51 protein-coding genes are annotated in these 57,671 nt (G+C 46.1%); 24 read left to right on the top strand and 27 right to left on the bottom strand.

What is annotated here, in order from left to right; all coding sequences use genetic code 11:
- From QUB14_RS16265 to QUB14_RS16280, 4 genes are all read right to left on the bottom strand, one after another.
- On the bottom strand, positions 1-1,383 hold a 1,383-nt coding region (locus QUB14_RS16265), incomplete at its 3' end, for a tetratricopeptide repeat protein (protein WP_333297249.1).
- Positions 1,376-5,470 carry a tetratricopeptide repeat protein gene (locus QUB14_RS16270; protein ID WP_333218097.1) on the bottom strand — a complete coding sequence of 1,365 codons (4,095 nt, stop codon included), beginning with the start codon at positions 5,468-5,470 and terminating at the stop codon, positions 1,376-1,378. The genes QUB14_RS16265 and QUB14_RS16270, both read right to left, overlap by 8 nt.
- A 24-nt stretch (positions 5,471-5,494) precedes the next feature.
- Complete coding sequence (locus QUB14_RS16275; protein ID WP_333218095.1) at positions 5,495-8,299, bottom strand: tetratricopeptide repeat protein; 2,805 nt, start codon at positions 8,297-8,299, stop codon at positions 5,495-5,497.
- Between the two features lie 277 nt (positions 8,300-8,576).
- Positions 8,577-9,434 carry a calcium-binding protein gene (locus QUB14_RS16280; RefSeq protein WP_333218093.1) on the bottom strand — a complete coding sequence of 286 codons (858 nt, stop codon included), beginning with the start codon at positions 9,432-9,434 and terminating at the stop codon, positions 8,577-8,579.
- 541 nt (positions 9,435-9,975) lie between these two features.
- Here QUB14_RS16280 and QUB14_RS16285 point away from each other — a divergent pair.
- Together QUB14_RS16285 and QUB14_RS16290 are read left to right on the top strand one after the other, a co-directional pair.
- Positions 9,976-10,224, top strand: a complete 249-nt coding sequence (locus QUB14_RS16285) for a hypothetical protein (protein WP_333218091.1) — start codon at positions 9,976-9,978, stop codon at positions 10,222-10,224.
- A 76-nt stretch (positions 10,225-10,300) separates the two neighbouring features.
- Complete coding sequence (locus QUB14_RS16290; RefSeq protein WP_190660910.1) at positions 10,301-10,606, top strand: transposase; 306 nt, start codon at positions 10,301-10,303, stop codon at positions 10,604-10,606.
- Positions 10,607-10,784: 178 nt separating this feature from the next.
- Here QUB14_RS16290 and QUB14_RS16295 read toward each other — a convergent pair whose 3' ends face one another.
- A complete protein-coding gene (locus QUB14_RS16295) occupies positions 10,785-10,964 on the bottom strand; it encodes a hypothetical protein (RefSeq protein ID WP_190660908.1) in 180 nt (59 codons plus the stop codon).
- A 1,633-nt stretch (positions 10,965-12,597) separates the two neighbouring features.
- Here QUB14_RS16295 and QUB14_RS16300 point away from each other — a divergent pair.
- Together QUB14_RS16300 and QUB14_RS16305 are read left to right on the top strand one after the other, a co-directional pair.
- Positions 12,598-12,795: a hypothetical protein gene (locus tag QUB14_RS16300; protein WP_242724634.1), complete on the top strand. Its 198-nt coding sequence runs from the start codon at positions 12,598-12,600 to the stop codon at positions 12,793-12,795.
- A gap of 751 nt (positions 12,796-13,546) precedes the next feature.
- Positions 13,547-13,747: a hypothetical protein gene (locus QUB14_RS16305; protein WP_039886773.1), complete on the top strand. Its 201-nt coding sequence runs from the start codon at positions 13,547-13,549 to the stop codon at positions 13,745-13,747.
- A gap of 327 nt (positions 13,748-14,074) precedes the next feature.
- On the opposite strand, the gene QUB14_RS16310 is transcribed toward QUB14_RS16305, so the two are convergent.
- The gene (locus QUB14_RS16310) at positions 14,075-14,824 is read right to left on the bottom strand and encodes a pentapeptide repeat-containing protein (RefSeq protein WP_333218089.1); all 750 of its coding nucleotides are present in this window, start codon (positions 14,822-14,824) and stop codon (positions 14,075-14,077) included.
- A 54-nt stretch (positions 14,825-14,878) separates the two neighbouring features.
- Here QUB14_RS16310 and QUB14_RS16315 point away from each other — a divergent pair, with 54 nt between their 5' ends.
- On the top strand, positions 14,879-15,391 hold the full coding sequence (locus QUB14_RS16315) for a phosphoribosyltransferase family protein (protein ID WP_333218088.1): 513 nt from the start codon (positions 14,879-14,881) through the stop codon (positions 15,389-15,391).
- A gap of 230 nt (positions 15,392-15,621) precedes the next feature.
- On the opposite strand, the gene dxr is transcribed toward QUB14_RS16315, so the two are convergent.
- Entirely contained in the window at positions 15,622-16,812 is a 1,191-nt protein-coding gene (gene dxr / locus QUB14_RS16320; protein ID WP_333218086.1) for a 1-deoxy-D-xylulose-5-phosphate reductoisomerase, read from the bottom strand.
- 127 nt (positions 16,813-16,939) lie between these two features.
- On the opposite strand from dxr, the gene QUB14_RS16325 reads away from it, so the two are divergent.
- Both QUB14_RS16325 and QUB14_RS16330 read left to right on the top strand, forming a co-directional pair.
- Positions 16,940-18,523, top strand: a complete 1,584-nt coding sequence (locus QUB14_RS16325) for a DUF2079 domain-containing protein (RefSeq protein ID WP_333218084.1) — start codon at positions 16,940-16,942, stop codon at positions 18,521-18,523.
- A 9-nt stretch (positions 18,524-18,532) separates the two neighbouring features.
- Complete coding sequence (locus tag QUB14_RS16330; protein ID WP_333218082.1) at positions 18,533-19,969, top strand: DUF2079 domain-containing protein; 1,437 nt, start codon at positions 18,533-18,535, stop codon at positions 19,967-19,969.
- Between the two features lie 187 nt (positions 19,970-20,156).
- On the opposite strand, the gene QUB14_RS16335 is transcribed toward QUB14_RS16330, so the two are convergent.
- Positions 20,157-20,507, bottom strand: coding sequence for a hypothetical protein (locus tag QUB14_RS16335; protein WP_333218080.1), 351 nt, complete (start codon positions 20,505-20,507; stop codon positions 20,157-20,159).
- Positions 20,508-20,647: 140 nt separating this feature from the next.
- Positions 20,648-21,136 (bottom strand): hypothetical protein, encoded by a 489-nt coding sequence (locus QUB14_RS16340; protein ID WP_333218079.1) that lies wholly within the window; start codon positions 21,134-21,136, stop codon positions 20,648-20,650.
- A gap of 390 nt (positions 21,137-21,526) precedes the next feature.
- Here QUB14_RS16340 and QUB14_RS16345 point away from each other — a divergent pair, with 390 nt between their 5' ends.
- The 3 genes from QUB14_RS16345 (at position 21,527) to QUB14_RS16355 (ending at position 23,175) form a co-directional block, all read left to right on the top strand.
- On the top strand, positions 21,527-21,889 hold the full coding sequence (locus QUB14_RS16345; protein WP_194012549.1) for a ferredoxin-thioredoxin reductase catalytic domain-containing protein: 363 nt from the start codon (positions 21,527-21,529) through the stop codon (positions 21,887-21,889).
- Positions 21,890-22,033: 144 nt separating this feature from the next.
- Positions 22,034-22,459, top strand: a complete 426-nt coding sequence (locus QUB14_RS16350; protein ID WP_333218077.1) for a DUF309 domain-containing protein — start codon at positions 22,034-22,036, stop codon at positions 22,457-22,459.
- 59 nt (positions 22,460-22,518) lie between these two features.
- Positions 22,519-23,175: an SMI1/KNR4 family protein gene (locus tag QUB14_RS16355; RefSeq protein WP_333218076.1), complete on the top strand. Its 657-nt coding sequence runs from the start codon at positions 22,519-22,521 to the stop codon at positions 23,173-23,175.
- Between the two features lie 319 nt (positions 23,176-23,494).
- On the opposite strand, the gene QUB14_RS16360 is transcribed toward QUB14_RS16355, so the two are convergent.
- A complete protein-coding gene (locus QUB14_RS16360) occupies positions 23,495-23,626 on the bottom strand; it encodes a hypothetical protein (protein ID WP_333297252.1) in 132 nt (43 codons plus the stop codon).
- Positions 23,627-23,782: 156 nt separating this feature from the next.
- On the opposite strand from QUB14_RS16360, the gene QUB14_RS16365 reads away from it, so the two are divergent.
- The 3 genes from QUB14_RS16365 (at position 23,783) to QUB14_RS16375 (ending at position 26,445) form a co-directional block, all read left to right on the top strand.
- Positions 23,783-24,295, top strand: a complete 513-nt coding sequence (locus QUB14_RS16365) for an LptA/OstA family protein (RefSeq protein WP_333218075.1) — start codon at positions 23,783-23,785, stop codon at positions 24,293-24,295.
- Between the two features lie 173 nt (positions 24,296-24,468).
- Entirely contained in the window at positions 24,469-25,197 is a 729-nt protein-coding gene (gene lptB, locus QUB14_RS16370; protein WP_333218074.1) for an LPS export ABC transporter ATP-binding protein, read from the top strand.
- Positions 25,198-25,278: 81 nt separating this feature from the next.
- On the top strand, positions 25,279-26,445 hold the full coding sequence (locus QUB14_RS16375; RefSeq protein WP_333218073.1) for an LptF/LptG family permease: 1,167 nt from the start codon (positions 25,279-25,281) through the stop codon (positions 26,443-26,445).
- Positions 26,446-26,528: 83 nt separating this feature from the next.
- Here QUB14_RS16375 and QUB14_RS16380 read toward each other — a convergent pair whose 3' ends face one another.
- The 4 genes from QUB14_RS16380 to QUB14_RS16395 form a co-directional block, all read right to left on the bottom strand.
- Positions 26,529-29,342 carry a pPIWI_RE module domain-containing protein gene (locus QUB14_RS16380; RefSeq protein WP_333218072.1) on the bottom strand — a complete coding sequence of 938 codons (2,814 nt, stop codon included), beginning with the start codon at positions 29,340-29,342 and terminating at the stop codon, positions 26,529-26,531.
- Entirely contained in the window at positions 29,332-32,856 is a 3,525-nt protein-coding gene (locus tag QUB14_RS16385; RefSeq protein ID WP_333218070.1) for a pPIWI_RE_Z domain-containing protein, read from the bottom strand. Before QUB14_RS16385 ends, QUB14_RS16380 begins: the two co-directional genes overlap by 11 nt.
- A complete protein-coding gene (locus QUB14_RS16390; RefSeq protein WP_333218068.1) occupies positions 32,840-34,162 on the bottom strand; it encodes a restriction endonuclease-related protein in 1,323 nt (440 codons plus the stop codon). The genes QUB14_RS16385 and QUB14_RS16390 overlap by 17 nt, the downstream gene beginning before the upstream one ends.
- Positions 34,163-34,379: 217 nt before the next feature.
- A complete protein-coding gene (locus QUB14_RS16395) occupies positions 34,380-35,750 on the bottom strand; it encodes a hypothetical protein (RefSeq protein ID WP_333218066.1) in 1,371 nt (456 codons plus the stop codon).
- A 463-nt stretch (positions 35,751-36,213) separates the two neighbouring features.
- On the opposite strand from QUB14_RS16395, the gene pgl reads away from it, so the two are divergent.
- The 6 genes from pgl to QUB14_RS16425 all read left to right on the top strand — a co-directional run bounded on the left by pgl (position 36,214) and on the right by QUB14_RS16425 (position 40,477).
- Positions 36,214-36,933 (top strand): 6-phosphogluconolactonase, encoded by a 720-nt coding sequence (gene pgl / locus QUB14_RS16400; RefSeq protein ID WP_190738082.1) that lies wholly within the window; start codon positions 36,214-36,216, stop codon positions 36,931-36,933.
- Between the two features lie 206 nt (positions 36,934-37,139).
- Entirely contained in the window at positions 37,140-37,931 is a 792-nt protein-coding gene (locus tag QUB14_RS16405; RefSeq protein WP_333218065.1) for an FHA domain-containing protein, read from the top strand.
- 82 nt (positions 37,932-38,013) lie between these two features.
- Entirely contained in the window at positions 38,014-38,505 is a 492-nt protein-coding gene (locus QUB14_RS16410; protein ID WP_190660882.1) for an FHA domain-containing protein, read from the top strand.
- Positions 38,506-38,560: 55 nt separating this feature from the next.
- Complete coding sequence (locus QUB14_RS16415) at positions 38,561-39,298, top strand: PRC-barrel domain-containing protein (protein ID WP_190660880.1); 738 nt, start codon at positions 38,561-38,563, stop codon at positions 39,296-39,298.
- 169 nt (positions 39,299-39,467) lie between these two features.
- Complete coding sequence (locus QUB14_RS16420) at positions 39,468-40,028, top strand: hypothetical protein (RefSeq protein WP_333218063.1); 561 nt, start codon at positions 39,468-39,470, stop codon at positions 40,026-40,028.
- Positions 40,025-40,477 (top strand): FHA domain-containing protein, encoded by a 453-nt coding sequence (locus tag QUB14_RS16425; RefSeq protein ID WP_333218061.1) that lies wholly within the window; start codon positions 40,025-40,027, stop codon positions 40,475-40,477. The genes QUB14_RS16420 and QUB14_RS16425 overlap by 4 nt, the downstream gene beginning before the upstream one ends.
- A gap of 123 nt (positions 40,478-40,600) precedes the next feature.
- Here QUB14_RS16425 and QUB14_RS16430 read toward each other — a convergent pair whose 3' ends face one another.
- Positions 40,601-41,179, bottom strand: a complete 579-nt coding sequence (locus tag QUB14_RS16430) for a DUF1997 domain-containing protein (RefSeq protein ID WP_333218059.1) — start codon at positions 41,177-41,179, stop codon at positions 40,601-40,603.
- A gap of 222 nt (positions 41,180-41,401) precedes the next feature.
- Between QUB14_RS16430 and pheA the strand changes: the two genes are divergently transcribed.
- On the top strand, positions 41,402-42,349 hold the full coding sequence (gene pheA / locus QUB14_RS16435) for a prephenate dehydratase (RefSeq protein WP_333218058.1): 948 nt from the start codon (positions 41,402-41,404) through the stop codon (positions 42,347-42,349).
- Positions 42,350-42,399: 50 nt separating this feature from the next.
- Positions 42,400-43,044 (top strand): pentapeptide repeat-containing protein, encoded by a 645-nt coding sequence (locus tag QUB14_RS16440; protein ID WP_333218057.1) that lies wholly within the window; start codon positions 42,400-42,402, stop codon positions 43,042-43,044.
- A 33-nt stretch (positions 43,045-43,077) separates the two neighbouring features.
- Here QUB14_RS16440 and QUB14_RS16445 read toward each other — a convergent pair whose 3' ends face one another.
- The 7 genes from QUB14_RS16445 to rpsL form a co-directional block, all read right to left on the bottom strand.
- The gene (locus QUB14_RS16445) at positions 43,078-44,010 is read right to left on the bottom strand and encodes a PspA/IM30 family protein (RefSeq protein WP_333218055.1); all 933 of its coding nucleotides are present in this window, start codon (positions 44,008-44,010) and stop codon (positions 43,078-43,080) included.
- A 215-nt stretch (positions 44,011-44,225) separates the two neighbouring features.
- Complete coding sequence (locus QUB14_RS16450; RefSeq protein ID WP_006632192.1) at positions 44,226-44,867, bottom strand: LON peptidase substrate-binding domain-containing protein; 642 nt, start codon at positions 44,865-44,867, stop codon at positions 44,226-44,228.
- 408 nt (positions 44,868-45,275) lie between these two features.
- Positions 45,276-45,593, bottom strand: a complete 318-nt coding sequence (rpsJ, locus tag QUB14_RS16455; RefSeq protein WP_006632193.1) for a 30S ribosomal protein S10 — start codon at positions 45,591-45,593, stop codon at positions 45,276-45,278.
- Positions 45,594-45,775: 182 nt separating this feature from the next.
- The gene (gene tuf / locus QUB14_RS16460) at positions 45,776-47,005 is read right to left on the bottom strand and encodes an elongation factor Tu (protein WP_190660866.1); all 1,230 of its coding nucleotides are present in this window, start codon (positions 47,003-47,005) and stop codon (positions 45,776-45,778) included.
- Positions 47,006-47,107: 102 nt separating this feature from the next.
- Positions 47,108-49,180 carry an elongation factor G gene (gene fusA, locus QUB14_RS16465; protein WP_190660864.1) on the bottom strand — a complete coding sequence of 691 codons (2,073 nt, stop codon included), beginning with the start codon at positions 49,178-49,180 and terminating at the stop codon, positions 47,108-47,110.
- A gap of 330 nt (positions 49,181-49,510) precedes the next feature.
- On the bottom strand, positions 49,511-49,981 hold the full coding sequence (rpsG, locus tag QUB14_RS16470) for a 30S ribosomal protein S7 (protein ID WP_006632196.1): 471 nt from the start codon (positions 49,979-49,981) through the stop codon (positions 49,511-49,513).
- A 145-nt stretch (positions 49,982-50,126) separates the two neighbouring features.
- Positions 50,127-50,507 carry a 30S ribosomal protein S12 gene (gene rpsL, locus QUB14_RS16475; RefSeq protein WP_006632197.1) on the bottom strand — a complete coding sequence of 127 codons (381 nt, stop codon included), beginning with the start codon at positions 50,505-50,507 and terminating at the stop codon, positions 50,127-50,129.
- 85 nt (positions 50,508-50,592) lie between these two features.
- Between rpsL and QUB14_RS16480 the strand changes: the two genes are divergently transcribed.
- From QUB14_RS16480 to QUB14_RS16490, 3 genes are all read left to right on the top strand, one after another.
- Positions 50,593-50,745 (top strand): hypothetical protein, encoded by a 153-nt coding sequence (locus QUB14_RS16480; protein WP_333218053.1) that lies wholly within the window; start codon positions 50,593-50,595, stop codon positions 50,743-50,745.
- A gap of 213 nt (positions 50,746-50,958) precedes the next feature.
- Positions 50,959-51,162 carry a hypothetical protein gene (locus QUB14_RS16485; protein ID WP_015174049.1) on the top strand — a complete coding sequence of 68 codons (204 nt, stop codon included), beginning with the start codon at positions 50,959-50,961 and terminating at the stop codon, positions 51,160-51,162.
- A gap of 207 nt (positions 51,163-51,369) precedes the next feature.
- On the top strand, positions 51,370-52,221 hold the full coding sequence (locus QUB14_RS16490) for an Npun_R2479 family HD domain-containing metalloprotein (RefSeq protein WP_333218050.1): 852 nt from the start codon (positions 51,370-51,372) through the stop codon (positions 52,219-52,221).
- A 244-nt stretch (positions 52,222-52,465) separates the two neighbouring features.
- Here the strand turns inward: QUB14_RS16490 and QUB14_RS16495 are convergent, their stop codons facing one another.
- From QUB14_RS16495 to ltrA, 5 genes are all read right to left on the bottom strand, one after another.
- Positions 52,466-52,981 (bottom strand): transcriptional repressor, encoded by a 516-nt coding sequence (locus tag QUB14_RS16495; RefSeq protein WP_333218048.1) that lies wholly within the window; start codon positions 52,979-52,981, stop codon positions 52,466-52,468.
- A gap of 671 nt (positions 52,982-53,652) precedes the next feature.
- Entirely contained in the window at positions 53,653-53,967 is a 315-nt protein-coding gene (locus tag QUB14_RS16500; protein WP_333218046.1) for a photosystem I reaction center subunit XI, read from the bottom strand.
- Positions 53,964-54,221, bottom strand: coding sequence for a hypothetical protein (locus QUB14_RS16505; protein WP_333218044.1), 258 nt, complete (start codon positions 54,219-54,221; stop codon positions 53,964-53,966). Before QUB14_RS16505 ends, QUB14_RS16500 begins: the two co-directional genes overlap by 4 nt.
- 533 nt (positions 54,222-54,754) lie before the next feature.
- On the bottom strand, positions 54,755-55,492 hold the full coding sequence (locus tag QUB14_RS16510) for a response regulator transcription factor (RefSeq protein ID WP_039886887.1): 738 nt from the start codon (positions 55,490-55,492) through the stop codon (positions 54,755-54,757).
- Positions 55,493-55,742: 250 nt separating this feature from the next.
- Positions 55,743-57,443, bottom strand: a complete 1,701-nt coding sequence (gene ltrA, locus QUB14_RS16515) for a group II intron reverse transcriptase/maturase (protein ID WP_333218043.1) — start codon at positions 57,441-57,443, stop codon at positions 55,743-55,745.
- Positions 57,444-57,671 lie beyond the last annotated feature (228 nt).

The raw sequence follows: 57,671 nt of genomic DNA on the forward strand, positions 1-57,671 counted from the left end.
CATCTTGCCTGTATCTGATTGTGGAACAGGCATCTTGCCTGTATCTGATTGTGGAACAGGCATCTTGCCTGTATCTGCTTGTGGAACAGGCATCTTGCCTGTATCTGATTGTGGAACAGGCATCTTGCCTGTATCTGATTGTGGAACAGGCATCTTGCCTGTATCTGCTTGTGGAACAGGCATCTTGCCTGTATCTGATTGTGGAACAGGCATCTTGCCTGTATCTGATTGTGGAACAGGCATCTTGCCTGTATCTGATTGTGGAACAGGCATCTTGCCTGTATCTGATTGTGGAACAGGCATCTTGCCTGTATCTGATTGTGGAACAGGCATCTTGCCTGTTCTCTTACTGATAAGAGAGGCAAAACTTTGTTTATAACTGACTGTTCGATAAAAATCAATCGCCTCGGCAATTTTACCTTGCCTCGTCAAAACTTCCCCCAAATTCAGATAAGGCCAAAAAGCCTCCGGTTTAGCTGCAACAACTTCGCGGAATAAGTTCTCAACTTCATATAACTTGTTTTGCCTAACCAAAACTTCCCACAAATTGTAATAAAACCACCAAGGAAGATCGGGATTTATTTCTATTGCTTGGAAAAATGCCGCCGCCGCTTCATCCCAATATTTTTGGTGGCTCAAAACAGCACCTAAATTGTAATAAGACCAGCAATCATCGGGTTTTTGCGCGACTGTTGCGCGAGATGAGGCTAATGCGCTATTGCACTTTTCTTGCTGCTGCAACAACTCCTCTAATTTCGCTGAAACATTACCAGGATTCGGCATATTTGTCAATATAAAATTGTAAATAATAATTGCGCTTTTTGGGCGATCGTACTTGGCTAAATTCTTTCCTAACTGCAAATAAAAATCCCAATTTTCCGGTGTAATTTGCAATTGAGATTGTTCTAATACTAAGTTTAAATCCGAGTCTGTTTGTCCCAGAGCATATCCCAACTTCTCGTAAATTCCCGGCAAATCTCTGTCAATTTCAACAGCTTTTAAATACGTGGTGATAGCTTCATCCCACTGTTTTAGTTTAGTTAAAGCGTCGCCAAAATTGCAAAAAGACCAAGAAAAATCCGAGTTGAGAGCAATCTCGCAGCGGTAAGCAGCAGCAGCCTCTTCCCATCGCTGAAGTTTCAGCAAAGCATCGCCCAAATTGTGATAAGACCAAGAAAAATCGGGATTTAACTCAACCGCTTTTTTGTAAGCAGCGACAGCTTCCTCCCATTTTTCAAGTTTCAGCAAAACATCGCCCAAACTGTGATAAGACCACGAAAAATTGGGATTGCATTCAATAGCTTTTTTGTAAGCAGCAACAGCCTCATCAAACCGACCGCTTTCTTGCAGGGAATTCCCCACATTGTGGTAGTCATTATCCATGCAAAACTCCTGCAATAGTCAGTAATTTTTCCAGCGAGTTCAAATCCACCCGCATATCTTTATGTCCCAGATATTTCTGAGTTGGGTCATCCACCAAATCGCCCAGTAAATAGTAATGTTCCAAACCGCACAAATTGCTAATCATCCAATAACAATGCGGAACGTAAAGGGGAGAAAAAATCTCAATTACCTTGGTTCCCGGACTGCAAAAAACTAGATTTGTCAACCCCCCTCCGTGGGGTGCGACAACTACTTTAGCAGCAGCCAAACACGATGCTTGTTCCGCTACCGACATCGTTTCCAATTTGACACTGCGAAACCCAAATTTTTCTACTAAGTATTTAATTACCTCTTCATCGTTGACGAGTCGCCGATAGGATGCTTGTTGACGGGTGATATAAATTCGCTCTGAATAGTCTGTGTTTAGTGGCTGTTGTTCATTTAAAAATGTCTGTTTGAGATATTCACACTTCCATTTAGAAACCGCGCCCGCTCCGTCATAAGATATTGACGGGACTATTAATTTATCGGCGGTAATGTGTAAATTACAGCGACTTTCTAAAAGTTTATCTTGAGGAATTCCTAAAGTCTCTAAAGTTTCTGCTTGATAGGAAGAATCCGAGGCATTGACAACAAACTTATCTATAGTTTCTATGAATCCGCTCCGCTGCAAAAGGTCAAATCGCGTCATCACATCAAACATCCAATGAAAATAAGCTGCTCCACCCCAGCGAGCCGATAAAAAAGCTACATTTCCATCGACGTGTTCAGCGGGAGGCAATTTGTCGGAAGTAATTACCAATTCCGCACAACCCATTGAAATATCAGCAACAAGTTTATTGTCTGAAGTAATCACGGCGGTAGTCACAACATCTGCCCAAGCTCGTCCGTTTGGCAATACGGCAACAAAAGCTTTTCTGGAATGACTTTGATGTTCCCAAAATCTGCGGCTGCTGTCGATTGTTTTGGACTCAGATAAATTGATTTGACTCGCAGGATGGATGTCAATGCAGGTGAGGTTAGGATTTGATTCTGGTGCAACGGTCAAATCTTCTGTAAACCCACAGTATTTTTTGAGAACACTTAAGGGTAATATTTGATTGCTGCATTTTTCCCGATCGCTCTCATCGGCTTCTCCTTGTTGTTCCAGAGCATAACCTATCTTATCGTAAACTTCAAACAAATCGGGTTTAATTTGCAGGGCTTGAACTAAATTAGTGATTGCAGGTTCCCACTGCTGTTTGGCCATTAAACTCAAACCCAATCCTTCGTAACACCAACAGGATTTTGGATCGAAATTGATGCCTTTTTCATAAATGGCGATCGCCTTTTCTAATTCCCCTTGCTTCCGCAGTGCATCACCCAACTTTTTGTACAGCCAACTATGATCAGATTCTAGCTCAATAGCACGATCAAAAGCCCCTGCTGCTTCGGGCCAATTTTCTTGTAATTCCAGAAGTTCCCCCAAACTATTGTACAGCCAACAATCATTGGGGTTTAATTCAATAGCTTTGCGGTAAGCCACCGTCGCTTCTTCCCAATTTTCTAGTGCAACTAAAGCCCTACCTAATCTCTCGTAAGACCAACAAAAATCGGGATTGAGTTCAACTAACTTGCGGTAAGCAACAGCAGCTTCCTCCAACTCAGAAAGCTCCATCAGCACCTCGCCTAAATTGTTGTAAGTCCAACAAAAATCGGGATTTAACTCAATAGCTTTGCGGTAAGCAGCAGCGGCTTCGCCGTGTTCATCCATCGCCTGCAAAGTTTCTCCCAAAAATTGGTAAGACCAACTAAAATTAGGGTTGAGTGCGATCGCTCGTTGGTAAGCTGCCCTAGCTTCGTCAAATAGTTCTTTTTTTTGCAAACTTTTACCCAGCTTGTGGTAAGTTAAGTAGTTCCCCGACTTAATTTTAATAGCTGTTTGATACCGGGCGGTCGCCTCATCCAAATAACCGGCATTTGCTGCAATATCCCCCAACTTTTCCCAACCTAGAGACACCAGAGTTTGCTCTTCGCCCAAACTTTGATTGCCGATTTTTTTGACAATCAGTTGATAGCCTTTGTGTACAACTTCTAACTGACTTCCAAACATCTCCAAAAAAACATCTATCCCAATTTTAGTATCTTGCTCCGGGCTGTCGGGAAACGTAAATTCGTAATCGTCAAAAATCATCAATCCCCCAACTTTCACCAACCTCCAAGATAAAATCGCATCTTGCAGAGCACTGGTAGGTTTGTGACAGCCGTCTATGTAAGCAACATCATAATATTCCGAAGCCAAATTCACTAACAAATCTTGAGAGTAACCTTCTAATTCAATTACCCGATCTGCTGCTCCCGTTTTAACAATATTGCCCTTAAAATGTTGTTGGAAATACAAATCAATACAAGTAATCTTTGCCGTCGGATGAGTTAAAATATTATCCAGCAGCCAGCAAGCCGACATTCCCTGAAAACTGCCGATTTCCACAACTTGAAAATCCGCAATTCCGGTAAATTCCTGCAAATGCCGTTTCCAAATAGGAATATTGTGGGTAAACCAATCTTGGGTAAATTGATAATCTTTCGCCGCACACTCAGGCCAACCCCTCAATTCGCTGGCTTTTTGGTGGCAAATAATTGCTTCTTCTAATTCCCCTAATTGCGGTAAAATATTTCCTAAATCGTTGTAAGGCTGAGAATTCCTCGGAGCGATTTCTATTTGGTGGCGGTAAGTGGCAATTTGTGCGTACAACTCCTGTTGTTTTGCCCGAACATCTTTGAGTTGGGCGACAACTTCCGCAGCATTGGGTTCAATTTGCAGTGCCATGCTATAAAATACGATCGCACCTTCCAACAGCTTTTGTTTCGCTAAAATATTGCCTAAATTTATATAAAACTCTGCTCCATCTAACTCAATTCCCAGCAATTTGTGGTAAATTTTCCCGCTTGCAAGTACCTCGATACCTTGACAATAAGTTGCGATTGTGCTGTCTAAACCCGATGCGCTGCGCTTCCGCAAAACATATCCCAATTTCTGATTGATTCCCATCAAATTCGGCTCAATCTGAACCGCGTGCAGGTAAGCGCTAACAGCTTCATCCCAGAATTTTTCGCAGGTGCAGGCAATTCCCAAATTGACATAAAACCACGGAATATTGGGATTTATTGCAATAGCTTTGCGGTAGCAACTAATAGCTTCGGGCCACAGTTGTTTTTGAGCCAAAGCGTCCCCTAAACAATTGTATCCCCAGTAGGAATTATCATTAATTTCAAGAGCCTGACGGTAACATTTAATGGCTTCATCCAACTCGCGCTTCTGCACCAAAACATTACCTAAACCCACGTAAGCACGAGCATAATTTGGATTGAGTTCGATGCTTTTGCGGTAACAGGCGATCGCCCGATCGAATTCTCCTCGCTCCGCCCAAGTTTTACCCAAACTGTGGTAAGATTCAAACGAATTTGGATTAATGGCAATGGCTTGTCGGTAATTCGCGATCGCCTCATCCCACCGCTTCTGGCCAATCAGCATTTCCCCCAAATTGTGATAAGCTGTTGCTAGCTTTGGATTTAACTTAATTGCCCGCGAATAACACTCCATAGCGCGATCGAACTTTCCCAATTCAACCAAACTATTTCCCAGAGTCACCTGCTCCTCAGCCGTTGCCCAATTCGGCTCGATATTAAAAGCTTGATACCAACAGTCTGCCGCCTCTTCTCGCTTCTCTAACTGCGTCCAAATTTTCGCCAACTGCCGATAAACAGCAGCAAAATTCGGCGCTAGCGAAATTGCTTTTTCACAATTGGCGATCGCCTTTTCCCACTGTTTTTCTTGAGAATACAAACTGCCGAGGTTAGCATAAGCTTCCGGCAAATTTGGATTGCGATCGATCGCCCTTTCATACCAATGCTTAGCTTGCTCGATTTCACCTCGAACCTGCATCACCTTTCCCAGCGTCTGACAAGCTGCCGCCAAATTCGGTTCAATTTTCAACGCTGACTCGCAAGCAGCAACTGCCTCATTTAACCTTCCATCGGCTAAATAAACTTCTGCTTGCCGACTCAAATCAACCGCTGCCTTTTCCATCTTCTCAATCGAGGGCATAATTAAACTTTCTCCAGACACCAACTAACTCAAACCCACCACCTCAACCATCTTTTTCAGCGAACTCAAGTTCACTAAAATATCCTCAGTCAGCGAATTCTGATACATCAACTGTCTAATAGGATAGCATTCAAAAGCCTCGCCCGTTAAAAAGTAATGTTCCAACTGCAAATATTGACTGATTCCCCAGTAATAATGGCTGATATAGTGAGGCGACACCAACTCAATTACTTTAGTTCCCTGGCGACAAAAAATTGTATTTGTCAAGCCGCTGCCGTGGGCTGCAACTATTACCTCAGCGTGGTAAAAATGAGCAATTTGCTCTGCCAAAGACAGGGACTCAGGTAAAATTGAAACAAAGCCAAAGTTCTCCAAAACCTCAACCACATCTTCCTCGTTCAAAACTCGTCGGTATCTTGCTTTGCTGCGGCTGATATAAATGCGTTTTGGATAGCTCGAACTAGGTATAATTCCCTTGAGAAACTCGCGCCTCAAAAAATCCATCGCCCACCCAGAAGGCCAGCCCAAATATCCCGCAAAAGACGGCACAATTAACTCTGTTGCTTGTATGTGAGGCAAGCGATCGCTCTCCAAGACTTTTTCTTCAGGAATGCCCAAAATTCTCAGACTTTCCCGCTGAAATTGGTGCTGACAACTATTCACCAAAAACCAATCAATTTCCGCCAAATCCCTACCGCTGTGCCGCAGCAATTCTATTCTCGGCAAAACGTCAACCATCCAGTGAAAATAGACATTTCCCGACAAACCAGAAAGCACCGCCACGCTACCATCAATTTGCTTTAAAGCTGGAAAGGATTCTAACTGAAAAACGCTGTGTTTCCTCACATCATGCTTTTCGCATCCAGGTAAAAACCCCGGATAATCTCTCGACACATCAGCCAACAAATAATTGTCAGGAGTAATTACAGCGATCGCCTTGCAAATCAGCCAATAATTTTCCTGGGGAACAATCCAAACTCGCCCGTTGGGAATTGCCGCCACAAAAGTCTTGGGCGACTGCACAGGTATCGGTTGCGAGTTGGACAAACGGCAAACTCCCCAACCCAAATGCACTGGATCGAACCACTTAGAAAGTCGCTGCAAACACAGCCCGCAAGTTAAACCGGCACACTCGGAATTTGCCAATTTGGAATTGGATATCGCAAATTGGGAATTCGGAATATTTCCTGCGCTTGCTTTTGGTGGAGATTTCCAAAATATTTCCACATAATTATCAGCATCCAAATTAGTATGAACCAGCCAATCCCAACTCGATAAATAAATACCCTGAGGAGGTTTTAGAGAATTGTGAGCGGGCGAGATAAAACTCTCTTTTTTCCACTGTTTCTGCTCCCCATACCCGTGCAATTGCAGATCTAAAACCTTTTGATAATAATCAATCGCCCGTTCCCAGCGCCCCTGTTTTTCCAGCAGTTTTGCCAACTCAAAATAAACCTGCGGTAAAGCAGGTTGAATCGTCACAGCCATGCGGTAAACTGCAATTGCTGCACTGAACCGCTTTTGCTGGGCTAAGGAATTTCCCAGCAGCCAGTATATCTCTGCATTCTGTGGCTGAATTTGCAAAGCTTTTTGATAATAAGCGGCGGCAGATTCGTGTCCGCCGTACTCTGTTAAAGCATTTCCCAAATGCAAGTAAATTTCGGCTAAATTATCGCAAATTTCAGCAATTGGTAATTGGGCATTGGGCATTGGGCATTGGGCATTGGGCATTGGGCATTGGGCATTGGGAATAGTTTCTTTTTCTTCCTTCTTCCCTCTTCCTTCTTCCTTCTTCCTTCCCATCAATGCTGTGAGAAATCGATCGCACGCAGCGATCGCCCTTGACAATTCATCATCTTCTACCGCCGCAACTCGGCGCCTGTCTCCTAAGCGGCAGTAAGCTTCAACAAAATCAGGCTTCAGAGCTATTGCCCGCTCAAAATAAGGCATGGCTTCAGCAATTTTGCCCAAAACCATCAAAGAAAACCCGGCGTCTGTATAGCCGGAAATATAGTCGGAATTTATCTCGAGCGCGCGATCGAAACAAGCAACCGCCGCCGAATGTTCCCCCTGTAATTGCCACGCTTTCCCCAAATTGTAGTGAGCCAAAACCATGTCCGGCTCCAACTCAATAGCTGTGAGGTAAGATGCGATCGCCCTTTCCGGGCTTTTGTCCAGCAAGGCTTGGCCCAAATTATTGTGCAGCGTCGCCCAATCCGGCTTAATCTCCATCGCCCGCTCGTAAAGCTCGATCGCCTCAGCAGCCCGATCGTCCTTGAGCAAAATCGCACCCAGATTGCTGTAAGCTTCCACGTAATCCGGCTTCAGAGCAATCACCTGTCGGTAGGTATCCATTGCCGCTTCGAGCTGACTATTTTCATCTAAAACCACAGCCAGATTGTAGAAAGCATCGAGATAATCCGGTTTTTTGGCGATCGCATTTTGGTAACAGTCGATCGCCCCCAACAAATTACCCTGCTTGTGAAAAATATTTCCCAAGTTATAATGAACTTCCGCCCAATCAGGTTTCAAATCCAGAGCTTGTCGGTAGTGAAAAACCGCCTCATCCAGCCACGAATAGTCGCTGTAAAGTTGACCCAAATAAGCATGAGCCAGAACAAACTGCGGCGAAATCTCCAAAGCTTGCACAAAAGCGTCTCTTGCCGCCGTCGGATCGCCTTGAGCTTCGAGGATTTGGCCTAAAGTCGTGTAAGCCGAGGGCGAAAACGGTTGAAGTTCGATCGCCTTTTTGCAAAACTCGATCGCCTCAGTTAACTTCCCCCGGTTCAAATAAATTTGGGCTTGCCGGATATATTCTTCAGTGCTCATTGCTAGCCAGCAGTTGCGGTTTCTTTACCGCTTCAGAAAAACCTAGAAATTCTAATTTAAAAACTTTGTATTTATATTTTGCCCGATCGGGCGATCGATTAATTTTATCAATAACTGTCGCTCTATTTTTTTTTACTGCCTCTGCTTCTGTTCCTGCATTGAATATTTCAACCTCACCCCGCTTGTAGCAGAGTGAGGTTGAAATCCTTTAAAACTATCGGCTTTGTGAGAACAGCCCCGAATCTTATCCGGTGCTGCCCCACAACAGCCAGTTGTTTTAGAACAACTCGAAGTTGTTCGAGGTAATCGTCAGGCCAGGCTGCAACTGAGCCACAGTTAGCACTCCGTTGGTGCCGTTGAAGAACAACGTACCGCTTGTTGGGTCGTAGACTAACTTGTTGCTCGTGGCTGTTCCTGGAGTAGATGCGTTGAAATTAGAAACGACGACAAACTCGCTTGCCTCGAAGCTGCTGCCCAAACCAGCGAACACACCGCCCTGCTTCAAGCGGATCTTATCTTCACCTGGGGTAAAGTCAGTGATCGTATCTACGCCATAATCGCCACCGCTGGAGAAGAAGTAGAACGTATCGCTGCCAGCACCGCCGGTCAGGACATCAGCGGCTCTGTCGCCAGAGATAAAGTCAGCGCCATCGCCGCCATTGACAGTATCGTTGTCTTTACCGCCGAACAGGCTGTCGTTGCCGCTGCCGCCGCCGACAACATCATTGCCTTGGCCACCAAAGACTGTATCGTTGCCACCTCCACCGAGTACGGTGTCGTTGCCTCTGTCGCCAGAAATCAAGTCATTGCCCTCGCCGCCGTCTACGAGGTCATCACCTTTACCAGCAAAGATGAAGTCATCGCCGGTGCCGCCAGCGACCACATCGGCGCCGCTGCCTGAAAGGATGGTATCGTTGCCGTCGCCGCCGCCGACACTGTCATTGCCGCCGCCGGTAATAATCAGGTCGTTGCCACCGCCACCAGCGACCACATCGTTGGCCCCAAAAGTCAGGATGATATCGTTGCCTGCGCTGCCGTTCAACCTGCTGTCGGCTTGGGTGCCGATAATGTTTGCGCCACCGCCAGGTAGAGTTACTGAACTTACTGGTTGTGTTGGATTCGTTACCTGTGTCATTTACACTCCTCCTAAAAGATCAATCATTTTTCTACAATACACTTTTCCCTCCAAAGGGATTCAATAAATGAAACCGGACATCGGTTGAGACCCTAATTGACCCGGCTGCTATAAGCTGTCATGTAATTTAAATTGTCAGCAGCGAGCCTCGGAGCGCGAGTTGAATCCTGTATTCGTTGAGCAGCAAATCTCGGTTGTTTCCTGCTTTTGACTCTCGACTCCACCACTGCCTCCTCTAACACGAAAATATTCCACTTAAACGTTTGCGAGTTTACCATAATGACCGTCGGTGTGGCTAGTCATTATTAAAACAATAGCCGGAAGATACACAGAGACCATTTTTAATGGGAGTATGCTCTCAAGATTGAGAACTTGCACCGGGCCCTTGGCACTGTCGATCGCCGGATAGTTCGATCGCCCGCAATGGGGCTGGAACTGAGCTGCGATTTCTTTTGAGTACACTATAGTTGACCTGACTTTTGATTTTTGCTAATAGTTCCCCAGAAATCAAAATTTTTTAGCTGGCTTTCAAAGCAAGCCCGTGCACGCTGGAGGTCGCATTCAATCAAAAGTGCCTCCCAACACAGTCCCGGACGGGCTTTTTAGCCTCCTCACCTTGATGTTTCCAGCCAAATCCCTGACGCTCAACGCAGGATTTTGGCTAAAAAACCCTGTTTTGCAACCACAATCCCTCATTTCAACCATGAGCCACATCCATCCGGACAATCAGACAATGCAGCGCTCGTCTTTTGGTGAAGTTGGGATGAACGGTGGGCCGGTAGATTTGTGACGATACTGTCACTAGATTTTAGATTTTAGATTTAGTCCAGAGATGAATTTGGGAACTGGAACTAGGATATAAAATTTTGGGCGGCTGGCGAATCCTGCCCCAGTTATGGGTTGGCGCAATTGTAGTTATGAATAATTTACCTGTTGATAATGCTGAAGCCATCAGTTTTTTGATGGCATCTATCGGAGCCCAGGTAAAATTCTTACCTCCATACTCGCCGGATTTATCTCCGATAGACTTGTATTGGGCCAAAATCAAAGCGATTTTCCGTTCTGAAGTATATCCACCTTCAAATGTTCTTGATGAAGCGATTACTAAAGCTATTAATGCTTTTACTGATGAAAATGCTTGGCCATCGTTTCATCACTCTGGTATCTTTTGAGAACTAATTAAATAGTTAAGTTTTGTGGTACATTCGATGGCTAATACCTGTGAGTGAAAATTTTATTTTTCCAAGAAAAATCCTGAGTGTTGTTAAATTTGAGCTGAGCATTAAAGATTAGCAAATTTCCAGAAATTTGGTTCGGCATTTATTCAGAGAAAATCTCTAAAATTTATTCCTAGCGGTGTGCTTTTAGTTGCGCTGGTGACACGTTGGAATTACTCTGGCTGTCGTACTTGTAGATGTGAGCGTCACTCTCGAAAATATAATTGATGGAAGTAGCGGCATAGTAGCTCAGCGCTAGCAGCGACAATAGATTAAGAACTCTATAAATTGGTTTCTCAGATACTTCGTTCATTTTGACTCCTACTTTTTATGCAAATAACGAATTTGGATACCGTGACGGCACTTTTTTTTAGAAGTTCCCAAACATCTCGCACCTCTAAAAATTTAGCTGGCTCGCGTTATACACTCCTGATGCCCGATCGCCTAAAATAAGGCGTACTTGAGATTTGAAACAGTTTTTGTTGCCTATTTCATGTTGCAGTCTCTGCCTTGAATTGTCTATCTAACTGCGGTAAGAGTTAGGCAATTTGGGTATAAACGAACTCTACAATTTTCTGTTTAGAGCTGCTACGATTTGAAGAGAAGGCTCTGGAAAAGGTTACATACCAAAGAGCGTAGCTGTTTTTCAACGCCTAGCCAGGATTTTCCCACATTCGATTAATGGTACGCCGTGGCCGGAAGTAATAAAAATTCTTATGTTGGTCAGCGGCCGGCGAAAATATGTCTGAAGTTATATTTTTGCCAGGAACAAGCCCTGTTACACTACATATTAATTTTGAGCTTGGTTGAGGTTGTCGAGAATTTTTGAGTAAAAAAATGTTGCTGTCGCTGTCCGACAATTTGCGTCTGACAATTTTGACTGAGCCCCACCCTTAAATCACGATGTGACAGAAGAAAAGTAGGCATCAGTCGATTGGAGACTTCGGCGTGAGAGGTTCGGCTAGCGCTCAGTGAATCTCGCTGAGTTGAACGATTGGAGATTTGAGATTTATTCCACAGATGAATCTGAGAGCTTGAACAAGATCCCCTAAAATTTTGGGCTGCTGCCGACTCCTGTCGGAAACTTGTATCCGTTTTCGGGCGGGGTCAAAAAGCCGAAGGCAGAATTTGAGCTCGGTAAAAAAATACTGTTTTAGGATTCAGAGTTTTTATTGAATTCTACCTTCTAGCTGCATTTTTACACTGAAACCAGCTCATTTACTCGCTGCCAGAAGCGATGCCTGCCGAATAATTTAGGACGAGATAACCAACTATGTTGAAGCCAGTTACTTCCACAATTTATTATAATTCTTGATCGCATTGAGCTGTTTTTACAACAGACTTTTGGCTGGTAATTTGCAAAAGGGATAGGGGCACAACAACAGGCCAAAACAGAGGTCCCATTATTAAGGCTATCCAAGATATCACGTCTTTTTTAGATGTGGCTGTATCATTCCAAAAACTTTTGAACCAAACAAGAAAAACGATTAAGGCAATCAAAAAGTAGCTAATCATTATCATTTTTTTACCTGCCTGCCTATAGATGAGATAGAAGTATTTATAATTATTGTATCTCAGGCCGTGGCTCGCAGCTCGCAACTTTATGCCCTGAGCTGCAAGCTCCAAGTGTCTAAAACCCAAAGTTTCACAGCTCTCCGAGTCCAGAGCCTGCGATGTAGAGCGGACTTACTCCCGCTGCGCGGCGGTCTTGGGAACTCAAAGCCTTGATTTCAGGGCTTTTCGAGGTTTTGTCAAACCTTGAGGCTACCACCCCAATCATAGCTTATGCGATCGAGGTCTTTGGTTTTCTGTGATTTAACTCACGTATAGTCGCAGACTTCGGTCACAAATCGAGCCAAGAAAGATCACACAGCTTACCCGACTGCAATCACCCTACTCTTTTCTCACATGTTCGATATTATAATAGTCGAGTTCAACGAGATTTCATGCAAGCTCTGACTTTAAAATCTGATCGCGCGATCGCTGAACTGTTCTATCAAGTCACTCATTCAGGCAATCTGACTCGTACTCAAAGCCACGGACTGCGCGAACTCTGCCAAAGCGCTCTCAGCGAAGACGCCAGAGATGCAGTCAACCGCCTGCTGCACGCCATCCGCCGCGGATGGGTCAGGATTTCCGATTAGTTCCCTCACACAAGAAGTTGAGATGAGTATTTCTACTTTCTCTCCTGTCAAGCTTTGCCAACAATAAGATTTTCGTGAGTAGGTCGCTCCATTAACCCTCTCCAAAAAAAATTGTACTGCGATCGAAAAGCTCGACCCGGTTTCTTGAAGAAGCCGGGATTTTTGATTTGAAGCAGTCAGTCGATTTTAGATTTTAGATTTTAGATTTTAGATTTTAGATTTTAGATTTTAGATTTTAGATTTTAGATTTTAGATTTTAGATTGACTTCACAGATGAATCTGGGAGCTTGAACTAGGGCCTAAAATTTGGGGCTGCAGGGGACTCCTATCGAAAACTTGTATCTGTCTTTGGGCGGATAATTAAGTATATACACGGAAACAAGAACACACCAAGAAACTAGGTAAATGTAGGTAAAAGCCGGCTTCTAAACACGCTAAAAGTTTTACGTTGAATTAAGCCGAGCGATTTCGCTAGCAGTCATTAGTAATCTCTTAATAGATAAATATTAATTTATTTGTCACCGTTTCTTAACCAAAAGTAGAGATGTGGGGGTTGCCAGAAGCGAGGAATCGGGACGGGGTTTGTGTTTCAAGTAGCAGGGCTATCGAGGAAATATCCGATACCCTAGTTCGGCTGACACAAATCACTCATCAAGAGCCAATCGATCACATTTACTTCCGTAGTTGAATCACATAAATTTTGGAAAAATTAGTCAATACTGTCAAAAGCGAGTTCAAAAAAAAACACATGATGACAACCCAAACGCTTTTACCTCAATTTACTATTGCAGAGCTAGTCTTTCAGGTATATCACTCCGGTCTGCTGACTCCCACTCACCGACAACAGCTCCAGACAGCGCTCTTAAATGACTGTCTTACCGAAGAAGATCAAATAGCCATCAACCGCTTGCTCCACGCCGTTCGCCGGGGCTGGCTGAAGGTTGTAGATTAAATTATCGCCAATTTTTTTTGCCACTCTCTTTAAATGAACTGTCAGTCAATTTTGGATTTTAGACCTCCGCAAGCGCTCAGTCGAACCGTGGAGTCCCGGTCACTCTAGCAATTTGAGATTTTAGATTTACTCCACAGATGAATCTGGGAGCTTGAACAACACTCTAAAATTTTTGCCTCTCCACAACAGGAGTCCGGGGCTTCTCTCGATTTTTGGGCGGATGAGATTAACGCAGAATTAAATCCCCTTAAAAAAATCAGGCATTAGCCTAAATGTAGGGTGCGCCACAAGCACCCTGCGGTTTTAACTTCTATTTTCTCAGCTTATTTAGTCAGAGATTGTGCCGTCAGGCATCATGGCCTCTCTCAGATTCGCTTCATTCAAATTTGTCCCGCGCAAAGAAGCTTGATGTAAGTTTGCTCCCCGGAGATTTGCTCCCTTAAGGGAAACTCCGCTCAAATCTGCTTGATGGAGATTTGCACAGCTCAAGTTAGCTCCGCTCAAATCGGCTCCCTTCAAATCAGCTTTTTCCAGATTTGCTTCCGTCAAATTTGCCCAGCTCAAATTTGCTTGAGTTAAGTTAGCATGGCTGAGGTCAGCTTGTGTTAAGTTCGCATCGGTTAAATTGGCTTTGCTGAGGTTGATTCCGCAAAGCTTCACTTCTGTCAAGTTTGCACCTTGCAAGTTAGCGTTAACTGCATAAACTTGAATCAAAATTGCCCCCTGAAGGTTTGCATCTCTCATGTCTGCACCCCTGAGACTCGCCCCCGTTAAATCGGCCCCGCTGAACACGACACTTCGCAAGATGGCTCCGCTCAAGTTCGCTCCCACCGCCTCGCATTCGCCAAAATTAGCGGACATGAGGTTGGCTTGGGAGAGGTTGGCTTGGCTGATATCTGCTTGATACAGATTAGCTCTGTAGAGGGTGAGGCCGATCGAATTTGCACCTTTTAAATTAGCGTGACTCAGGTCAATATCGCGCAAGTTTGTCCTTGACATATTGACCCCGGCCAGGTCTACTTTGTGAAAAACCCGTTCTCCGGCTGCATAGCGTCTGAGAAGTTCCTCTGCATCCATGTCATTTTCCCCAAAATATTTAATAATACCTTTGATATTTCAATAATATTAGGAATGAGCGACCTTTACGTTTCTTGGCCTGAGTACCATCGGAAAATTGAGGATTTGGCTGTAAAAATTGAGGAATCTCAGTGGAAATTCGATCGAATTGTCTGTCTGGCGAGGGGAGGGCTGCGCGTTGGGGATACTCTGTCGCGGATTTTCGACAAACCTCTGGCGATTTTAGCGGCCTCGTCCTATGGTGGGACCGAGGGAAATGTCCGGGGTGCGATCGAGTTTGCCCGCGATTTGACAATGGTGGGCGATAATTTGGGGAGCCACATTCTCTTGATTGACGATTTGGTGGATTCGGGAATTAGTTTAGATCAAAGTATCGCTTGGCTGAAGAGTCGCTACGGCGAGGATATTCAGGAAATTCGGACTGCTGTACTCTGGTACAAGGCTTGTTCTGTTGCAAAGCCGGATTATTATGTAGATTATTTGGCTGACAATCCTTGGATTCACCAACCTTTTGAAATGTACGAAAAGATGAGTGCGGCTGATTTGGCGGCGAAAGTTGGGAGTTAGTCTATAAAAGGCTAAAATCAGGTCAATTTTTTATAGGGTTTTGGCGATATCTTGCACTTTTTGGCATAGTCCGCCAGGGGTTAAAAACCCCTGTCTCATAGCTAAAGTCCTCTGAAAGAGGACTGGATATTTATCAAGGTTGGGCAGTCGGTTTCAACCGACTTTAGCTATGAGACGGGGAATTAATTCACTCCTAGGGCTTGTGGGTAAGTGCAAGTCTGCTGATACAATTACCGAACCGAAAGAATACGATCGCCCAATTCCATACTATCTGCCAAAACTTCCTGTCGCGCCCACCGATCCGCCGCCAAAATATCGTCTAAACCTGGACTTTCACAGTTATCGGCTTGATGTTTGTCGCACGCCTTCTCAATCAACTTCGGAATATCTAAAAACTGAATCTTCTCCTCCAAAAATAGCGCTACCGCCTGTTCGTTTGCCGCATTCAGCACCGCAGGCATTGAACCGCCCGCACGTCCCGCCGCATAAGCCAACTGCATACAAGGATACTTTTCGTGGTCGGGTTCTCGGAAAGTCAAATCGCCAGCTTTTACCAAATCCAGCCGTTCCCAATCTGTATGAATGCGCTCCGGCCAAGACAAAGCGTAAAGCAGCGGCAAGCGCATATCCGGCCATCCCAATTGCGCCAAAACCGAGGTATCTTGCAGCTCAATTAACGAGTGAATTATGCTCTGAGGATGGATGACAATATCAATGTCGTCATAATCCATTCCGAACAAGTAATGAGCCTCAATTACTTCTAATCCTTTATTCATCAAAGTAGCAGAATCGATCGTGATTTTCTGCCCCATCGACCAATTCGGATGTTTCAAAGCATCGGCTACTGTTACTGCGGCTAATTTGTCGATCGGCAAATCTCGAAAAGAACCCCCCGAAGCCGTGAGAATAATTCGCCGCAGCCCGCCAACCATAACACCTTGCAGGCATTGAAAAATTGCTGAATGTTCCGAGTCAGCCGGCAATATTTTAACGCCGTATTTTTCGATTAAGGGGTTGACAACCGGGCCCCCTGCTATTAATGTTTCTTTATTGGCTAAGGCGATATCTTTGCCTGCTTTGATAGCCGCAATTGTTGGCAGCAAACCGGCGCAGCCAACTATGCCGGTGACGACGGCTTGAGCGTCACCGTATTGGGCAACTTCGACAACGCCTGACTCGCCAGCAAGTAAAATAGGTTGAGGGTCAATGTCTGCGATCGCCTCCTTCAATTCCTGTAATTGATCTTCGTCGCAAATCGCGACAATTTCCGGTCGAAACTGGCGAATTTGCTGTGCCAGCAACGTTACATTTCGTCCGGCGGTTAACCCGACAATCCGAAATTGATCGGGGTATTGAGCTACAATATCCAGAGTCTGAGTGCCGATGGAGCCTGTGGAGCCGAGAAGAGTTATTGCTTTCACAATTGTTTAATGTTTTGTGGGTTATTCTAATATTACGATTGCGGGGATAAAAATTAGTGGTTAACTATTGCGTGGAAAGCACATTCGATGGAATCATATTTTGAGTGACCACCTAGTGCCAGATTTCATGCAGAATAGGGAAAATTTTGCTGATTCCAGTGAGGACATCAGTGTCTCGATCGCCGAAAATATAGAGGAAGGTCGATCGCAGCTACCGTCGAGTTTGGTTTGGGCGATCGCTGCTGCTGCTGCAATTTTCTTTGTGTGTAGCAGTTTACGGCACGCTTTATTCCAATCAACTGCTTTCGATTTGGGAATTTTTGACCAAGCAATTTACTTGATCAGCCAAAACCAAACGCCTTTTTCTTCTTTAATGGGGATTCATATTTTGGGCGATCACGCAGCGGTAATCTATTATCCGCTAGCTTGGCTGTACAAAATTTCCCCGGATGTGCATTGGCTGCTGTTGGTACAAGCAGTTGCATTATCCCTGGGCGCTTGGCCTACGTGGAGTTTAGCGCGTTTGGCAGGTTTGAATCAAGAACAATCCCGTGCGATCGCATTGATTTATTTGCTCTATCCGGTAGTATTTAACATCAATTTATTTGATTTTCACCCGGAAGTAATCGCTTTACCCGCACTTTTGGCAGCAATTTTGGCGGCGCGTTTAAATAAAATTGTGTGGTTTTGTACCGCTATTGTGTTAGTTCTCAGTTGCAAGGCTGTTTTGTCCCTAACCGTTGTCGCTATGGGTTTCTGGCTGTTTTTTTGCGAAAAAAAGCAACGGTACGGGGCGATCGCACTTTTGCTAGGTGCAGCTTGGTTTTTGATAGCTTCCCAGAAAATCATCCCCTTCTTTAGTGGCAGCGAAGTCGCTGGAGTCGGGCGCTACAGCTATTTAGGCAAATCCGTACTAGAAATCATCATCAATCTCATCTTAAAACCACAGTTAGTATTAGGAAAAATCCTTTGCTTCGATACATTCAAATATTTATTTCTCCTCACCTTACCTGTGATTTGGCTGCTATTGCCATTTTCCGGCAAACTACGCCTACAATATCTAACAGCGCTAATTCCTGCCATCCCTACCCTGCTCATCAATATCCTCTCTGACTTGTCATTTCAACGCAGCTTAGCCTATCAGTATTCAGTGCCTGTAATTCCCTTTTTATTTTTAGCAGTAATCGCGAAGGAAGAAACAAGGAACAGGGAAGAAATAAAAGGCAACCAGGAAGAGGATAAAGCAAATAAGCAACAGTTTTTAACATGGGTCAATCGGCCACAATTTAAAAACTTCCGAATTTCTCAACTTTGGCAGGGAATTCAATTGCCGAGAATCATGATAATTTGGTCATTACTAATTTTCCTAGGTGTGGGCGAATATAAAGATTTTTATCTGTACCTAAATAGACTAGATACCTGGCAAGCTACACGCGAAGCAGTCGCACAAGTTCAACCCCAAAGCAGTATTTTAACAGATAATAGACTTGCCCCTCACTTTGCCCACCGCCCCATAGTAAAATTGCTGTCACAAATTTCGCCCCAAACAAATTTAGCTGAATTTCAATACATATTATTAAACCTGCGCCATCCCTGGCCTGATACTGAAAAACTTGGTGCTACTTTAGCAAATAAACTTAAAACTTCTCCAGATTTTAAATTAACTTATCAAAAAAACGAAGTCCTGCTATTTAAACGAAGGGCTGATTAAACCAATAAAATGCTAACTTTCAAATCCCTAAAATCTCATCCAGTATTTTTAATGATTGTCGTGACAACGATAGTCTTATTTGCCGCTAGCAGCGCGCGGCACGCTTTGTTTCATTCAACTGCATTCGACTTAGCAATTTTTGACCAAGCAATTTATTTAATCTCCCAAAATCAAACGCCATTTTCCTCTTTTATGGCAATAAATATTTGGGGCGATCATGCCGCTTTTATTTTCTATCCACTAGCTTTACTTTACAAAATATATCCAGATGTTCACTGGCTTTTTTTAGTGCAAGCTGTTTCCCTAGCTTTAGGCGCTTGGCCGAGTTGGAGTTTGGCACGTCAAGCCGGATTAAATAATAGCATATCTTGGGCGATCGCCTGTATTTACCTCCTCTATCCATTAGTATTTAATGTCAATCTCTTCGACTTCCACCCAGAAGTCATTGCTTTACCAGCACTGCTAGCAGCAATCTTAGCCGCGAGACTGAATAAAACCTTGTGGTTTTGTGCTGCTATTGTATTAGTTTTGAGCTGCAAAGCCGTGCTATCTTTAACTGTGGCTGCGATGGGTTTGTGGCTGTTGTGTTTTGACAAAAAACGCAATTGTGGACTCATAGCTCTCTTTCTAGGCGCGGGTTGGTTCCTGGTAGTTACTCAGGCAGTTATACCGTATTTTAATCAGGGAAGAGAACACGCGGGAATCGGGCGATATCAATATTTGGGAAACTCGGTTTTTGAAATTGCTATTAATTTAATAGTGAAACCAAATATAGTTTTAGGGCGTTTGTTTTCTTTAGAAACTTTTGAATATTTAGCGTTATTGCTATTACCAGTAATTTGGTGGCTGTCCCCGCGTCATCTGTCATCTTTAATTAGTGCTGTGCCGATGTTGGCGATGAATATTCTTTCGGATATCCCCGCTCAGCGGGATTTAATTCATCAATATTCTGTGCCGATATTGCCGTTTTTGTTGGTTGCCGTAATTTCCAGTTTAGCAGCTAGCAATCAGCAAAAGGGAAAGACAATATTTGATAGATTGCCAATTCGTAATTATCCATTGCCTAGAGTCATTGTAATTTGGTCGTTGATTGCTTTCTTAGCTTTAGCGAAATACGGCTATTTTTGGACTATTTATTTAAATGGCCTCGACACTTTGCCCGCTACCAAAGAGGCAATTTCTCTTGTTGAAACCAAAGGCAGTGTTTTAACAAATGCTCAGATTGCTCCGCACTTAGCGCACCGCCCTGTAGTAAGATTAACTCAGGCTAACGCGCCGCATGCAAATCTCGCAGAATTTGATTATGTATTGTTGAACCTCAGATATCCTGGCTGGATGAGCGATCGAGATTTTGTTAATAACTTAGTAACTCAACTAAAAAACAACCCTCAATTTCAACTCAAATATCAGCGAGACGACATATATCTATTTACTAAGAGTCAGTAGTCATTAGTCAGCAGTCATTAGTCAGTAGTCAGTAGTCAGTAGTCAGTAGTCAGTAGTCAACAGTCAACAGTCAACAGTCAACAGTCAACAGTCAACAGTCAACAGTCAACAGTCAACAGTCAACAGTCAACAAATTCGCGCTAATCCTCAACTTTCAAAGCCCTTCTTGCCAACTTCACGTAAGTTTTCACAGTTTCATAAGGCATTGCCAAATCAGCAGCAATATCAAACAAAGATTTCCCCGATTCTCTGCGCGCCAAAATCGTCCCCCAAGTTTCAGCAATCTCAGCAGCGCGACTTCCGCCTGTACGCTTTCTGTGGCCATAAACTTCTGTATCAATTCATCTATTCGCGCCGCCAATACGCTTTGTATCGACACTTCCGGTAGCGCTTCTGTCAACCATTGTGCTCGCGTTTGCCCCAATCCAAAAGTTGTTTTGTGGCCAGTGCCGCAGTAAGGCGCTAACCGCCCCAAAGCATAAAATAATTGTACAAAATCAGGGCGATTGTGAGCCGATCGCCCTAGCCCAAATTCCACAGCCCAGTGAATCCCCTTGCCATGCCTTTTTTGCCCGCAGCTACCTTTTGTGACCCCAATTTGTGGCTGCTAATAATTGCATTTTCATCAATCCAATTCAAAAATTCTGCTTGGTCAAAATTTACCCCCGAAAAGTTATTTCAGCCGTGCAAATAGCTGTGAAAAACATTTTTGGGAACTGGCAAAGGGAAGTGAGGGTCTTTGCTCCGAAAGCTTGTAGGAGTCACAAAACTAAGTTTGAGGGTTGGCGAAAAGGGGGGTTCTGCTGTTAATAATTGCTGGTAAGTTGTGGGAGCAAAAGCAATATCCCAGGAGCGAATTAGCAGGGGAGAATTTCGCAAATCTATCTCTTCGGGCAAATTTTGCAGCCACTGACTCAGCCACTGCACTACTGGCTTTGAAAGTCCTGTTAGGTACCAGCGATAAATTCGATCGCCCAAAAGCTGAAATTCTTTGCCACCGGGGAGCAAATTACCTTCCAATCCCGAAATAGTAAAGGCTTTTTCTGACTGTTCATCGTGCAAAAGTTGCGATAAATCCGGGTCAGTTTGGTGTACTTGACCTAAAAACCAAGCGTGCAAACCTATAGCATAGTGCGCGTACAGATAGCTAGCAGCGCGGGGAGTCAATTTCTACCACTAATCCGACTAACTCGGTGTCAGCCGGCCAAATCAGCCGAGAGGGAGGAGATTTTCGATCGCGGTTCGGGGCAGTTACCATCAGATGCCACTAACAGGGACAGCGCTGTGCTATCTTATCCGATTTTTATCCCCTTTGGGGGATGATTGTTGAGGGCGAGGATCGCCCAAATCTTTTGGCTGCTTCAAAAACCGGGTCTGCAGCCAGTTTCCCGCACCCTCCGGGATAGACAAAAACCCCTAAAAAACCGACAACCTAAAGCTCAATCTTTGTCAAGGTTTTCCTCCTTGTAAGTAAACAGAAATATACAAGTGTTTAAAATCACATTCTGCGCTACAATTGTCAAAAGCTCGTAGCATCCTCAACTCCGATCCTCAACTATGAACACAACAGAAAAATCTAAACTCTCCAACGAAAAAACTTTGGAGGCGATGAAGAATTTCTCCGAAACCTACGCCAAGCGTACGGGAACATACTTTTGTTCCGAGCCTTCCGTCACTGCTGTCGTGATAGAAGGACTAGCAAAACACAAGGATGAACTAGGTGCGCCCTTATGCCCTTGTCGCCATTACGAAGATAAAGAAGCCGAAGTAAAAGCCGCCTACTGGAACTGTCCCTGCATTCCCATGCGCGAGCGCAAAGAGTGTCACTGTATGTTATTTCTGACGCCTGATAACGATTTCGCTGGAACTAATCAGGAAATTGGAATGGATCAGATTCAAGCTGTCAGAGAGACTATGTAATCGGTTAAGTAGGCGGTCGTGAAATGGCAGCAGTTTTGAAAACAGGTGGTTATTTTTCCTATTCTTAAGACTTAGCTATAAAAAAAATCGATCGCCGCCTACTCAAACACATATCCGCCATCAAAAATCCCAATCTCCAATCGAATGACAGAGGAAATGCCGATCGAGTTTTGGCAAGGTATCGAACAGTTTAACAGCCAAGACTTTTATGCTTGTCACGACACGCTAGAGGCTTTGTGGATGGAAGCTGGCGAGCCTGAAAAAAGGTTTTATCAGGGAATATTGCAAATCGCCGTCGCGCTTTATCACTTAGGAAATCAAAACTGGCGCGGTGCAGTAATCTTGCTGGGAGAAGGAATAAATCGGCTCAGTTATTATCAGCCGAGTTATGCAGGAATTGCCGTTGAAGACTTGCTCGGACAAAGTGCTAAAATTTTGAGCGCTTTGCAACAAGCTGGTCCGGAAAAAGTCGCTGAATTTGTGCCACTTTTAACAGGTAAAGAAGTTGGTGGCTTGCAATTGCCGCGAATTTTCAAAGTAGAACAAATACAGCATATTCCAAGTTTATGAATTATAATAGCAACAATTGGCCAAGTCGAGCGCCCGCTCTAGAGTGGTGATTGAATTTAGTGTATCACATTTACACGAAATTGGGTGTAATAAATAATAGGAGTTCAAAAGATATTAAAGAATTAGCACAACTGCTTGGACGCTTGCGGCACACAGATAAAAATTTTTGCGTGTTCGGCACAAATTCTCACCAATACAAACTGGGACCAACGCTTTCGGAAGCCGAGTTGCAGAGTTTTGAGCAGAAACATCAAGTCAAGCTGCCCGAAGATTACCGTTTATTCTTGAAAGAAATTGGCAACGGTGGAGCAGGGCCATTTTACGGTTTAGAGCCTCTTGAAGAGGCAGCACAGTATCGTGACTTAAGCAAACCGTTCCCATTCATCAAAGCAACACACTCTTATTCAGATGAGGAGTTGGAGGAGTGGGGAGATAGAGACGAATACCCCGGCGTGTTGGATCTCTGCCATCAGGGTTGCGCCATTTACTGTTATTTGGTCGTAAACGGCCCCGCATACAGCACGATGTGGGTCGGCAGAGAGGATTTCTATCCAATGGAATTGTCTTTTGGCAGATGGTATCGGGGCTGGGTTGAGAAGGCATTGCGGACTCTTGAGAACGAGCTACCTGTGGATAACCTCGCGTTGGGAATGTCAAAAAAAACAAATCTTAGCGGCAGTGGGAGGCGACTGGAAAGAAGGAAAAGCCCTTGGTAACTCAATTTATTTATTTGAAGCCACAGAAATCCCGGCTCAACTTGAGTTAAACGAAGACAAGATACTTATCAAAATCAATCGTTGGTCTTCTATCTGAACGTGGCAGTAAGAATGCAAGTATTTAAGCGTTCGCAAACCCGGAACGGGCATGATTCTACAGTTCATTGCCCTAATTGTTACCGATTAATTATTAGTTAACTGCGGATTTTTGCATAACAGCTTTCTACCTTCGGGGAGCTTATGCCTTCTACTTTCGGAGCCGGCCCGAAACTTCCCGCTCCGGGCAGCCGTCAAAAAACTTGCAAATCCTGCAAATGGGCTAAACAGGCAAAGAAAGTGGCTCCTGTGTTGCTAGGATAATTGGTTGAGACTCTTGGGTCAAGCGATCGACAAGTCCGAAAGTCTTTCCGACCGTTAAAATAAAATATTTAACTGATAAGCTGTTGTGCATCTAATCTCCATCAAGAAAAGTGTCCCGGTTGCCGTGTCCGCCGTCCTTCACTCAGTCTCAACAGACAAGTTAAATGCTCCCGGTAGCTGATCTGTCAGTGTCAAAACTGGAGGTAATGCCCTTCAGCAATTTTATAAATTTTGAGGCTTGTAAGCTATGATGCCCTCCGCTAAACTACTCAATTCCCGAATATTCAAAGGATTATCGCTGCTGTTGCCCCTCACTCTGGCAAGCGCGATTGCCTCTCCCACCTACCCGCAAGCCGGGCTGCCCCGCACTCTTTCCGTGCGATCGGACATCCAAGAAGCCGACTCCAAAACCGGCATCGTGACAGCCCGCGGCAACGTCCAAATCAACTATCCAGCCCGCCAAATACAAGCAACCGCAGCTCAAGCTCAATACTTCAGCCGCGAGCGCCGCATCATTCTCAGCGGAGATGTTTACGTATTGCAGCAGGGCAACAGCCTGCGCGGCGAAACCATAACATACCTCATCGACGAAGGGCGGTTTATTGCCCTGCCAGACAATCCAGGACAGGTAGAATCTGTCTATCTGGTTGCCCCGGAACAAGATTCAGCCGCCCAAAACGCGATCGGCCCCAAACCAGCGCCGGTTAATCCCAATCCCGGTGCTAAACCGCCCGCACGTCCCCGAACAGCTCCCAAGTAAAAACCGCTGGTAGCAGCGAAATTTCGCATCGGCAAAAACATATTACTTGGGATAGATGCGAAGTTTCGTTTTGAAAAAAATAAGAAGCTGGAGATTGTAAAATATCAACTTGAGACTCGATCGCACAAAGCCGCAGTCTGAAATTTAGCTTGTAGAGGTTGCCGGGAGCGAAAATGAAAATTGTACTCGAAAACATTCACAAATCCTACGGAAAACGCAATGTAGTCAGTCGCGTCAACCTTTCGGTAGCCCAAGGAGAAATCGTAGGACTGCTCGGCCCCAACGGTGCCGGCAAAACCACAACATTTTACATAGCAACCGGATTAGAAAAACCCAATCAAGGGACTGTTTGGCTCAACGATTTAGACATCACTAAATTGGCGATGCACCAGCGAGCGCATTTGGGAATTGGCTATCTGGCTCAAGAAGCAAGCATTTTCCGCAACATGAGCGTGCGCGACAACATTTTGTTAGTCCTAGAACAAACTCAAGTGCCGCGCTGGGAATGGAAAGATCGAGTGGATTTCCTATTGCAAGAATTTCGCTTAGAAAAAATAGCATCCAGTTTGGGAATTCAAATATCGGGGGGAGAAAGGCGGCGGACTGAACTAGCGAGAGCCTTAGCTGCTGGGCGAGACGGCCCGATGTTTCTATTTTTAGACGAACCGTTTGCAGGCGTCGATCCGATCGCCGTAGACGAAATTCAAACCATTATTTCCAAACTGCGCGATCGCCAAATCGGCATCCTCATCACGGATCACAACGTCCGAGAAACCCTCGAAATTACCGATCGAGCCTACATCATGCGAGACGGCCAAATTTTAGCCTCCGGGGCAGAAGAAGAACTCTACAGCAACCCTTTGGTGCGGCAGTATTACTTGGGCGACAGCTTCGTGCGATAGTCTTTTGAATGCCTTCGGCAAACCGTCGAATTTGAGATTTTAGATTTTATATTGAGGAACAATCTGCGACAACGCGCCACTATGAAAATAGCAATATCCAATTCTTTGAATCCCATCAACTGGCTGCCGAGAATTTCAGTAATGGACTGGTACATTACCAAAGAACTAATCGGGCCATTTCTCTTTGGCGTCGGACTCTTTACATCCGTCGCCGTCACAGTTGGAGCCTTATTTGAATTAGTCCGCAGAGTAACAGAATCCGGCCTCCCCTACACCGCCGCCCTAGAAATTTTTCTCCTGCAAATTCCCTACTTCGTAGTATTGGCTTTCCCCATGTCAATGCTGCTAGCAACCTTAATGGCCTACAGCCGAATGTCCAGCGACAGCGAACTCATCGCCCTCCGCAGTTGCGGAGTTAGCGTTTACCGATTGATACTGCCCGCAGTGATTATGAGTTTAATTGTTGCCGGCTTCACCTTTGCTTTGCAAGAGTTAGTCGTACCCGCCGCCAGCTACAGAGCTACTGTGACTTTAGACAGAGCCCTGAAGCGAGAAAAACCGATATTTCAAGATAGAAATATTATCTACACAGAATTTCGCAAACCAGAAAAAGGCGGCGACGAAACCCTGGCCCGCTTTTTTTATGCAGAACAGTTTGACGGCCAGCGAATGAAAGGTTTAACAATTATCGATCGCTCCACCCCAGGCCTCAATCAAATCGTTTCTTCAGAATCAGCTACTTGGAATCCCTCAGAAAATACCTGGGATTTTTTTAACGGAACCGCTTATATAGTTGCTCCTGACGGTTCTTACCGCAATATAGTTAGGTTTCAACACCAGCAGTTGCAACTCCCCCGCACGCCCTTAGATTTAGCTGCTAGAGCGCGGGATTTCAAGGAAATGAACATTGCCCAAGCTTTAGAGCGTTTGGATATCCTTAAAAACAGCGGCGACGAACCGCAAATTCGCAAATTAAAGGTGCGAATTCAAGAAAAATATGCTTTTCCTTTCGTGTGCATGGTATTTGGTGTAGTGGGAGCCGCTTTGGGAACTCAACCGCGCCGATCCGGCAAGGGTACGAGTTTTGGTATTAGCGTGGTTGTGATTTTCACTTACTATGTATTTTCTTTCATGACCAGTTCTATGGGCGTGAAAGCTGTTTTGACTCCGATTCTGTCGGCTTGGCTGCCGATCATGTTTGGCTTGGGAATCGGGGGATTGTTGTTGGTGCGGGCCGCGTCGCGCTAGTGAATTAGATATCTCCAAAAACTCTTGTGGGGTGTCCCGACAGCCGAGAGAGTTTCTCTTTTGGAGAGATATATTGACAGATATTAGTCCGCTGCTAAATCTTCTGACTCCTCAGATTCCTCTGAGTCCTCTAATTCCACAATATCTTTGGCACTCACCGCATACTCTTTGGCTAAAGTGGCAAAGGGAAATGGGAACGGCAGAGAAACTTCATCCGCAAAATACGGCCAGCGGTCTCTCAGATTGTGGACGAAACAAGCTAATTTGCTGCCCTCAATTCCTGGGGAATGAACAACGGCTATCTCTAAAGGTTTGGGATTTCCAGGTTGCTTGCTGCCATTATCGAGCCGAGACTCTAACCGACGTAATAAGCCCTGTTCTGTAGTTAACCCCTTCCTCATGCTTAGATAAAGCGCATTTTCAGGGCTATTACACACACCCTCCCAACAAAATAAACCGTTGGCTCTGCTACCAGGAGAATCCTTGACAATACAAACAGGAACTTCACCCTCACCCGCAATTCGCAACCGCACAACCCACAGACGATTTTGTTCAGATTCTGTCATGATGTGCCGTTTCAGTTCATCTGGTAAATTGTTGGCAGGTAGTTTGGGGTTTTGCAGCCACGCCAGCATTTTTCGGGCATTTTGGGCTTCTGCCATAAAAAGTACGCTGGGAATTTTATCCTTTTCTATTGAGGTACTTAGGCAATCTCTCAAACAGTCAGCTACAAATTTATTAAGAAACTGTTGTTCGCGTTTTTTGTCGCTAGACTGCTGTTGTTCGCCGATATCGCTCGTGATTTCATCAACATCCGAATCCGAATCCCATTTTTCCTTAATCAGGTGTCCAAGTCCGACTGGATACGATACCCATTTCGGGAATAAAGAAGGAGTGGTAACTTGTACGATTCCTGCGACTGGATTAACTCGCACCATTAATGCAACAGTCGCAGGGGTGTTGCTAGCAGTTGTTTTTCGAGTTCGGCGCAAAACTTGGAAGCACGTCAGCCACAAATTCGGATCGATGCCATCCTTCTCTAAATCAATTATCGGAGCAGGCAGAATCCCGAATTGTCGCAATAAATCCGAGACAGCTTTTTGTACTCGATGGGGGAAATTTATAATTTTATATTCTTCACCCTTTTTATTGTGAGCCGTTACTCCGTGAATGTGTTGGTTGACATAGCCAGCTTGCATTGCTCCAATTCTTAATGCTAACTTTGGATCTGACTCCGGCGGAAAGAATGATTTTTTAGGCTTGATTTCAATTAAGGCACCGCTGATTTCTTCCGCTTTTGGTAGGGATAAAAAAATCTGTATAACGCGATGTTCAATGAGATTAACTCGCTGTTTTTGGCGGTCGTTAGTTTTGACTGATGCACTATCCAAATCGAGTCTTTGCGTCAAGTCTTCGACGTGCTGAGTTTTGATGAGCAAGGAACCTTGAGGACTTTGATAAAGAGTCTGTTCTCCTTGCGCTCCGGAGAGAGTCTCATAAACCCGAGCATTCCCTGTTGGTGATAGATCGAGTAGCTGACAAATTTCAGCAATGAGTGCATCTCGACATCGTTGAGTTTCCCAGAGGATAAGTATTGTATGCAGGGGATTTGCGGCGGCACTAAATACAGCAGGTACAGCAATTTTTGGTCGCAGCATAGGGGTAGATAAATCGTTAGGGTTTTTAGGTGATTTATCATCTCTCTTTTTTGCTTCTCCCTTCTCCCAGAAAGGCACGTATGTGCCTGATATCCTTGTAGCTTCACCCACTCGTTTAATAGGGAAATTAGATTGCTCGATCTGATTTTGAATTGCCCGATCGATACTTGCTAAATCCCGCGGACTGACACCGGGCAAACAAGGTGCATCGCCACGATGCCGAGTGTCGTAGGCAATGGCTATTTGTATTCCCTCCGGTTCTTGGCCAAACACAGACCACTTGTGCTTTGGCTGTTTAACTAACTCTTTTGGGTCGGGAAGTGGGGAGTCATTAATCAGAAGTAACTCGCTGACGGCTCTAGGCCACAGTGGTGTCCCACCTGGACGCTTTTTCACAGGCAAAGGCATAAAACAGAACGGTTGTCGCACACCATCTAACCATCGGTGATTATCCCCAATCAAGGCAGTGACACCTCGGTACGGCAGACGCTCTAGAGGTTCTACAATCCACCGCCGAATTGAAAGTTGGTGGTAAATAATGGGTTCCCGACGCCAAGGAACTGTTTGTAGCTTAAAACGGATGACAAATGAGATATTTGCTGTACCGACTTCTTCGTTTTTCTCAATCAGCGACACCGGATGGGGAGGCCACGACATCAGTTCAGCACCCTTATTGAGGCTGACAACTCGGTAGAAGGTTAGTGGATAGCCATCGTTTTCACCAAAGCAGACTTGAGGATTTTCGAGAAATTTAACAGCTAGGTAATCGGGAAGTGCTTGGAAACGGATCTCATCATATTGATGTTCGGGCTGGCGCAGCAGAGAATAAGTTTTAGGCTCTTTCCAATGCCAATCTCGATCGTCTAGCTTTTCGAGACAGGAATCTACTTCCGCCTCTGCCAAACTCGTGCTAAATTCTTCTCGAAGCCAATCTTTGATAAATTCTGACAAATCAGAAAGGTCAGCCTTTTCTGTTGCAAACAGCCAAGTTGCACCCGGATGCTGCCAGCCATAACGCACCGTCTGGATAATTTGCGGGAAACTGGCCGCTATGATGCGATCGAGCGAGTACACAGGCACAGACGGATAACCTTTGCCAAGCAGTTTGACGCGCTTTTGTGCCAGAGATTTAGCAACTTGCTGCCATGCAGTAGGAACAATTAGGGAAAAGAGATTGTATTCCACGTCCTCAGTCAATTCCCAGGCTCCAGGGAGAAGGGTATTAAATTTAAATGTCATAGTGTAACTCCTTTGTTTCTTTGAGTGCATTTAAGAAAGCTCCGTAGAGCGATCGCGCGAGGGTGCTGTCACAGGGTGGTTTTCCTTCCCCCTCAACCGAATCTTGAAGTTCTTTGATAATTCCCGCCAAAAGTGAGGTAACAACGCTGTCGAGTTCCCCTTGGGCTGATTTCGGCGCGAATTTGACATCTAGGAAGTGAACAATGCAAGGAACACCGCCCCGCACCAAACGCCCGATGATTTGCCAGATACTCACTAATTGAGTCCAACAAAGTACAGAGCGTTCATCATCAGTCAACTGTTTGAAAGACATCGCCCGACAGTTCAAATCGAGCATCTTGTCTACTGCATATCTGTAAAATTCACTGTGAACATTTGCCAGGGTTAGAGTGTCGCCGCGCCGCCCAATTGGCTCGTACAAAGCGAAATTTGAGCAATTTTTCAGCGCCCAATTGTTGAGTTGCTGGACAGTGGTTTGCCAGTCATCGGGGACTGGCATCGGTCTGCTCAAAAATACCGCTGCTCCAAATGCTGCTATCCGGTTATCGTTGAGGATATTGTGACCCCGTTCTAAAGCCATTAAAGGTGCAATTACAATCTCAGTGGGAAGTTTGTTTAAATCCCGAATTTTACCCCGGCGAATCCCGCTTAAGTCAGCAGGAGCATTGTCGCGGCGGAGAACTTTAATTCCGTCAATATTTTCAACGGGGTAAATTGGTTTCAAAACTGACTCAACCTGTGCAGCTTCGTCGTAGCTGTTGGCGATCAGTAAAAGGCGTTTGCGAGCGTCCCACCGCTGCTGGTCTTGCTGTCCTTTATCTGTTAAAGTCTCAAATAGGCGATCGAGAAAACTCTGAGCTTGTCCCGGTCTGTTACAGATAGCCTTAACCATCTCCTCAGCCGCTTTTTTCCGCGCCGCAGGAGGCAATCCCGATAGGGCGATATCATTTCCAACAGCATTCTGCTGCGGTGTGAAAAAAAACTCACTTTCGCCAATTCCAGCATCGCCAGCTTGGTGATTATTAGAGGCAGGTTCTAACAATACTGTAGGTCTTTTCCGAATGTGATAAGCTGGAGCACCCGGAGCGTAGCTAGTACCTGAAATCAGCACTGTATGAGGGCCCTCCCAATCGTCAACAGCAAAAATAGTGGGGAAATTGAGGAGTAAATCGCGACCGACTCCAACGTAGCGAAAATACTCCAATTTGCCACCTCTGCTGCTGCGATCCGGCGTATATTTGAATCCCAAAATATTCCCCACAGGTGCAGATGGCAGCACCGGCAGATAGTCGTGGGGCGGGCGATAAACTAGGGAAAGACTGGTGTCGTGCAAATCAATAACGCGCGACTTCATTAAGGCGCTTAAATGGTCAACCAAAAAGGCTAACCGATTACTCAGCACAGCCACGAGAATTGCAAAGTACAAGTGGCGCGCTACTTCACCCAACTTAGTTTTATCGGCAATCGAAATTCCCAAAGATTCAAGCCATCTGTTTAGCCAATTAGCTACTTCAGCTAATGCCAAAGTCTCGCTTTCTGCACTCAACAAGGTAAAGGCAATATCTGAAAGTTCTCCTCCTTGGCGGCGGTTGAGAGGTGCTTGCAAAAAATTCTCTATTGTCTGCATAACCTGTTTGCGGCGCTGGCGTTCCTCGAAAGGCGGCAAACCGGCTTCAATCCGGTTCCGCCGCTGCTGACTGCGTTCTTTGCGGGTAAGTTTCGTTTTGGGTTCGCTATTTTCTGTCTCCGGTGGAGGTTCCAAGATGTCGCGGATAATGCGGGCAAATACAGAACGGCCCGTGAAGGGAGTTGAACCCAACCATTCAACGAGTTCGGATTGGTTGTGCAGCTTGGGAAGGATGATGTCAGCAGCCATTTGAGCGTAGTCGTGCGCTTTCTTTGCTGCTGCAACTAATTCAGCCGCCATGCTGCGGCGATCGGAATTGTAAATAGCATTGGCAAATTTAATTCCGAGTTTATTTAATAAGGAGTTTCCCGAAGCATCGACTAACACTTCATCCGGTGCAAAAGCTTCGTCAAATTGCACCTGTACCCGGTCAGCTTCGTCAACAAAGAGAAAGTGGCATTCGCGGTAAACAGCTTCAGCAAAAGTAAGATTTTCGTCAAAGCCCTGACGGGGAACGCGGGTATGAATGAAGCTGGCGGTTGTTAGCACCCACACGAAAGATTGAGCGATGTCTCGTTCTAGTTGGTGGCGCGGACACTTGTAATAAAAAGGACAGGTATATTTATCTTCTGTATCCCTTTCTTCCCAATCTTCTAAGTCTTCACTGTCTATTGCTTTTTCTTTTTGGTTGACGGTCACTTTTTGGTAAAGATTGTGACAGGGTTCCGCGCCAAATTCCCACTTATCTTCTGACTGTACTAAAGCTAATAAGGGACAAACAAAACTAAACCAGCGCCACGCAGGATGAATGGCTCCTTGTGCAATGTCCTCGCCCATTGTTGCGAGGATGGGTTCGTAAATTTTTTCCAAATGTTGAGAGCGCTCGCTCCCCAGTACGGGAGCCGCAGAAATCCCCATTCCGTGCCAAAACAAGGATGCGAGGCGCACTTGTGCAACCACATCATTAACAATTAAGGCGCAGCGATATCCCTGTTTTGCCAAATGGTAAATCAGAACTTCTAACAGTGTGGATTTGCCAACATTCAATAAACCGACAATGTGGACGAGTTGCTCTAGTTTCAGTTCGCTACCTGGGGAAAAATCATCAGTTGATGCGTCGTACAACCGCAAGGCAATTCCTCGAAGGCGACTGTGATAGTTTTCTGGGCTGTACCCCGATTCAGCCAGTTTACAATCCATTTCCTGGGCAGAAATCAGCAACTCTTCTAGGGTGACGGTATGAGAGGGATTGTTCTTAGTGCGCCTGGGGTGAAGAGATACCTGTGGCGCGGGTGCAAGATTAGCAACAGCTTGAGGAATATTGACAGGAACTTCAGCGGGAGAGTTACCTTTGTGGGAAATTTTGGCATACCAATACCCAGGCTTTGCCAGTTGGGTTTGTCGTTTTTTGTGCTGCGGGGTTGCTGATAGGGTTTGCTGATATAGCTGCAAGCGGCGGGGGTATGTACTTGAGGGAATTAATTGGGGTACTTCGCTGATATCTGTTAAGCTGAATATTCTCAAAATTTCAGGAATGCTGATGTATTCGCAGAGCGATCGCTCCCATTGATTCCCTTTCCGTCGCAGGAGATAAAAACGGGCTTTTTTTACCAGCAGCCAGTTAGCATCATTTAAGAGTGCTTCCACCGGAAACCGATATCCCGAAAGTAAAGCTGAGACTGAGGCTGCGGGTTCTTCAGGAGCTATTTCCCTCAGCAGTGTTAGGCCTAATTCCACTTCGGCAATCAGTTGGGCAAGACGGACAATTTCTCGCTGCTTTACCTTGGCATCATCGTCGGAAAGGCTAGAAGCCGCATAAGCTTTTAAGTCCTCAGAATTGCGGAGTGATTCCCGCAATTGTTTACTCCATTTAGCAAGATCGCGCACGGTTTCTATCCTCCATAATTTTTTCAGCCTGGGAGATGATTTCGCCAATCAGCATTAAGCGCACGCCACCTAATTCGGGTTCAAGTTGTTGGCGTACCACTTTAATCCGCAGTTTGTCTTCTCGCTCGTCAGGGAACACAACAAAGGTTTCTGTTGCATCAGGCCGGTACTTCACTTTCTGCAAGCGTTCCTCGTCGAGATATTCCCAATCTTTGACATCGATCGCCCAGCGAATTTTCTTGCTAAATTCCACCAGCAAGTCAAATTCATCTATCTCCGGCCACAGGGTGACGCGGATGCCCAATTTTGTGAGACTTTCTGCTAATTTAATTTCCCAAATTCCTGGGATGGTTCCGTAGCGATATACGCCTGGGGTAACGGCTTTCCAAGTTTCTGCCTCGTGTTTGGGAATTGGCGGCAGCGGTGGGAGATGAAGTTGGGCACTTAGCTGTTCGCAATTTTTGTTTCGGCAGCTATGGATTCCATCTCGGCGGCGGCGCATTAAATAGTTGCAGCGAGGACAAAAATGATAGGTGTTTTCTTCTGCTAAATCGACTAAATCGACATAGGTTTGTGATAAGAATTCGCGCAGGGGTCTGAGTTGGGATGAAGATAGGAGGCGGCGGTATTCGGGGTAGGGGAGGACGGGGCGATCGATAATTAGTTTCCGATAGGTTCGATAAGCATCTCCGAGTTGGTGTCCCCGACAGTATTCGAGGACATCTTGCAGGACTTTCTCTTGTACCTGCCTTTCTACATCGACACCTTTAACCTGCCACTGTTCGGCAAAGTGGGAAACTGACCCATCTTCGATGAGGGTGACATCGGTTGAAAGGTGTTTAATTTCTGCTGCTGGTTTCCACTCAACAACAGGATTTTTTGCCCAGTCAAAAAAATCTGGCAGGTTTGAGGGGACTTGTTCGTCTCCTTGCAATAAAGATGTTAAGTACATTCGGGACATCCCGATGCGGAGGGCTGTTGGGATGTGCGATGATCGCTTGCTGGGTTCTCGTTGTTCCCACTCTGCCAGTCCCGTCGCCAGATACCGCAAGGTTTCCGTTACGGATATTTGCACTTCGGGTTCTCCAGCTTCAGGGGCAAGCAGCCGGAGACTGCGGGCTGCATTGTCTTCCCATTCCACATCGATACCTCGCATTGTCTGCAACCAGCGTTGCACCGTTGCTTTCTGACGGGGCTGCATTGCCAGTTCTGTACACAACTCTTCCAGCGTTGGCCCTTGTTTGTGGATGCGAAACCACTCTCGCAGTACCTCAAGAATTTTGTCTCGGTGTTTTGTGATTTTCACGGGGTTCTCCTCCCCTTGTGAGGTTTGACCCATTCTGACACCCCTCTCACTGGCGCGTCAAGCAAATTTTTCAATGTTTCCACAATGTTTCTGATGTTTCCATTTTCTCGGATGAGATTGAACAGAAAATATAAAACCCCCGACATTTGAAAATGTCGAGGGGGAAAAGGGGGAAATTCATGAGTTCACCGCCCGCAGAGACGATACTAGAAGCAGTTCACGGATTAGAAAAAGTATTGAGTTCGCCACCGCCAATATAGCGTCCCGGACGCAGGGAGCGGGGTGTAACAAAAGGTTGAGGTTGAATGGGCTGCACGCCCTGATTTGTATTTTGGGGAACCACTCCAAAGTTAGGCGGCTCCGGCAAATTAAGCTGACTCGGTGGAGCTGTTTGAAATTGAGAATTCGCTGAATTGGGAGAGAATTGAGGGCTAATTATCTTGCTTGCCCCAATCCCACTTGGAAAAGGAGATGGACCGACACTGGGAAGTAGAGGTGTTGGTGAAGGTGTGGCTACTGGAAGTGCCGCAGGTTGAACTTCAGGTGCGAAGCTTGAGCCAGATAAATTAGTTTGGTAGGGATTTTTCGGCAAGGCCACCGTTGGAGCCGCTGCATTAATTTCGGGGAGGCTCGGTACTCGGGAATTTAACCCAGCCAAGGGTTCAGGGACTGTAGCTGTGGGGTTTAAGAATTCTTGAGATTCCTTGATCACAGTAGTTGTTGGAGCCACAAGTGGGGGAAGTGCTGTGGGAACACTCACAGGATTTGCTCCAGCTTGAGCTTTAGCGGTCGTTGGGAGCAAATTTGTCGCATTTACTGCTGCCGGATCGGAAGCCGGTCGATCGAGCAATGTAGCCGAGTCTGCTGTTTTCTCAGCCGAAGCCGCCGTTGCCGAAGTGTTAGCAACGACGTATTTTTTCATAGCTGCTTGCAGCGGACTCAAAGGCAGAGAATTTTCGTTTTTTTTATCTGAATTAGCATCACTCGACGCCTGCGATAAAGTTGCTGTCGCTGTACCCCCAGACTCAGGCTCGATCGTTTTTATCCCGGAAGTCAGTCTCCCACTGCCAGATAAACTCAATGCTGATGTTGCGTTTGAACTTGGCAAGCTGGAATTTTGAGGGTTATTGTTTCCGGCATCATCGACAGCAGGATTTGCTAAATTTGGCACAGGCAAAAATCCGCCGCTTCCTACCCGCTTGGGGGCCGAAGATGGCTGAGGAGTTTCTAAGCCCCGAGATCGAAGTTCCTCGAATAAACCTTTGCTTTTTACTACTGATGAATTTAACAAGTTCACTTCAGAAGCAGTAGAGCCATTAAACTGATTGACTAGCACTGGTAAGCTGTCGATTTCAGCCGCAATGGCGGTATCTTCAGCCGATAGCCCCGATAGCGAAGCTGGAGAGTTTGAGGCTGGTTCTTCTTCGCCATCTATGCTCAACCTTTCGGGATTTACAGATACCTCCCAGATAAATAACCCCCCTGCACAGAGGACGGCTAGGGGAGCCCAAACCGCCGGTTGGGTCCAGTGGCGCAACCGCGCTATTAGATAGCGGGCAGATGTAGGAAATCGCTTAATAATTGACATAGTTTTGCTTCCATCCGAGCGTGCGGATTTAAAACTATTTTTCCTAGTCTACCACATCAATCTTGATTATTTTTGCTATGCCGGGGTAAGTGCGATCGGGAGCATCTCGGTTTGGCTTTTACTGTCGGTGTGCGATCGTCCGGCTCGCTATATTTATAGACTTTGCTGTGCGGGACGGCTCGGACTCCCAAAAAACGCTTTTTACTTTCTGCAGAGATGCTCCGAGTAGGCTCAAACTTTTGATTGAAAGTTGCGAAAGCTCAATGCAACGGGTGAAAATCCATAAAGCACTGGTAGAAATATGTCTTGCTTTCGCCAAATCAAGGGGCATAAGATGATAAAATGTTATGCGATGCGGTGCCAGGTCTGCCGGGTCTGTCAGCAGCTCGACCTCAAACCAAAATGTCAAGGTAAAATTGGCAATTGCTGAGAATAACACCCAAGGAAAGTTGAGAGGAAATTAATGAAAAAAGTAGTTGAAGTATTAGCAAATCGGGAACAACTAATAGATCGATCGCTGGAGATTGTGCTGTCGAAAATCTCAGAAGCCATAGCAGAACGCGGACTTTGTACGATCGCCGCAGCGGGCGGAAGCACACCCGAACCCCTCTACAGAGCGATCGCAGCCCAAGACCTGCCCTGGGACAAAATTCACGTTTTCTGGGGCGACGAACGCTACGTTCCCCCAGAACACCCAGACAGCAATCAAAAAATGGCGCGCCTCGCGTGGCTCGATCGAGTGAATATCCCCGCCAGCAACATCCACCCCATGCCCACAGGCGCCGGCGACCCCGCAGCCGACGCTGCGGCGCACCAAACCGAATTACAGCAGTTCTTCAAAGTATCCGAGGGCGAGTTTCCTGCCTTCGACATCATTTTATTGGGCATAGGAGACGACGCCCACACAGCCTCTCTATTTCCTGGCACAGCAGCCTTGGAAGTCCGGGATGCCCTAGTAACTGTCGGCAACAAAGACGGTCAACCCCGCATTACCTTTACAGTTCCCTTAATCAACCGGGCCCGGTGCGTCATCTTCATGGTCGCAGGAGCCAGCAAACAACCCGCCCTTGCTCAAATTTTTGCCCCCGCAGCCGACGAAATGACCTATCCAGCCAGACTCGTTCAACCAGAAGGCGAACTTTGGTGGCTGCTCGATGCGGCGGCTGGCGAAGCAGTAAAATAGCCGACAGAGCCGCAAGCGTGCCAACACAGTCAGCATTATCACTAACTCAATCTTGCCCATCACAGCTAACGTCACGGCGTCAGCTCACTTGCTAGTATTAGCGAAGCAATATAAGAATTGTGGCGGTTAAAGTTAAAATTTGACCATATACACGAGTATTTTTATGAGGCTGATTTGAAAATCTGGCCGATAGCAAGGAGAAATCGATGATTGTCTGTCCCAATTGCAATCACCAGAACCCCGACGGGGCCAGCCAGTGTGAGGCTTGCTACACGCCTTTACCTGTTACCGCAATTTGCTCGAACTGCGGTGCAGCAGTTCAGACAGATGCAGCATTTTGCGGCCAGTGTGGCTTTAACTTGCGTCCGGGTTCCATAGTTCCAGAAGTTGAGGTAACAGTACCGTCCCCCTCGCCTGTAGGCCCCACAGTGGTATCGTCACCGGCGCCGGATTTAGTCCCACCCGATCCCCTGATGGCAATGGAACCTCTAGTTACCCTGAATAAGGGGCTCAACTTGGAAAAAACTCCCGCCAGCATTCCGACGATTCCCGATCCCCCGCCATCGCCCTCGGTTCCTGTTACAACTGAATCGGTGGCAACACCAGTAAATATCTCTCCTACGGTTCCGGGCCCACAGCCAGCAGGTGTAGCTAAAACTCAACTGCAACAGCAGTCGGCCCGCCTGCTACACGTTCAGACAAATACGCCGATGGAATTGCCTCACAGTCTGTCTGTGGTTCACATAGGCAAGCCAAATGACTTAGTACCGCCGGATATTGATGTTTCGGGATTTGCTAATTCTGAGATAGTTTCTCGGGTACACGCAAATCTCCGGGTGGAGGGAGATGCTTGCTACCTAGAAGATGTAGGCAGTTCCAACGGCACTTACGTCAACAATACTCCGCTACCCAAGGGAAACCGCCACCGGTTGCGACCGGGAGACCGCATCTCTCTGGGCAAAGGAGACCTGGTTACCTTTTTATTTCAAATCTCTTAGAGCGAGTTTGGATTGGGCGATCGAAAGTCTAAAATCTAAAATCGCATCTTGAGGCGCTCTACCAAAACTCAATGCTGCCAATGTGATTAAGCTGACCTTGCTACATCCACTCCAGTCTATACCCGTCCGCAGTTGGATCTTTGAAGACGAGCAGGTCGTCCGGATCGGGCGCTCGACCGAAAACCACGTCGTTCTTTTTAGCGCTGTGGTTTCTCGTCGCCACATCGAATTGCGGCGCAGCGGCATAACTTGGGAACTGATCAATTTAGGTACCAACGGCACTTACCTCGATGGTAAGCCGATCGCTAAGGTTCCCATTGTGGACGGTCTGATCGTTCACTTGGCTCGCTCAGGTCCGAAAATTCAAATCAACGTAGGCCCGAATCAGTCCTCAGTCCAGTTAGGACAAATTAGCGTCAAGCCAAGGGAGACTAAGGAAATTCACGCTCCCTCGGGCGGCGTGCAAATTAGCACGATTCCTGTTCCCGACCAAAAAGAAGTTGGCACTTCCAGGGAAGAGGAGGAGTTAACCCAGGCAGATAATAATCGCCATTATTCGGAAGAAGAATATTAAATCGGCTTCTTTGGACGATCGACATTTTTCAAAGGCGGCACTCAGGAGTTTATTTATGAGTACATCACCACAGATTGTTAGGCGCAGCGAACTGCTCAACCGCCGCACGATCGACCGCTCAACGGCGGAAGAGGTCGGCAGGGTAGATCGGGTTTGGCTCGATGCTCACTCCCAGCGGGCGATCGGCTTTACTTGCAAGTCGGGACTTTTAGGCAGCAAAAAAACTTGGTTCGCTTGGGCGCAAGTTGATACGGTGGGGGAAAATGTTTTTGTCACCATTAACCCGGAACTGCCGGAATTGCATCAGCCGGAACAAGCTGTTTGTCCGATCGGGCTTGAGGTGCTCACGGACGCTGGAAATAAGGCAGGTGCAGTGGTTGACTACCTATTTGATGTCCGCACGGGTTCAGTCACCAACTACCTATTTAAATCGAGCGGCTGGCGCGGTGTTTTAGACGACATTTACTTGTTACCTGTGGCAGCTATTTCGACCATCGGCAGCAAGCGGGCGATCGTCTCTGAAGCTGCTGTATCGGAGCCAGTGCAGTACGCGGAGGGACTGCACAAAAAAGTCGGTCTGGTAGCAGAGTTTTTACATGAAGATTTCGACAGAACTCTCAAAAATGTGGCCGGTGTGAAGCGGGGCGCTCAAAGTCTGGCGGAAAAATTCCAAGATAAAGCTCTAGAAGTCAGGGATGTAGCTCAAGAAAAAGTTGCAGAGTTGAAACGGCAAAGGCAGGAATCTGTCCGGCCAGAGCCGAACCCGAAGCCACCCGAGTCAGATTTGAGCTGAAGTTTGGCCTTCCCGCTCGCCCTGCGACTAATTGCCGATCGCATTTTGGGCCCGCGCGCGCGAGGAAGGTCGATCGGTATTTTCGCTATGAGAGATTGATGTGTTGTCGCTCAAAATTCCAGTGCTGCTCAAAGCATTGTATTTTAAAGGTATCGCATCAATAAGGAAAATGTTAGCAACTCGAAAAGACCTATGCTGTTTGATACAACCAACAAGTATTTTATCTAGAGCCCCCAGCATTAATAATTGGTTAACTTCTTTCTTTACAAACCGCGATTCCTCGATCGTTGACTGTCGCCCGCTCGAGAACTCGAATCAGCGCTGCAACCAGCGCGGGTCTGAGTTAAATTCTCTGGTTCGTCAGCGGGAAAAGGGTGATTTGGGCGATCGAATTGAGCGGCTCACCCATGCGAACAATCGCTCCCTCCCAGACCACATTAATCAAGCGGTTAATACCGCTGTCAATCACTGGGACGTTCACCCGATTAATAACATCGTGTTTGGTTGTTACCGAGGACAGCAAAAATTTGCGCCTGCGCCAAAAGCTAACCATCAAACGTTTGTTCAAATGCCTCAAGCAGCCAAAAGTTCAACTTTTACGGCACACCGAGGGAATCATGGCGCACTGACGACGCCTTTAAAAATCAAATTTTTTGCAGTTTTCTGCCAAAAAATCTCTCTGGAAGTATCCCCGTTTCTGTCTGGCGGTGGAGTGTCAAAACATCAGTGATTACCTTAACTCTTTTACATCCTATCCAGTCTGTCGCGGTTCAAAGTTGGTGTTTTGAATCAGAACCGGTGGTTCGGATCGGTCGATCGAACGACAATGATGTAATTATTTACAGCGCTGTAGTTTCCCGCCACCATGTAGAGCTGTGGAATCACGCCAATGGCTGGGAAATTATTAATTTTGGTGCTAACGGCACTTATGTAGATGATAGACCGATCGCTCAGGTGTCAGTTGTGGACGGGATGACAATTCGCTTGGGCAACTCCGGGCCAAAAATCAGGATTGGGGTGGCCGCCACGAATCAACCGAGCAAAATAATCAAGCCACCGCAGCAGGATCTCCGTCAAAAGGAGGAAGTTTCAAAAAACAGGTCAACTGCTTGGCCTGGGGGCGTGGGAATCATCGAAGACGATGAACATGGGGGGCTGACTCACATCGATCTTGACTGACAGGCAGCTATCTATCCGTGCGGGCTAGTTCAAAATTCGAGCGTCTAACTAATATTTTGGTAAGTGACCTGATTTGTGCCTAACTATCCCTATACATTAATTAACACGTTCTCTCGTAGGATTTCACCCTTCTAAAGATAAGATTGGGGGGAGCTCGATCGATGTTACCTCAGTTTCACTGCTTGCCCACCGGCGGTAATCCGAGAGCAACTGGTGCATCAAGCGCTGTTTGACGCTCAGCAGTACGCTCTTGAGCAAAGCATTCCCCGTTGCTTCTAAAATGGGTTTGGGCGTCAGCCAAAACGGCGGCGGTAACTCTACTTGCACTTCCAAATCCGCTTTTCCCCTCAAGTACGCTACGCCGCTGCTTTGGTGTACACAAAGCTGTCCTTTGAGATTGAGAGCAAAGCGATCGTTGATATAACCCACGCCGCGAATTTCGCAGGCGACGGACTCCAAATTGATTGTGCCGTCCGACTGCGCCCACACCCTCATGTCTACTGTGGGTTGAAGGCTCAGCATCATAAATTGTAACGGTCGCATTTTTAGGCGGAAACAGTCATCGCTTAGCTGTTCTGTGCGACTTTGATCGACAAGGGCGTTCACCAGTCGCCTCGGCTGGCGCAGATAATGTTGAATGGGAACCCGTTCCTCTGGTACGGCGATCTCAACGGATTGGGAAGAATTAAAGCGGGTATACATGAGAAAATATCAAAATATAGGATTCCTAAGCATATCTTAATAAACTATCACCTTTTTTAAGGTGACATAAGTCGCGCCCTAAGTCAGGTGACATACGTCGCGGCCCCAGCAATGTCATCCGAGAAATCACCGATAAAAGCTTTCGGGACATCGCTAATTTTTCATCATACTTCCTAGCTGATGAGAGTAAAGCAAACATTTGTAACCTAAAATTGCCTCTAAATGAAAATTTCCTTAGCGAAGCCCTCGAAGAGGATCGCACATCTCGGCCCTGTTGGTACAAATGCAGAAACAGCGGCTCTAGCTTATGTCAATTGGTTGAGCCAAGAAACTAACTTGGAATGCACCCTGTGTCCTTATTCCACCATTTCCCAAGCGCTAGAGGCATCGGCCGTAGGGCAGGTTGACTATTCAGTTGTGCCCGTTGAAAATTCGATCGAAGGCAGTGTGACTGTCACCTTAGATACACTGTGGCGACTCGATCAACTCCGCATTCAACACGCCTTAGTTTTGCCAATTTCCCACGCTCTGGTGTCTAATGCCAAAAATTTTAACGAGATTCAAAAAGTTTACTCTCACCCGCAAGCGCTAGCTCAGTGTCAGGTATGGTTGGGGCAGTTTATTCCCTCAGCTCAATTAATTCCGGCCAATTCTACCACGGAAGCATTGCAATATCTGGAAGATAGAAATGTAGCAGCGATATCTTCGCCAAGAGCTGCTGAACTTTACCATTTGCCAGTGTTAGCTCAACCCATTAATGATTATCCCGATAATTACACTCGATTTTGGGTACTCAGCAGGAGTTTTGGAGAAATCGCCAACGTAGAACCAGGGGAGCGCTCATCCATTAAATCCATTACAGAATCTGCTTCTAAGTTGATCCTCGATGCTTCAGCGTCTAATTGCACCCATACCTCACTAGCTTTTAGCGTACCTGCCAATATGCCGGGAGCATTGGTAAAACCTTTGCAAGTATTTGCCAGTCGCGGTATTAATTTAAGTCGGATTGAATCTAGACCGACTAAAAGATCGCTGGGAGAATATATTTTCTTTATGGACGTTGAGGCTAACGCCTGCCAAGCATTTGTTCGATCGGCACTGGAAGAATTAAAAAATCACACCGAAACTTTAAAAATCTTTGGTTGCTACAGCTTGCTGTCAGTAGTATAATTTCTTTTTATGTACTATACTTTTTAAGTAAAACTTAGGAGGCTGGTGAGATGAATGCTGATGAACTTCTCAAGCGATACGCAGCCGGAGAAAGAAATTTTCATGAAACAAACTTGAAAGAGGCTTCTTTGCGAGAAGCTTTCCTAATTCATATTAATCTAGCCTGCGCGAATCTCAAAGAAATAAATTTTGCTTTGGCAAACTTAAGGGGGGCCAACTTAATAGCTGGCAAGCTCAAGAATGCCTGTCTGGTGATGACCAACCTAAATGGAGCTAACCTGAGCCGAGCAGATCTAACTTTCGCAAGATTAACAGGAGCTGACCTGATTGAAGCAAACTTGGAAAACGCCAACTTGAGCGACACCAAAATGATAGGTGTTAATTTGAGCGGAGCCTGCTTGTGCGCGGCAAACCTGATGGAAGCCAACCTCATAGATGCTTGCTTGGACAATACAAACCTTCAAAAAGCCAATCTAAGCGAGGCTAAACTGCGGGGAGCGAGTCTGAGGAGAGCCGACTTGAGAAACGCTTTTTTGTGTGAAACTAACCTTGAGGGCGCAGACTTGAGAGGAGCGGACTTGAGGGGTGCTAATTTGAGCGGGGCATTTTTGTGCGGTGCTAATTGGGAAGGAGCTAAGCGAGATGAGGCAACAATTTTCAGTGGCACAATACAGTTTTGCATCAGACAAGTATGAGATTAGGCAATATATCCGCAGATAATCCGACAACTAAGGACTAAAAAATATATTATTGACTTGGCTGAAAGTGAAGTCTATTTGCTGCTGTACCTTAGCAAAATGAAGCTGCATCTTGAGGATTTCTTTCTTGGAATTAGCTTGAGCAATCTTACTTTCCAAAGCCAGCAAGTTGCGGTTGAGATTTTCTACTCGCACAGTTTGGTAGTCTAAGTCAATTTTTAGTTCTGCGGCCCGATCGACTTGAACCTGCTTGCCAACCACGGCGAGGCGGATTGAATTTTCATCCTGTGTCTGAAGAGCTAGCAAAGCTCGCTGCTGCCACTGGTTGGCTTGAGATTCAGCTTGATTGTAAAGCCACTGAATCCGCAGTTGGGCGGAAATCGCACTGCCAACAGCCTGACGCAGTTCTTTGAGAGGTTCCTGAATTTCTAAGATTAATAGTTCCCAAAGATTCATCAGTTCGCTGGTAAATTCTTCGCGTTCTACAGAGGCTACCAGTGCTTCTAAGAGCAACAAATTTGGTTGCATTTGCTGCGTAACTGTCTCAAATATTAACTGTGCTTCGGACATTTGCCGATCGTAATTTTTTTCTGAGACTGCACCGGATGAGTGCTTTAATATTTTTTCAGTGCTATCTACCTTAGCTTCGGAATCTGAATTTGAAGCTACAAAGGCCTGTAATTTTTCCCGGGCGATCGAATTCAGCCTTTGTCGAAGCAAATCACAAGCCGCCCGCTGCACTGGCCCTGTTTCGCTTTGACAAATGTTGATGACTATTTTTAAGCCGGCATCGCCGTAATTCAATGTCTCTCTCAGGGCGGCGATTCGATGTTCGCTGACAGAACTAGACAGCCGATGTTTAACTCCTGCTAGTCCGCCGAGCACTACACCGCCCACAGGAGGTGGCAGTTGACCGCCTCTAACTGCATCGTATGGTTTCGGTTGGTCGTGATTGTCTAACACAAGTTACTGCTATAAGGAACCTATCCGAACCTGTTTGAAGTTAAGAATTAAACAGATACCAGTTCCAAAAAAGAATAGAACTGCAGGCAATCTCCCAACTCTTAGTTCATAACTCATTCCCAATCGAAAATCGCAAATCGAAAATGGTATGATTTGTGTGTAATTATTTCTTCAATGCAGGTCAAACCGATCGTGCTTTTTCCTAGGCAAATTGGCTACTTGAGGGTATCTTTAAGTACAGTCCTCGCTGCCAAGTGATTGCGAGTAGAAGTCAAAATTTCGGTTTCGCGTTCCAATCTCGCAGCAGTATCTTGCAATTCTAAAAGAGTTTGCTGTTCTGTCGCTGCCCCGTAAAGGTAGCTGGCTACCCAGTAGGACAATTCTGTAGGCAAACTGGGAATGTCTTCGGGCAGGTCGATCGGCTGATCCATCAATTTGCTGGAGAGGCGAACTACATCTCTCAGCAGTTGTTCGACATCTTTTCCCAAAGGTCTGAGGTCTTTTTGCGGCGGTTCGTCTTCAATCCATTCTACTAGACCGACTAAATACGGTTTTTCCCGAACTGCGTCGAGCACTCGGAACCGCTGCTGCCCGAGGGTCATAATTTTCATGCGATCGTCGGGCAGGCGTTGGCAGTGAATCACTTCGGCACAACAGCCAACGGCAGAGACTTTGTTTTGGTTGGGGTCCCACATGAGTACACCGAAACGCCGATCGCCCTCCAGAATCGTATTCATCATGATTCGATAGCGAAACTCGAAGATTTGCAGCGGTAGCGGTCTACCTGGAAATAGAACCACTTCCGGCAACGGAAATAAGGGGAGTTCGCGAACTGCTACAGAGGAAGAGGATGCCATTGTCGCTCAAAAGTGACGGTACTTGCGCTTATTTTTCTTACTTTAACTGATTAAAGGCAATTCCGGGGCAGGAGCGATCGGGCTTTTGCGACGCGGATTTGAGCCAGCGAGCGCGATCGCCCCTGCTGGCAGCTTGACAAAGGCGTTATTTCGTCAAAATGCTAAATATACCTTTTTGCTGAACTAAGTGATGCTGAATGCGATGATAGCGACTGCTCAAGGAGCGTTTTTGTAGTGATCGCCCCTTAATTAAGAATAATTATTTAAGTTCGTGCCGGAGCAGAAATTATTGTTGATTATTAACTAATAACTAATACCTAATAAGTAATGACTAGGGAACTTTATGCAAAAAGAAGGAACAAATGCTCTGCCCTTTGATCCTTCTTTCTGCGTTTGAGATAGGTCAATCTACAGCTTGACTTCGATATCTACGCCGGCTGGCAAATCCAGTTTCATCAAAGCGTCAATTGTTTTGGCTGATGGCTGGTGAATGTCGATAATCCGGCGGTGCGTGCGGGTTTCAAAGTGTTCGCGAGAATCTTTGTCTACGTGGGGCGATCGCAGCAAGCAGTAAATCCGGCGTTTTGTCGGTAGGGGAATCGGGCCGATCGCTGTGGCTGCTGTCCGATTTGCTGTATCTACAATCTTTTCGCAGGATGCGTCTAGAATTCGGCGATCGAAAGCTTTGAGGCGAATGCGAATTTTTTGCTGTTGAATTGTTGCCATTTTTGTTTCTTGAATTTTCGAGGTTCAGTTTGTTGTTTGTTGCCTGTTGTCTGTCGTCTATTTGCAGTTCTTTTCGGGCTAACTGCTAACTTCTGACTCATAACTAATGACTAATCACTAAATAGCAGAAAAGCCTGATTAAATTTGGTGGCTTTTCTGCTATTTAAGCTGTTATCGGATTCCTACTTGAGGATTTTGGAAACAACGCCGGCGCCAACGGTGCGTCCGCCTTCGCGGATAGCGAAGCGCATTCCTTGTTCGATCGCGATCGGGTGAATCAGTTCAACAGTCATTTTGATCCGGTCACCGGGCATCACCATTTCTGCTTCACTACCGTCATCAGCGGTGAACTGTGCGATCGTGCCGGTCACGTCAGTGGTACGGACGTAGAATTGAGGGCGATATCCAGAGAAAAAGGGCGTGTGCCGGCCGCCTTCTTCCTTCTTGAGGATGTACACTTCAGATTCAAACTGAGTGTGAGGCATGATGCTTTTCGGCTTGGCAATCACCATTCCGCGTTCAATATCCGCCTTCAAAATCCCCCGCAGCAGTAGACCAACGTTGTCGCCGGCCAAACCTTCTTCCAGAGACTTGGTGAACATTTCCACACCAGTCACTGTAGTGCTGCGAGTATCCTTAAGACCCACCAATTCGACTGTTTCGCCGACTTTGATGGTTCCGCGCTCAATCCGACCAGTGGCGACCGTACCCCGACCAGTAATCGAGAATACGTCTTCAACTGCCATCAAGAAAGGCTTGTCAACTTCGCGTTCTGGGGTGGGGATGTAAGCATCTACTTCTTCCATCAGCTTGTAAATTTTGTCAACCCACTCATTTTCGCCCTTGACAGTCTTGGGATTAGCAAGCATCGCTTCGAGAGCTTTCAATCCCGAACCTGTGACGATGGGGATGTCATCGCCCGGAAAATCGTAAGAGCTCAAAAGTTCGCGAACTTCCAGTTCTACCAATTCCAACAGTTCAGCATCATCCACCATGTCTTCTTTGTTCAAGAACACAACCAAGCTGGGAACGCCAACTTGCTTTGCCAGCAGGATGTGTTCGCGAGTTTGAGGCATGGGGCCGTCTGCGGCTGATACCACTAAGATGCCACCGTCCATTTGAGCGGCACCGGTGATCATGTTTTTCACGTAGTCAGCGTGTCCGGGGCAATCTACGTGGGCATAGTGCCGACCTGTGGTTTCGTATTCGACGTGAGCAGTATTAATCGTAATACCCCGTGCTTTTTCTTCTGGCGCGGCGTCGATGTCGGCGTAGTTCTTAGCCTTTGCTTGACCTAGTGCAGAGAGAGTCATCGTAATCGCGGCGGTCAAAGTTGTTTTGCCGTGGTCAACGTGACCGATCGTGCCGATGTTTACGTGGGGTTTATTCCGTTCAAATTTTGCGCGTGCCATTCTCGATTTGTTCCTTGTTTCTTTTAGCGATTTTAGATTTTAACATTTTAGATTTTAGACTTTGGATTTCATCCAAAATCCAAAATCTAAAATTCAAAATCGTTAGTTACCTTTGTTCTTAGCGATGATGGCTTCAGCCACATTTCGCGGCACTTCTTCGTAATGGCTGAATTCCATTGTGAAGATGCCCCGACCTTGGGTTTTCGAGCGGATGTCAGTGGCGTAGCCAAACATTTCTGCTAGTGGAACTTTTACAGAAACTTTGGCAATTCCCTGATCCGTCTCTTGGCCCTCAATCTGACCCCGACGCGAGTTGAGGTCACCGATGATGTTCCCGATGTAATCTTCGGGAACTTCCACCTCTACTTTCATCATAGGCTCTAGCAGCACAGGCGAAGCCTTCATCACGGCTTCTTTGATCGCCATTGAGCCGGCGATCTTAAATGCCATTTCCGAAGAGTCTACGTCGTGGAAAGACCCGTCTACCATAGTAGCTTTGAGGTCGATCACGGGATATCCTGCTACAATACCCGATTCGCAGGCTTCTTTCATCCCTTGTTCGGCCGGGCCGATGTACTCTTTCGGTACAGTGCCGCCGACAATTTTGGAGACAAATTCAAAGCCGCTTCCGACTTCGGTAGGTTCTAGTTCGATCACGACGTGACCGTACTGACCTTTACCGCCGCTTTGGCGGATAAATTTACCTTCGGCGCGGACGGCTTTGCGAATGGTTTCGCGGTAGGCTACTTGCGGCTGACCCACGTTGGCTTCTACTTTGAATTCGCGCAGCATCCTGTCTACCAGGATTTCCAGGTGCAGTTCGCCCATGCCGGCGATGACTGTCTGGTTGGTTTCTGGGTCAACGTTGACTCGGAAGGTAGGGTCTTCTTCCGAGAGCGACTGGAGGGCTTTGGAGAGCTTCTCCATGTCTTGTTTGGTTTTGGGTTCGACAGCCACCGAGATGACTGGCTCTGGAATAAACAGAGATTCCAGAATCACTGGCGCTCCTTCTTCGCAGAGGGTGTCGCCGGTGAAGGTGTCTTTCAAACCCAAGGCTGCTCCCAAGTCTCCTGCCCGCAGTTCCTCAACTTCTATCCGATCGTCCGCTTTGAGTACAATTAGGCGAGAAACCCGCTCTTTTTTGTCTTTGGTGGAGTTCAGGACGTAGGTACCTTTTTTGAGGATACCGGAGTAGACGCGAACAAAGGTCAGGCGACCGTAGGGGTCAGCCATGATTTTGAATGCCAGGGCTGACAGGGGGGCGCTGTCATCTGCAAATCGTTCTGCTGTGTCGCCGTTGGGGAGGAGTCCTTGAATTGGGGGAACTTCCAAGGGCGACGGCAGGTAGTCGATCACTGCATCCAACAAAAGCTGAACGCCTTTGTTTTTGAACGCCGAACCGCACAACATGGGGACGATCGTCCCAGATATCGCGCCAGTCCGCAAAGCTGCACGAATTTCGTCTTCCGTTAACTCTTCGCCTTCAAGGTATTTCTCCGTAAGGGCGTCGTTGGTTTCTGCTACGGACTCGATCAGCTTGGTGCGGTATTCTACGGCTAGATCCTTTACTTCATCGGGGATTTCTACTTCCTCGATGTCGGTTCCCATGTCGTTGTTGTAGATATAGGCTTTCATTTGCACTAAGTCTACAATTCCCCGGAAGTTTTCTTCACTGCCGATCGGGATTTGGATGGGTACGGCGTTCGCTCTCATTCGATCGCGAATTTGGGCGTAGACTTTGTAGAAGTTTGCGCCCATCCGATCCATTTTGTTGACGAACACGATCCGCGGTACTTTGTACCGATCGGCTTGTCGCCAAACTGTCTCGGATTGCGGCTGCACTCCCCCTACCGAGCAGAACACTGCGATCACTCCGTCGAGCACTCGCATCGAGCGTTCGACTTCGATCGTGAAGTCTACGTGTCCGGGAGTGTCGATGATGTTGATTTTGTAATCTTTCCAACTGGTGGTGATAGCAGCGGCAGTAATCGTAATTCCCCGCTCCCGCTCTTGCTCCATCCAGTCAGTGACTGCTGTTCCCTCGTGCACTTCACCCATTTTGTGAACCATGCCTGAATAGAACAGAATTCTTTCAGTTGTTGTTGTTTTGCCCGCGTCGATGTGGGCTGCGATGCCGATGTTGCGAGTTTTTTCTAGCGGGACGGTACGTGCCACAGCTACCTCCTTAATCTTGTGTTGCTGTTATAATACTATTATACTACACAGTAACCCTATTTTGCACTCCCCAGCGACTTACAAAAGTCTCTGGAGCTTATTGTTACATTTTAATATTTTTTGCAAATTTTGTTTACAAAAATATTAAGGATGCGACATGGAGGATTCAGAGAGTGCGTGAATTTTGATTTTGGGAGTTTTGAGTTTGCTTCACGAATCGCAACTGCGCCAAGAGAAGCAATCTCAACACTCAACACTTACACTTTCCAATTTCTCACCCGATGCTTTTATACCGCACGATCGCGCTCTTCTCCATGCCCGATGTTGCAGTTAGTAGCGGTAGTGAGCAAAAGCCTTGTTAGCTTCAGCCATGCGGTGAGTTTCTTCGCGCTTGCGAATAGCACTGCCTGTTTCGTTAGCTGCATCCATCAGTTCGTTGGCTAGCTTGGCGGCCATCGAGCGGCCGGTGCGGGCGCGGGCAAATCTGATCAGCCAGCGGAGGGCGAGGGTGGTACCGCGATCGGAGCGCACTTCCATCGGCACTTGGTAGGTGGCGCCACCTACCCGGCGGGCTTTGACTTCTACCAGGGGGGTCGCGTTTTTGACTGCTTTTTCAAACAAGTCTAACGGTTCAGCCCCTGTGCGTTCTTGGATGGTTTTGAGGGCGTCGTAGACGATGCTGGAGGCAACGGATTTTTTGCCGTGCTGCATGATCCGTCTCACCATCATGCTTACCAACCGGCTGTTGTAGGTTGGATCTGGTGGAACTGGACGTTTTTGAATAACTGTGCGGCGAGACATAGTTCTACTTGGGATTTTTGATTTTGAATGACTGAGTTTGGGGTTTTGGGCTCAGATCTCGATCTATGACGATCGAGCGTGCAATCGCTCGGCGCGATCGGATTTATTTTTGCTTCTCAACCTCGACGATCGGGCGAGCTGCGTGTTATTTTTTCTCTTTAGGACGCTTGGCCCCGTATTTGGAACGACCCTGCTTGCGGTCTTTCACCCCAGCGGTGTCTAATGTACCGCGAATGATGTGGTATCTAACTCCGGGCAAATCTTTTACCCGACCGCCCCGGATCATTACTACAGAGTGTTCTTGCAAGTTGTGACCGATCCCTGGGATGTAGGCTGTCACTTCAAAACCAGAGGTCAGCCGTACCCGAGCCACCTTCCGCAGCGCCGAGTTGGGTTTTTTCGGGGTGGTCGTGTACACTCTGGTGCAAACTCCGCGGCGCTGGGGGCAACTCTTGAGAGCTGGCGATTTGGTTTTTTTCTGCGTTTGTTCCCGTGCTGAACGGATGAGTTGCTGAATAGTGGGCATGAGTTACGGCATTTCTAGCTTTTTGCTGAATATAGTGATTTGGCTGCATCCGCACTGAAAGTCCCTTCCCCTCTGGGGGGACGGGATGAATGAAAATCTATGGGTAAGTGAGGATACCAGACTCTATATTCTACACGACGCGAGTTTCTTTGGCAAGAAATTTGCACGGCGGACGATCGAACTTCTTTCGTGGCTGCAAGTTGGGAGGGGGCGAGCGCAACGGGAGAATGGTATGTGACATCCTATAATTTAGGCGCAACTATGATGATTGTCACAGGCGTCAGCAAAATTTATGAAGCTCGCCATATCGCTTTTTCGATCAAATTACCATTGTTAGGAGAGGCGCATTAACTCCAGCCTGCGATCGCATCACAGTCTATAGCCGATCTACATCACATAAACTTATCTAAAATTGCCGGACAATAAGAAATATACATTGAGTTGACTGCAGATGACAACCAAAGCTTATATTCCTGAATATAAAATTTCCGAACTTTACTTGAACATTTGGAAATCCGGTAAGATCGATCGGACTGTGTTCCAACAAATTCAATACGCAATTAATTCTCACAGTTTAAAAAGTTCAGAGGAGCGAAAAATTGTCAGCAGGCTGCTCTATGCAGTACGGCGGGGATGGGTGTCAGTGATGGACTGAGTTGCTTGGGAGTTTTGACTCAGGGCGCGAGATTGCTTAGTGACTCCCCGGGCGTAGCTGCGTCAATGAGTTTTGAGATTGCCACCCACAGAGCACAACACACACGGGGTGCAGGAGTTGTGAGTTCAAATCTCATCCATAAAATTAGACTACTCCCCAATAGATGCACCGTTCTTGAAAGGCAATATTAAGGTAAAAGGATAGGATATGTTTAATTCTACAGAACTGCTGATCGAGGCTTTCATCGAACAACTTCAGAACGGGTACAGCCGCACTTACGGAGGCTACAAATCAGACTATGCTGACATTATTGCCTGGGTGGGGGCAATGGCGTTAGAAAACATCGCTAACAGCGACGCTCTTTATCACAATGTAGAACACGCCATTTGCATTAGCTTAGTCGGTCAAGAAATCTTGCGGGGAAAACACATTCGCAAGGGCGGAGTTTCCTGCGAAGATTGGCTGCACTTCATCATTTCTTTGCTGTGCCAAGACATCGGATATGTCAAAGGAGTTTGCCGGCAAGACCAAGAATCAGAAGGATTGTATGCTACTGGAAAAGATGGCATGAGAATTGCACTTGCTCCCGGTGCAACAGCGGCTAGCTTAGCTCCTTACCGAGTTGACAGAGCTAAATTGTTCATTGACGAGCGCTTCGGCAACCACAAGCTAATTAATGCTGAGATAATTAAGCAGAACATAGAACAGACTCGTTTCTCGGTGCTTGACGGTAACACTGACGAGGATGCACTTAATTACTCTAGTTTAGTGCGCGGTGCTGACTTGATAGGTCAGCTCAGCAACCCACAATATTTGCAGAAAATTGGCGCGCTGTTTTACGAGTTGGAAGAAAGCGGTGCTACTAAAATTTTGGGCTATCGACATCCGGGCGACTTGCTGCAAAGCTACTCTAAGTTTTACTGGACCGGCATTTATCCTCACATCAGTGAATCTCTCGGTTACTTGCAGTTGACGCAGGAAGGTAAACAGATTGTTGCTAGTTTGTACGCTAACATATTTCGGATGGAACACCAACGTTGCGATTCTGAGGTTGCTTGACGGAAGGGGAAGGGAAAGGCGACCATTTTTAAATGCGTGACATTACTTTTCTAATAATTGCTTCGCTAACCTTCCTTAACATTCCTTCCCATGCTACTAAGCAGAAGGGGTTTTGAATGCGTGAGATTGCTTTCCTAAGAATCACTTCGCTAGCATTCCTTGCAACCCTATTGCCATACCTGAGTTCAAGAGTGGCCAATTACCAATTACCAATTCCCCATTACCGAAGTGTATTTCATCCCAATCAACTAATTTCCTCATCAATTTCTGAATGATATCGGGGACACAACCAATTGCTGGGTACCAAAGAAGGCCATCCCTCCCGCAGCGCTTCCAAACAAACAGCTCGCACAGTTAATTGACAGTCAAGCAGTTCGACCCCAGCTTTTTCAACTTGCTTTTTGCCAATTCTTAAAATGGATTCATCGCTAAATTCAAAGGTTTTGTGACACTGAATGCAAACCAGGTGGTGGTGGTGATGCAATTCGGGAAAATTCTGTTCGTAATGTTTGTGCCCTTCTGCTAATTCTAGTTCACGCAAAATTCCAATTCTTGCTAATAAATGCAGGGTTCGGTAGACAGTAGACAAGCCTATTCGTTCTCCTTTATTCTGCAAAGTCCTGTATAACTCTTCCGCACTTAAATGATTGCCTTGTGGCAGATTTTGAAAGACACTCAAAATAGTTTCTCGCTGGGGAGTAAGGCGGCAGCCTCTCTGGTTTAGTTCGACTTTGAGTGAGTTAGCACTGTATAAATTCATGTCGCAAAAAATAAAAAACTTGAACGAGGCTTCTAGTGGATTATCTGTTATTTATTCGCGCTCTTTTTTAGATTCTCCTAAAGTGTATTTTCCGTGATAATCCATCTAATTCTAGACTTCCCCTTTAGTTAAGGGTAATCTGCTAGCCATCTATCCCCCTTGCTAAAAGTGGAACTAAAAAAGTAGTTTTCGGTATTTATGCGTAATTTTTGTGAAGTTTCTAGTAATGTTGCTGATAAGCATTGGTAAAACAATTCTTAGGGTCAAAGTCAGTGCAACCGATCGCATCTTCAGTACAAGCAACGCACGGGCGCACTGTAAATTTGAGGCGGTAGTCCGTCGTAAAAAAATCCCAATAACAATGAATTGGATACAAGCGCTTGATTTGATGCGCTCCTTCTGGCAATGTTACGGACAGACTCCACAAAAATAATCAAAGTGGCGATACATAAATTTTAGAAAAAGACAGTCATACGGTTATTGCTCAAGGTTGACCGAAATCTGAACGGCGTTTGTAGGTAAAAAATAGGAATTGCACCATCGATTTTCTGTGTGTAACTGCGCTGTAACAGCGACAAAAGGTTTTCAGCAAGTCGGCGGATGAAAGTCTGTTTCGCAATTCCTAATTCTCCGGGCTTGCGCTCGACCGATGTCAACCGCCAGCAGAGTAGTTAATTGACAAAACCTCGAACAATGGCATCTATAGGAGAAATATTTTCTAGCAGCAAATAGCCGAGAAAAGCTGCAGAGGTGTCACCGATGACAAAACCACTCGGGAATAAACTCCCAGGTTCGGGAGTTTTATGCCAATAGAATGACTTGTCTTTTTCCAGATTTTGTCGATCGCCAACACAAAGGGCGATCGCCCCAATCAAAATCAATGCCAGCGTCGTCAGCAAACCCGTCAGCCGTGTCAACTCTTTTTCCTGCAACCGAATCCACACAGCAACTGCTCCTACTAGGGAATATCCGTCAGCTAAACTCATAAACCACCGAAATACATAGCTTTGGGTACCAACAAGAAGGTAGCGACACCCAGCAAAACTAGGCTGATGCCCAAGAGGGTGGTCATTTTGTCTGCGTCTTCCCATGTGTAGCCAAAGAAAGAAGTTCTTGCTTCGAGGGTTGCTGGCCCTTTGAGGGAGTGAAAGATGTCGCCGAAGCCTAGAAAGGCTGAGCTGATTAGGTGAATCGCCCTAACGGCGAAGAAGGATTTTTTTGCCATGCTGGTCACGGCCATTTACCTCTTGAGAAAGATGTCAGGGGAGTTTTAAGCGATAGCAGGTTATTGATATAGATAATCAACAATTTTAGTAGTTTCGTCAAGGGGTATTTGAGAAAAATTTTCACTGATTTGAGTTCAGGTATGTAAATCAGTAGGAAAAAACATCGCCCTATCACGATTATGACTGTTTTTGGCGCTTTAGCAGAGTTTGGTCTCTCGTTAGCAAAAATAGCAGCTAAAGGAATACTTCTAAATTTATTGATAAATAATATTATTAAAGAGTATTATGGCTAGAGTATTGTTTAAGTAGCTATCCAATCCTCTCGGAAAAGACAAGGTGGGAAAAGAAATCCGGTACTTTCCTATGGACAAGCTTCTCTAAAAGTACGGTTAGAGGGGGGTGCGCCATTGTTTTTTCCGAATCAAGAGAGTTAATGCCTCTTTGTTGACATATTCATCTCAAACTCCAAACAACCAAGCCTGAGAGCAAATGCTCTCAGGCTTTTCTAGCGGAATTTTTAACTGCTTGTTGCATCTGGCGCGCTAGCTCAAGCAGAGGATTTGGTTTCTTCAGCTACTTGCTCGTTGTTGGGCAACTCCAGGCAATAACCGGCCCCGTATACGGTTTTGATGTACCGAGGATGGCGGGGATCGGGTTCCATCTTGGTTCTCAGGTGTCTGATGTGTACACGAATAGTTTCGATGTCGTCGTCGGGGTCGTAACCCCACACTTCTTTGAGAATTTCGCTGGGAGAAACTGTCTGACCGTGGCGCTGAAGCAAGCAGTGCAGCAACTCAAACTCTAGGTGGGTCAGTTTGACTGTCTGAGCGTACCAAACAGCTTCAAACCTTTCGGGGACAAGCGTCAGCGGGCCGTAATTCAGAATTTCGGAGTGTTTGGCAGCTTGGGGGATGCGGTCTGTGCGCCTTAGTAGAGCTCGCACTCGGGCTAGCATCTCTTCTAGTTCAAAGGGTTTGGTCAGGTAGTCGTCGGCGCCGGAGTTGAAGCCTTCTACTTTGTCTTGAGTTTGACTTAAGGCTGTCAACATCAAGACGGGAATGTCTGAGGTGCGCTCGTCACGCCGCAAACGCTGACATACGGTGAATCCGTCTACTCTAGGCAGCATGAGGTCTAGCATGATCAGGTCGGGGAGCAGTTGTATGGCTAGTGCCTGACCTTTGATGCCGTCTTCTGCCTGGGTGACTTCATAGCCAGCCATTTCTAGGTTGACGGCTACGAGTTCGGCGATCGCCGCGTCATCATCAATAACAAGTATCCGGGGCATCATTATTTATCTCACCGCTAACCGAATGGCAGATCCTACAGCCTTCTGGGGGTTCCAGGTAACTTTAACGAACAATTTTTTAATTTTAAGCTTCATGTAAGGATTATAAGGTTGATTAAGAACTTTCGGGGCTCTGTAAATGTTAGAGTCGATAGGGGCATTTCTACCCCTACCTCTCCTTCAGAACCGGACATGAAACTTTCGCCTCATCCGGCTCCTCGATATCTTCATCCTTTGTTAAGGATACAACTCAAAACGGTGTTACACTGGTTCTTGATAAGGAACCGTCATTTTCCGTTTTTGTGTCGTGACAATGCTTGTGCAGAAGTTGGAGGTTTTTATACTCATCCTTACCGCCTAGTGAGCGGGGTTGGATATGGTCAACTTCTACAGTGTCTGTAGGTGTGAAGTACAGACCACAGTGGGTGCATTTACCTTTTTGTGTCTTCAGGAGTGTTGCCACTCTTGTTGGTGTTTCGGGGTATTCTCCGCGTCTCTTGCTCCAATAAATCCAGTCACCATCATAAGGTGTTGAATTGCCCTTCACCTTGACGTGCCTTACAATAGGCGTTGCTGAGTGTTGAGCTAATTCTAAGCCTTTTTCTGTGCTGAAACACCAATTTCTGTCACCTACTGTTCTCCAGTATTTGTCTTTATTGATGCTACCTTTTCCCCGTCTTCTAGCCCAGGCTCGTAGTTTGTCGTAAGTAAGACTGTCAACCTTTTTAAAGGTTTCCTTACTTACTACTGTAGAGTAGTAGTTTGACCATCCCCTAATTATTGGATTCAGCCGACTGATTAAAGCAGCTTGAGGGGCGGTGTTGTGTGTATCTATTACTTCTCCAATTTTTTCCAGATGAGCTTTGATTTTTAGCTTGGACGGAGTAATTAATGTCTTAAAACCAAGTGGTATTCCTTTTGTATTTTTGGCACTTCGGTAGTTACCTACCTGATGTTGTTGTACGTGAAATCCTAAAAACTCAAACCCAACATTTCCATTATATTCGTTGAGGGTGTGGGTTAATTTTGTTTTACTTGGTTTTAATTCTAAGCCAAAATCACTTAACCAATCTGCAATTATCTTTTGACAGGCTATTATTACTTCAATGTCTTTGTGAATAATCACAAAATCATCGGCGTATCGGATTAAACTGATTGCCCTTTGTTGGTTAACAGAAGTTCCTACGAATTGTTTAACCCGTTCTTCCATTCGGTGAAGGGCTATGTTAGCCAATAGCGGGGAAATGACCCCTCCTTGTGGCGTACCTTCAATGGTCGGAAAGATTTCACCTTGGTCTAATACCCCACTTTTAAGCCACGACTTAATTTGTTTTCGGAGTCGTGGATAGGTATTGATTTTGTCAAGTAATGCTTTGTGATTAATGCAGTCAAAGCATTTGGCAATATCAGCGTCTAGTACATATTTAGCTTTGTATCTGATACTGTCAAAAATAGCTCCAATCGCATCGTGACATGACCTACCTGGTCTAAAACCATATGAGTTTGGCTCGAATTTTGCTTCCCATTCTGGTTCAAGAGCTGCTTTCACAACTGCTTGTAGGGCGCGGTCGTACATTGTGGGTATGCCTAATGGTCTGGACTCATTAGTTCCTGGTTTTGGTATCATTATCCTACGTGTAGGTTGTGATTTGCCAGTTGCTTTGAGTTGACTTACTAGCTTAATTCGTTGCTTTGGGGATAGTAATTTAATACCGTCCACACCTGCTGTACGCTTACCAGTATTGTCTTGCGTGACCCGTCGTACCGCTAAAACCTTATTAGACCATGAATTAATCAAGGTCTTCTGAAGCTTCCGAACTGCTTTAACATCGCCACGCTCACTTGCTCGATAGATACGTTTTTGCAACTTAAATGTCAATCTTTCAGCTCTTCGCCAATTGATTTGATTCCATTCCACCGTCAGGTTGTCCTGCGTTTTAGACTTATTCATTGCTACTAGGTTCCTATCCTTGAAGTTACCGTGTATCCGTCTGCATATCTCTGTCATTACAACAGGGCATTGGCTTTTGATACAATCCTTCTCTCGTATATCATTCGTTAGCTACTTACTGATAATTCACCTGATTTCAGAGATATATGAGAGTTACTTCGTTCCAAATACACATTGATTGAGTTTGTAGTGTGATGCTATCCACCGGGTTTATAGGCAGTGCTTGTA

The organism is Microcoleus sp. B3-D2, from assembly GCF_036705345.1.
Taxonomy (GTDB): domain Bacteria; phylum Cyanobacteriota; class Cyanobacteriia; order Cyanobacteriales; family Microcoleaceae; genus Microcoleus.

Coding starts and splice junctions, on each gene's coding strand:
- QUB14_RS16270 (WP_333218097.1), bottom strand. CDS start 5,470: ATGCCCTCGATTGAGAAGATGGAAAAGGCAGCGGTTGATTTGAGTCGG.
- QUB14_RS16275 (WP_333218095.1), bottom strand. CDS start 8,299: ATGAGCACTGAAGAATATATCCGGCAAGCCCAAATTTATTTGAACCGG.
- QUB14_RS16280 (WP_333218093.1), bottom strand. CDS start 9,434: ATGACACAGGTAACGAATCCAACACAACCAGTAAGTTCAGTAACTCTA.
- QUB14_RS16295 (WP_190660908.1), bottom strand. CDS start 10,964: ATGAACGAAGTATCTGAGAAACCAATTTATAGAGTTCTTAATCTATTG.
- QUB14_RS16300 (WP_242724634.1), top strand. CDS start 12,598: ATGCAAGCTCTGACTTTAAAATCTGATCGCGCGATCGCTGAACTGTTC.
- QUB14_RS16305 (WP_039886773.1), top strand. CDS start 13,547: ATGACAACCCAAACGCTTTTACCTCAATTTACTATTGCAGAGCTAGTC.
- QUB14_RS16310 (WP_333218089.1), bottom strand. CDS start 14,824: ATGGATGCAGAGGAACTTCTCAGACGCTATGCAGCCGGAGAACGGGTT.
- QUB14_RS16315 (WP_333218088.1), top strand. CDS start 14,879: ATGAGCGACCTTTACGTTTCTTGGCCTGAGTACCATCGGAAAATTGAG.
- QUB14_RS16325 (WP_333218084.1), top strand. CDS start 16,940: ATGCAGAATAGGGAAAATTTTGCTGATTCCAGTGAGGACATCAGTGTC.
- QUB14_RS16330 (WP_333218082.1), top strand. CDS start 18,533: ATGCTAACTTTCAAATCCCTAAAATCTCATCCAGTATTTTTAATGATT.
- QUB14_RS16345 (WP_194012549.1), top strand. CDS start 21,527: ATGAACACAACAGAAAAATCTAAACTCTCCAACGAAAAAACTTTGGAG.
- QUB14_RS16350 (WP_333218077.1), top strand. CDS start 22,034: ATGACAGAGGAAATGCCGATCGAGTTTTGGCAAGGTATCGAACAGTTT.
- QUB14_RS16360 (WP_333297252.1), bottom strand. CDS start 23,626: ATGCACAACAGCTTATCAGTTAAATATTTTATTTTAACGGTCGGAAAG.
- QUB14_RS16365 (WP_333218075.1), top strand. CDS start 23,783: ATGATGCCCTCCGCTAAACTACTCAATTCCCGAATATTCAAAGGATTA.
- lptB (WP_333218074.1), top strand. CDS start 24,469: ATGAAAATTGTACTCGAAAACATTCACAAATCCTACGGAAAACGCAAT.
- QUB14_RS16375 (WP_333218073.1), top strand. CDS start 25,279: ATGAAAATAGCAATATCCAATTCTTTGAATCCCATCAACTGGCTGCCG.
- QUB14_RS16380 (WP_333218072.1), bottom strand. CDS start 29,342: ATGACATTTAAATTTAATACCCTTCTCCCTGGAGCCTGGGAATTGACT.
- QUB14_RS16395 (WP_333218066.1), bottom strand. CDS start 35,750: ATGTCAATTATTAAGCGATTTCCTACATCTGCCCGCTATCTAATAGCG.
- pgl (WP_190738082.1), top strand. CDS start 36,214: ATGAAAAAAGTAGTTGAAGTATTAGCAAATCGGGAACAACTAATAGAT.
- QUB14_RS16405 (WP_333218065.1), top strand. CDS start 37,140: ATGATTGTCTGTCCCAATTGCAATCACCAGAACCCCGACGGGGCCAGC.
- QUB14_RS16415 (WP_190660880.1), top strand. CDS start 38,561: ATGAGTACATCACCACAGATTGTTAGGCGCAGCGAACTGCTCAACCGC.
- QUB14_RS16420 (WP_333218063.1), top strand. CDS start 39,468: ATGTTAGCAACTCGAAAAGACCTATGCTGTTTGATACAACCAACAAGT.
- QUB14_RS16430 (WP_333218059.1), bottom strand. CDS start 41,179: ATGTATACCCGCTTTAATTCTTCCCAATCCGTTGAGATCGCCGTACCA.
- pheA (WP_333218058.1), top strand. CDS start 41,402: ATGAAAATTTCCTTAGCGAAGCCCTCGAAGAGGATCGCACATCTCGGC.
- QUB14_RS16440 (WP_333218057.1), top strand. CDS start 42,400: ATGAATGCTGATGAACTTCTCAAGCGATACGCAGCCGGAGAAAGAAAT.
- QUB14_RS16450 (WP_006632192.1), bottom strand. CDS start 44,867: ATGGCATCCTCTTCCTCTGTAGCAGTTCGCGAACTCCCCTTATTTCCG.
- rpsJ (WP_006632193.1), bottom strand. CDS start 45,593: ATGGCAACAATTCAACAGCAAAAAATTCGCATTCGCCTCAAAGCTTTC.
- tuf (WP_190660866.1), bottom strand. CDS start 47,005: ATGGCACGCGCAAAATTTGAACGGAATAAACCCCACGTAAACATCGGC.
- rpsG (WP_006632196.1), bottom strand. CDS start 49,981: ATGTCTCGCCGCACAGTTATTCAAAAACGTCCAGTTCCACCAGATCCA.
- rpsL (WP_006632197.1), bottom strand. CDS start 50,507: ATGCCCACTATTCAGCAACTCATCCGTTCAGCACGGGAACAAACGCAG.
- QUB14_RS16480 (WP_333218053.1), top strand. CDS start 50,593: ATGAATGAAAATCTATGGGTAAGTGAGGATACCAGACTCTATATTCTA.
- QUB14_RS16485 (WP_015174049.1), top strand. CDS start 50,959: ATGACAACCAAAGCTTATATTCCTGAATATAAAATTTCCGAACTTTAC.
- QUB14_RS16490 (WP_333218050.1), top strand. CDS start 51,370: ATGTTTAATTCTACAGAACTGCTGATCGAGGCTTTCATCGAACAACTT.
- QUB14_RS16495 (WP_333218048.1), bottom strand. CDS start 52,981: ATGAATTTATACAGTGCTAACTCACTCAAAGTCGAACTAAACCAGAGA.
- QUB14_RS16500 (WP_333218046.1), bottom strand. CDS start 53,967: ATGAGTTTAGCTGACGGATATTCCCTAGTAGGAGCAGTTGCTGTGTGG.
- QUB14_RS16505 (WP_333218044.1), bottom strand. CDS start 54,221: ATGGCCGTGACCAGCATGGCAAAAAAATCCTTCTTCGCCGTTAGGGCG.
- QUB14_RS16510 (WP_039886887.1), bottom strand. CDS start 55,492: ATGCCCCGGATACTTGTTATTGATGATGACGCGGCGATCGCCGAACTC.
- ltrA (WP_333218043.1), bottom strand. CDS start 57,443: ATGAATAAGTCTAAAACGCAGGACAACCTGACGGTGGAATGGAATCAA.